At 74.0% G+C, this 46,685-nt stretch carries 40 protein-coding genes and 1 pseudogene; 31 read left to right on the top strand and 10 right to left on the bottom strand.

All coding sequences use genetic code 11. The annotated features are described in order from the left end of the window. Window positions 1-117: 117 nt before the first annotated feature. The 3 genes from ACWDCZ_RS23385 to ACWDCZ_RS23375 all read right to left on the bottom strand — a co-directional run bounded on the left by ACWDCZ_RS23385 (window position 118) and on the right by ACWDCZ_RS23375 (window position 2,975). Entirely contained in the window at window positions 118-1,032 is a 915-nt protein-coding gene (locus ACWDCZ_RS23385; RefSeq protein WP_049649876.1) for a lytic polysaccharide monooxygenase auxiliary activity family 9 protein, read from the bottom strand. A gap of 241 nt (window positions 1,033-1,273) precedes the next feature. Beyond that, window positions 1,274-1,693, bottom strand: coding sequence for a hypothetical protein (locus tag ACWDCZ_RS23380; RefSeq protein ID WP_049649875.1), 420 nt, complete (start codon window positions 1,691-1,693; stop codon window positions 1,274-1,276). Window positions 1,694-1,751: 58 nt separating this feature from the next. Then, complete coding sequence (locus ACWDCZ_RS23375; protein ID WP_117487186.1) at window positions 1,752-2,975, bottom strand: amino acid deaminase/aldolase; 1,224 nt, start codon at window positions 2,973-2,975, stop codon at window positions 1,752-1,754. Window positions 2,976-3,077: 102 nt separating this feature from the next. Here ACWDCZ_RS23375 and ACWDCZ_RS23370 point away from each other — a divergent pair, with 102 nt between their 5' ends. After that, window positions 3,078-3,851 (top strand): SseB family protein, encoded by a 774-nt coding sequence (locus ACWDCZ_RS23370; protein ID WP_074002346.1) that lies wholly within the window; start codon window positions 3,078-3,080, stop codon window positions 3,849-3,851. A gap of 50 nt (window positions 3,852-3,901) precedes the next feature. On the opposite strand, the gene ACWDCZ_RS23365 is transcribed toward ACWDCZ_RS23370, so the two are convergent. Further along, window positions 3,902-4,279 (bottom strand): DUF1844 domain-containing protein, encoded by a 378-nt coding sequence (locus ACWDCZ_RS23365; RefSeq protein WP_049649872.1) that lies wholly within the window; start codon window positions 4,277-4,279, stop codon window positions 3,902-3,904. Between the two features lie 446 nt (window positions 4,280-4,725). On the opposite strand from ACWDCZ_RS23365, the gene infC reads away from it, so the two are divergent. The 8 genes from infC to ACWDCZ_RS23325 all read left to right on the top strand — a co-directional run bounded on the left by infC (window position 4,726) and on the right by ACWDCZ_RS23325 (window position 13,340). Further along, window positions 4,726-5,457, top strand: coding sequence for a translation initiation factor IF-3 (gene infC / locus ACWDCZ_RS23360; RefSeq protein WP_074002347.1), 732 nt, complete (start codon window positions 4,726-4,728; stop codon window positions 5,455-5,457). A gap of 142 nt (window positions 5,458-5,599) precedes the next feature. Next, window positions 5,600-5,794, top strand: a complete 195-nt coding sequence (gene rpmI, locus ACWDCZ_RS23355; protein ID WP_030055648.1) for a 50S ribosomal protein L35 — start codon at window positions 5,600-5,602, stop codon at window positions 5,792-5,794. Between the two features lie 109 nt (window positions 5,795-5,903). Further along, a complete protein-coding gene (rplT, locus tag ACWDCZ_RS23350; RefSeq protein WP_030055649.1) occupies window positions 5,904-6,299 on the top strand; it encodes a 50S ribosomal protein L20 in 396 nt (131 codons plus the stop codon). 100 nt (window positions 6,300-6,399) lie between these two features. After that, window positions 6,400-7,266 (top strand): TrmH family RNA methyltransferase, encoded by an 867-nt coding sequence (locus tag ACWDCZ_RS23345; protein WP_049649870.1) that lies wholly within the window; start codon window positions 6,400-6,402, stop codon window positions 7,264-7,266. Window positions 7,267-7,383: 117 nt separating this feature from the next. Further along, complete coding sequence (locus ACWDCZ_RS23340; RefSeq protein ID WP_049649869.1) at window positions 7,384-8,487, top strand: sensor histidine kinase; 1,104 nt, start codon at window positions 7,384-7,386, stop codon at window positions 8,485-8,487. A 137-nt stretch (window positions 8,488-8,624) separates the two neighbouring features. Beyond that, on the top strand, window positions 8,625-9,746 hold the full coding sequence (gene pheS / locus ACWDCZ_RS23335; protein ID WP_049649868.1) for a phenylalanine--tRNA ligase subunit alpha: 1,122 nt from the start codon (window positions 8,625-8,627) through the stop codon (window positions 9,744-9,746). Then, a complete protein-coding gene (gene pheT, locus ACWDCZ_RS23330) occupies window positions 9,746-12,247 on the top strand; it encodes a phenylalanine--tRNA ligase subunit beta (RefSeq protein ID WP_449816876.1) in 2,502 nt (833 codons plus the stop codon). Before pheS ends, pheT begins: the two co-directional genes overlap by 1 nt. A 250-nt stretch (window positions 12,248-12,497) precedes the next feature. Then, entirely contained in the window at window positions 12,498-13,340 is an 843-nt protein-coding gene (locus ACWDCZ_RS23325; RefSeq protein WP_449816875.1) for a chitosanase, read from the top strand. A gap of 72 nt (window positions 13,341-13,412) precedes the next feature. On the opposite strand, the gene ACWDCZ_RS23320 is transcribed toward ACWDCZ_RS23325, so the two are convergent. Then, window positions 13,413-14,282: a 3-hydroxybutyryl-CoA dehydrogenase gene (locus tag ACWDCZ_RS23320; RefSeq protein ID WP_074002349.1), complete on the bottom strand. Its 870-nt coding sequence runs from the start codon at window positions 14,280-14,282 to the stop codon at window positions 13,413-13,415. Window positions 14,283-14,587: 305 nt separating this feature from the next. Here ACWDCZ_RS23320 and ACWDCZ_RS23315 point away from each other — a divergent pair, with 305 nt between their 5' ends. After that, window positions 14,588-15,406, top strand: coding sequence for an SDR family NAD(P)-dependent oxidoreductase (locus ACWDCZ_RS23315; protein WP_074002350.1), 819 nt, complete (start codon window positions 14,588-14,590; stop codon window positions 15,404-15,406). Between the two features lie 42 nt (window positions 15,407-15,448). On the opposite strand, the gene ACWDCZ_RS23310 is transcribed toward ACWDCZ_RS23315, so the two are convergent. Then, on the bottom strand, window positions 15,449-16,363 hold the full coding sequence (locus ACWDCZ_RS23310) for a polysaccharide deacetylase family protein (protein ID WP_117487182.1): 915 nt from the start codon (window positions 16,361-16,363) through the stop codon (window positions 15,449-15,451). A 210-nt stretch (window positions 16,364-16,573) separates the two neighbouring features. Here ACWDCZ_RS23310 and ACWDCZ_RS23305 point away from each other — a divergent pair, with 210 nt between their 5' ends. From ACWDCZ_RS23305 to ACWDCZ_RS23295, 3 genes are all read left to right on the top strand, one after another. Further along, window positions 16,574-17,458: an SAM-dependent methyltransferase gene (locus ACWDCZ_RS23305; RefSeq protein ID WP_449816874.1), complete on the top strand. Its 885-nt coding sequence runs from the start codon at window positions 16,574-16,576 to the stop codon at window positions 17,456-17,458. A 126-nt stretch (window positions 17,459-17,584) separates the two neighbouring features. After that, window positions 17,585-18,139, top strand: a complete 555-nt coding sequence (locus ACWDCZ_RS23300) for an HD domain-containing protein (RefSeq protein WP_049652076.1) — start codon at window positions 17,585-17,587, stop codon at window positions 18,137-18,139. A 44-nt stretch (window positions 18,140-18,183) separates the two neighbouring features. Further along, window positions 18,184-18,693: an FBP domain-containing protein gene (locus ACWDCZ_RS23295; RefSeq protein ID WP_049652075.1), complete on the top strand. Its 510-nt coding sequence runs from the start codon at window positions 18,184-18,186 to the stop codon at window positions 18,691-18,693. 14 nt (window positions 18,694-18,707) lie between these two features. On the opposite strand, the gene ACWDCZ_RS23290 is transcribed toward ACWDCZ_RS23295, so the two are convergent. After that, window positions 18,708-19,082, bottom strand: a complete 375-nt coding sequence (locus ACWDCZ_RS23290) for an RNA-binding S4 domain-containing protein (protein ID WP_074002351.1) — start codon at window positions 19,080-19,082, stop codon at window positions 18,708-18,710. A gap of 9 nt (window positions 19,083-19,091) precedes the next feature. Then, a complete protein-coding gene (locus tag ACWDCZ_RS23285; RefSeq protein ID WP_449816873.1) occupies window positions 19,092-19,514 on the bottom strand; it encodes a VOC family protein in 423 nt (140 codons plus the stop codon). An 80-nt stretch (window positions 19,515-19,594) separates the two neighbouring features. Between ACWDCZ_RS23285 and ACWDCZ_RS23280 the strand changes: the two genes are divergently transcribed. From ACWDCZ_RS23280 to cobA, 16 genes are all read left to right on the top strand, one after another. Next, entirely contained in the window at window positions 19,595-20,806 is a 1,212-nt protein-coding gene (locus ACWDCZ_RS23280) for a methyltransferase (protein ID WP_449816872.1), read from the top strand. Between the two features lie 94 nt (window positions 20,807-20,900). Continuing rightward, window positions 20,901-21,929 (top strand): N-acetyl-gamma-glutamyl-phosphate reductase, encoded by a 1,029-nt coding sequence (gene argC / locus ACWDCZ_RS23275; RefSeq protein WP_449810864.1) that lies wholly within the window; start codon window positions 20,901-20,903, stop codon window positions 21,927-21,929. Further along, complete coding sequence (argJ, locus tag ACWDCZ_RS23270) at window positions 21,926-23,098, top strand: bifunctional glutamate N-acetyltransferase/amino-acid acetyltransferase ArgJ (RefSeq protein WP_117487178.1); 1,173 nt, start codon at window positions 21,926-21,928, stop codon at window positions 23,096-23,098. The genes argC and argJ overlap by 4 nt, the downstream gene beginning before the upstream one ends. Before the next feature lie 142 nt (window positions 23,099-23,240). Then, window positions 23,241-24,116, top strand: a complete 876-nt coding sequence (gene argB / locus ACWDCZ_RS23265; RefSeq protein WP_117491545.1) for an acetylglutamate kinase — start codon at window positions 23,241-23,243, stop codon at window positions 24,114-24,116. Further along, on the top strand, window positions 24,113-25,381 hold the full coding sequence (locus tag ACWDCZ_RS23260) for an acetylornithine transaminase (protein ID WP_449810862.1): 1,269 nt from the start codon (window positions 24,113-24,115) through the stop codon (window positions 25,379-25,381). The genes argB and ACWDCZ_RS23260 overlap by 4 nt, the downstream gene beginning before the upstream one ends. A 23-nt stretch (window positions 25,382-25,404) precedes the next feature. Then, a complete protein-coding gene (locus ACWDCZ_RS23255) occupies window positions 25,405-25,953 on the top strand; it encodes an arginine repressor (protein WP_049652068.1) in 549 nt (182 codons plus the stop codon). 116 nt (window positions 25,954-26,069) lie between these two features. Continuing rightward, on the top strand, window positions 26,070-27,494 hold the full coding sequence (argH, locus tag ACWDCZ_RS23250) for an argininosuccinate lyase (RefSeq protein WP_449816871.1): 1,425 nt from the start codon (window positions 26,070-26,072) through the stop codon (window positions 27,492-27,494). A gap of 164 nt (window positions 27,495-27,658) precedes the next feature. Beyond that, window positions 27,659-27,916 (top strand): sigma-70 RNA polymerase sigma factor region 4 domain-containing protein, encoded by a 258-nt coding sequence (locus tag ACWDCZ_RS23245; RefSeq protein ID WP_053112078.1) that lies wholly within the window; start codon window positions 27,659-27,661, stop codon window positions 27,914-27,916. A 206-nt stretch (window positions 27,917-28,122) separates the two neighbouring features. Beyond that, window positions 28,123-28,623, top strand: coding sequence for a GNAT family N-acetyltransferase (locus ACWDCZ_RS23240; protein ID WP_049652066.1), 501 nt, complete (start codon window positions 28,123-28,125; stop codon window positions 28,621-28,623). 550 nt (window positions 28,624-29,173) lie between these two features. Further along, complete coding sequence (locus ACWDCZ_RS23235; RefSeq protein WP_074002359.1) at window positions 29,174-30,199, top strand: methionine ABC transporter ATP-binding protein; 1,026 nt, start codon at window positions 29,174-29,176, stop codon at window positions 30,197-30,199. Then, window positions 30,196-30,924 carry a methionine ABC transporter permease gene (locus ACWDCZ_RS23230; RefSeq protein WP_049652064.1) on the top strand — a complete coding sequence of 243 codons (729 nt, stop codon included), beginning with the start codon at window positions 30,196-30,198 and terminating at the stop codon, window positions 30,922-30,924. The genes ACWDCZ_RS23235 and ACWDCZ_RS23230 overlap by 4 nt, the downstream gene beginning before the upstream one ends. Window positions 30,925-30,981: 57 nt before the next feature. Further along, window positions 30,982-31,809: a MetQ/NlpA family ABC transporter substrate-binding protein gene (locus ACWDCZ_RS23225; RefSeq protein ID WP_074002360.1), complete on the top strand. Its 828-nt coding sequence runs from the start codon at window positions 30,982-30,984 to the stop codon at window positions 31,807-31,809. A 199-nt stretch (window positions 31,810-32,008) separates the two neighbouring features. Continuing rightward, the gene (locus ACWDCZ_RS23220) at window positions 32,009-32,644 is read left to right on the top strand and encodes a GNAT family N-acetyltransferase (RefSeq protein WP_049652062.1); all 636 of its coding nucleotides are present in this window, start codon (window positions 32,009-32,011) and stop codon (window positions 32,642-32,644) included. 137 nt (window positions 32,645-32,781) lie between these two features. Beyond that, window positions 32,782-34,038 (top strand): precorrin-6y C5,15-methyltransferase (decarboxylating) subunit CbiE, encoded by a 1,257-nt coding sequence (gene cbiE / locus ACWDCZ_RS23215; protein WP_380779120.1) that lies wholly within the window; start codon window positions 32,782-32,784, stop codon window positions 34,036-34,038. A 494-nt stretch (window positions 34,039-34,532) separates the two neighbouring features. Beyond that, complete coding sequence (gene cobT / locus ACWDCZ_RS23210) at window positions 34,533-38,483, top strand: nicotinate-nucleotide--dimethylbenzimidazole phosphoribosyltransferase (RefSeq protein ID WP_449816870.1); 3,951 nt, start codon at window positions 34,533-34,535, stop codon at window positions 38,481-38,483. A gap of 107 nt (window positions 38,484-38,590) precedes the next feature. Next, on the top strand, window positions 38,591-39,838 hold the full coding sequence (gene cobA, locus ACWDCZ_RS23205) for a uroporphyrinogen-III C-methyltransferase (protein ID WP_380779124.1): 1,248 nt from the start codon (window positions 38,591-38,593) through the stop codon (window positions 39,836-39,838). Window positions 39,839-39,875: 37 nt separating this feature from the next. Here the strand turns inward: cobA and ACWDCZ_RS23200 are convergent, their stop codons facing one another. Beyond that, window positions 39,876-42,617, bottom strand: coding sequence for a SpoIIE family protein phosphatase/ATP-binding protein (locus ACWDCZ_RS23200; protein ID WP_079272096.1), 2,742 nt, complete (start codon window positions 42,615-42,617; stop codon window positions 39,876-39,878). Window positions 42,618-42,705: 88 nt separating this feature from the next. Between ACWDCZ_RS23200 and ACWDCZ_RS23195 the strand changes: the two genes are divergently transcribed. Further along, on the top strand, window positions 42,706-43,512 hold the full coding sequence (locus ACWDCZ_RS23195) for a TrmH family RNA methyltransferase (RefSeq protein ID WP_449816869.1): 807 nt from the start codon (window positions 42,706-42,708) through the stop codon (window positions 43,510-43,512). Window positions 43,513-44,492: 980 nt separating this feature from the next. Here the strand turns inward: ACWDCZ_RS23195 and ACWDCZ_RS23190 are convergent. Further along, a pseudogene (locus tag ACWDCZ_RS23190) lies at window positions 44,493-45,815 on the bottom strand (protein kinase domain-containing protein); the annotation flags it as partial. Between the two features lie 406 nt (window positions 45,816-46,221). Between ACWDCZ_RS23190 and ACWDCZ_RS23185 the strand changes: the two are divergent. Beyond that, the gene (locus tag ACWDCZ_RS23185) at window positions 46,222-46,422 is read left to right on the top strand and encodes a hypothetical protein (protein WP_449816868.1); all 201 of its coding nucleotides are present in this window, start codon (window positions 46,222-46,224) and stop codon (window positions 46,420-46,422) included. The last annotated feature ends 263 nt before the right edge of the window (window positions 46,423-46,685 follow it).

The following is a 46,685-nucleotide window of genomic DNA, read 5'->3' as shown; positions in this document are numbered from 1 at the left end:
GGCGATCGCCGGAATCCGCCGGGAGCGCCTGCCCCGCGGACTACTGCGAGGCCGCGGGGTGGTGCCGCGGGAACCGGGCCGGACGGGGGTGTGGCCGGCCCGGTCCCGCGCCCGGCGTCAGGAGTCGCGTCGAACAGCCTCGACGCGACGGCGCCGGAGCACCATGCCGGCCCAGCCGACGCTGATCGCGGCGGCACCCGCGAGCAGCAGCGGACCGGTGGCCGAGGTACCGCCCACGGCCGCCGAGGCGGTCGGGATCACCTGGCCGGCCGGGGAGTCCGGGTCCCCGCCGTGGCCGTGGTGGGCGACCGTGGACTTGGAGGCGTCGGCCGCGATCTGGGCGTCGCTGGGCGCGGCCGGGGCCTGGGCGGTGAGCGCCGACGCGGCGGTGGCGGAGGCGCCGAAGTCGACGTCGGAGCAGGCGTAGAAGGCCTCCGGGCTGTCGCTGCGCTGCCACACCGTGTACAGCACCTGGCGGCCGGTGCGCTGCGGCAGGGTGCCGGAGTAGCTGTAGGAGCCGTTGACGGCGTTGCGGTCGACCTGCACCTTGGCCACCGGGGTCGGGTCGAGGTCCGACCACTTCAGCGGCTTGGTGGGGTCGTAGCCCGCCTTGGTGATGTAGACGGTCTGGGTGCCGACGTGCGGCGCGGTGGTGCGGAACTGGAAGGTGAAGGCGCCGGACTTCACCGCGGTGGCCGGCCAGTCGGTGCGCGGCCAGTCCAGCGCCGCGTACTTGTCGCGGTTGGCCGAGCAGAGCTTGCCGTCCGGGATCAGCGCCTGGTGGTTGCCGTTGGCGTTGGCGATGTTGACCTCGTTCCAGTCGTACAGCGGCTGGGTGCCGCTCGCGGCGACGAGGTCCTTGCAGATCTGGGACACCGGGTGCTCGGGGCCCTCGGCGTAGCAGGCGGCGACCCGGCTCACGGGGTTGGTCATCGTGCCGTGGGCGCTGGCGGTGCCGGCGGTGGCACCGGCCACCGCGACGACCGCGGCGCCGATCACGCCGACGGACAGGGCACTTCGCTTGATGGACATGGGGTGGGGACTCCTTGACCGTCGTTCCGGGCGTGCGTGGGGGAACGGGCACGCCTGCCCGTTCGGGAGCCGCCGGCCCGGCGCGCGGCTCCCGGCCAGAGCGTAGGATTGGTCTGGACCAGAAGGCAATAGCCGCGCGTACTGTGCTTGTTGACGGACTGTAGGCCCCGGAGCAGGACAAAGGCCCGACGGACGGCCGTGGTTAGCCGTTCCATCGGGCCCCGTTAAGGCTCCGGAAAGGTCAGTGCCGCATGTCGTGGATGATGCCGGCCTGGATCACGAGATCGCTGTTGACGGTCGAGCTGCCGCTGATGGTGTTGATGATGTAGGTCCCGCCGGGCGCCTTCTCGAACTGCCCGGGCAGGAACTCCCGGAGGATGTCGAAGAGTTCCTCGGCCGCCTGCGGGTTCGTCCGGAACAGCGCGCGCAGCCGGTTGCGGAGGGCGGCGGCCTGGTCGGCCAGGACCTCCTCGTCGCCGTCGGCCTCCAGCACCTCGGCGCGGATCACCTCCAGCTCGGCGCTCGCCTCCTCGTCCCGCTCGCCGCGCCCGAACAGCCGGGCGATCCGCGAACTGGCCTGGTTCCAGGCGGCCGTGGCCATCAGTCCGGCCACCGAGGTCGCCCCGGACCTCACCATCTCCTGCACGAGCTCGGCGTCCATGCCGCCCCCTTCACGTTCGCAGTGTCGCCACCACGGTAGGGCAAAGGCGGACGAAGCGTCAGAGGAACGTCTTCCCCTCGCCCCGGTACGTCGGCACCGTCCGCACGACCCGGTCGCCCTCGACCAGGTGCAGCTCGGCGAAGCGCTCGCACAGCTCGCCTGCCTTGGCGTGCCGGAACCAGACCCGGTCGCCGATCAGCAGGTCGTCCGCGGCCGAGCCGAGCAGCGGGGTCTGCACCTCCCCGGCGCCCTCCATCGGGTCGTAGCGCAGCCCGGCCGGCAGGTACGGCACCGGTGAGCGGTCCGGGCCGGCCGCGCCGGAGGCCGGGTAGCCGCCGCCGAGCACGGTCACCACGCCGAGGCCGGGGCGGCGCACCACCGGCTGGCCGAACAGCGCGGCCGGGCGGCCCCGGAAGGAGCGGTAGTTGTCGAACAGCCGCGGCTGGTACAGCCCGGAGCCGGCCGCCACCTCGGTGACGGCGCGTTCGGCCACGGTGGACTCCACGCTGCCGGTGCCGCCGCCGTTGACGAACTCCAGGTCGGCCACCTGCCGCAGCCGTCGGACCGCCGCCGCGCGCCGCTCGGCCAGTTCGGTCCGGGACCTGGTCTGCATCAGCCGGATCAGCTGCGAGCGCACCGGCCGTCCGGGCACCCGGTCGCCGACTCCGGCGACGTGCCCCTCGTACGCCATCAGGCCGACGACCCGGAAGCCCCGGCGGCGCTGGACGAGTTCGGCGAAGGCGCCGAGGTCCTCGGGGGTGCGCAGCGGCGAGCGCCGGGCGCCGACCCGGACCCGGCCGCCGAGCAGTTGCAGCGAGGTGTCCAGCTCCAGGCAGACCCGCACCTCGGCGTCGCCGCCGCGGGCCGCGTCGATCAGGTCCAGCTGGGCCGGGTCGTCCAGGACGACGGTGATCTCGCGGGCGGCCTCCGGGTCGGCGGTCAGTTCGGCGTAGCCGGCCCGGTCGGCGGAGGGGTAGGCGAGCAGGATGTCGCGGACGCCGGTGCGGGCCAGCCAGAGCGACTCGTCCAGGGTGAAGCTCATCACCCCGAGGAAGCCGTCCACGGCGAGGGCCCGTTCCAGCAGTGCCCGGCAGCGGATCGACTTGCTGGCCAGCCGGATCGGCTTGCCGCCGGCCCGGCGGACCAGGTCGGCGGCGTTCGCGTCGAACGCGGCGAGGTCCACGACGGCCACCGGCCCGTCCAGGTGGGCGGTGGCGCGGTCGTACCGGAGGCGGTCGGAGACCGGGGCGGGTGCGGTCGCGGGCGCGTCGAGGATCACCATGGCCGCAGGGTGCCACACCGCGCTACCGGTGGGTAGGCCCCGTGCGCGGGGAGCGTGCGGGGAAATGGGGCCGCTCGCGCGCGGTGGCATAGGGTCGGGCGGGTGGACCGCAAAGACTTCTCCAACCCGGCGTTCGTCGGCAAGAGCATCCCGAATCCCGGCTTCTCCGACGACGACGGCACCGCCGACCAGGCGCTCACCGAGGCCCTCGCCCGCTGGTCGCAGGACCGCGCGGCCGAGCCGGAGGTGCTGGCGGCGCTGACCCCCACCCGGCTGATGGTCCCGATCGTCGCGATCCTCGGCGAGGTCGAGGTGGACGCGAACGGGCACCGGCACGAGAAGACCAGCGACATGGCCGTCCCGGTGCTGGAGGCCCCGGACGGGCGCCGCGCGCTGCCGGCGTTCACCTCGCTCGACTCGCTCGCCCGCTGGCGCGCCGACGCCCGCCCGGCGCCGACCGCGGCCCCGCAGGCCGCGATGGTGGCCTTCTCGGAGCGCGCCGACACCCTGCTGATCGACCCGGCCGGGCCGGTGCCGTTCCTGCTGAGCGGTGCCCGGCTGCGGGCGCTGGCGGAGAACCGCGCGTTCCTGCCGCCGGTCCGGGACCCGGAGGTGCGCGAGGCGGTCCGCGGGCTGCTGGCGGCCGAGCCGCAGGTGGTCACCGGGCTGCTGGCGGCCTCGGAGGACTCGGACGGTGTGCTCGCGGTGGTCTTCGACCCGGCGCTGGACCAGGCCGGGCTGCAGGCGGCCGCCCAGCGGGTCGGACAGGCCGTGGCCGCCGACCCGGTGCTGCGGGTGCGGCTGGACCGGGGGCTGGACCTCGCGGTGCTGCCGGCCGGCGCGGAGCTGCCGGGGGAGCCGCTTTACAAGCGGTAGACGTGAGAAAGGAGCGGCACACGTGTGCCGCTCCTTTCCCCGTCCGGACGTCAGGAGTAGACCGGCCCGGTGAACTTCTCGCCCGGCCCCGCGCCCGGCGCGTCCGGGACGACGGACGCCTCGCGGAACGCGAGCTGGAGCGAGCGCAGCCCGTCCCGCAGCGGCGCGGCGTGGAAGTTGCTGATCTCCGGGGCGCCGGCGGTGACCAGCCCGGCGAGCGCGGTGATCAGCTTGCGGGCCTCGTCCAGGTCCTTGTCCTTGTCGCCGCCCTCGGCGAGACCGCACTTGACCGCGGCGGCGCTCATCAGGTGCACGGCGACGGTGGTGATCACCTCGACGGCCGGGACCTCGGCGATGTCGCGGGTGAGGTCGTCGAAGCCGATCGCGTCGTCGTCCGCGCCGGGGTTCTGGGTGGGCTCGCTGCTCAAGGGTGGCTCGTTCCGTTGTGCCGTGTGGGTACACGTGGAGCGTACAAGGGGGTCCGCGCCGGGGCGGAATAGCGTTCGACCGCGTGACGCTGTAAGCTTCGAGACTGACCGGCCGGGATCCCGTATGGGCACTCGGCCAGCAAGTGGAGGCTCCACTGAGGAGGCCCGAGAGGGCAACCGCGAAAGTCTCCCACCTTGTCGGCCTCGCGGCCGACGGGTCCCGGTCCGCGACGGGCGCCCCTGGTGCCGAGTCGCCGCAGCGCCCCTCACCGGGCGCAGCCCCCGGTTGTGTGGAGCCCCGCTTGTACCGAGCGGGGCTTTTTTCGTGTGGCGGTGTACGTAGCCGGACAGCGCAGCACGAATGAAGCCCCGCCCAGTGGTCGAGTCCACTACGTGCGACCGCCGTCCGACGGCCGCATCGCAGAAGGTGCAACCGAGGAGGCCCCATCAGCACCGAGCCCCGCATCAACGACCGGATTCGCGTCCCCGAGGTGCGACTCGTCGGTCCCAGCGGCGAGCAGGTCGGCATCGTGCCGCTTGCCAAGGCGCTGGAGCTCGCGCAGGAGTACGACCTCGACCTGGTCGAGGTCGCGGCGACCGCCCGGCCGCCGGTGTGCAAGCTCATGGACTACGGCAAGTTCAAGTACGAGTCGGCCATGAAGGCCCGTGAGGCGCGCAAGAACCAGGCGCACACGGTCATCAAGGAGATGAAGCTCCGGCCGAAGATCGACCCGCACGACTATGACACCAAGAAGGGTCACGTCGTCCGGTTCCTCAAGCAGGGCGACAAGGTCAAGATCACGATCATGTTCCGCGGTCGTGAGCAGTCCCGCCCCGAGCTGGGCTTCCGTCTGCTCCAGCGGCTCGCCGACGACGTCCAGGACCTGGGCTTCGTCGAGTCCTCGCCCAAGCAGGACGGCCGTAACATGATCATGGTTCTTGGCCCGCACAAGAAGAAGACCGAGGCGATGGCCGAGGCCCGCGCCCTCGCGGACGCCCGCAAGGCCGAGCGTCAGGGCCGCACCGGCGGCCCCGACGCCGCTGCGGACATCGAGGACGAGGACGTCGTGACCGACGTCGAGGACGTCGTGACCGAGGCCGAGGACGCCCCGGCCGAGGCGCCGGCCGTCGAGGCCGACGCTCCGGTCGAGCAGCCGGCCGCCTCCCAGGGCGCCTGAGCCCTCACCGGCCAGGAGGCCCGGGAGACCGGCCCCCAGGGTGACGGGGCGTCCCGCCCGGTCACCGCAGATCCATCCAGTTCACGCCCGCGCGGCGCACGTCGCGCGGGCGCGGACGGGACTGACGAGGAGATACGGCGAAATGCCGAAGCAGAAGACGCACAGTGGCGCCAGCAAGCGCTTCAAGATCAGTGGCTCTGGCAAGGTGCTGCGCGAGCGCGCCGGCCGCCGCCACCTCCTGGAGCACAAGCCCTCGACGCTGACCCGCAAGCTGGCCGGGACCGTCGAGCTGGCCCCCGCTGACGCCAAGAAGATCAAGAAGCTTCTCGGCAAGTGATCGCCCTCCCGCCCGGCGCGAGCCGTGAGCGGGGCAGCTGATCCTTCCCGACCCATTCGAATGACGGACCACGTGAAGTAGTCCGTGGTCCAACCCAAGGAGTAATCAAGTGGCACGCGTCAAGCGGGCAGTCAACGCCCACAAGAAGCGCCGGGTCATCCTGGAGCGCGCCAGCGGCTACCGTGGCCAGCGTTCGCGCCTGTACCGCAAGGCCAAGGAGCAGGTCACCCACTCGCTGGTCTACAACTTCAACGACCGCAAGAAGCGCAAGGGCGACTTCCGTCAGCTGTGGATCCAGCGCATCAACGCTGCGGCCCGTGCCAACGGCATCACCTACAACCGCTTCGTGCAGGGCCTGAAGGCCGCCAGCGTCGAGATCGACCGCAAGATGCTGGCCGACCTGGCCGTCAACGACCCGGGTGCGTTCGCCTCCCTGGTCGAGGTCGCCCAGAAGGCGCTGCCGGCCGACGTGAACGCCCCGAAGGCCGCCGCGGACGCCGCCTGATCTTCCGAGATCGGTTGAGCTCTGACCGGACCCGCAGGCTCGCCTGCGGGTCCGGTCCTGCTTTCGCCCCCCTCCTTCAGCGCCCTCAGAGATCGAGACCATGCCGAGCACCGACACCCCCCTGCTGACCTCCCTGCGCTCGCCGCGCGTCGTCGCCGCCCGCCGGCTGGCCAAGCGAAGCCAGCGCGGCAAGGAGCGCCGCTTCCTGGTCGAGGGCCCGCAGGCCGTCCGGGAGGCCGTCGCCTTCGGCAGGCTGCCGGGCAGCGGCGAGCACGCCGTGGTCGAGGTCTACACGACCCAGGAGGCCGCCGAGCGGCACGCCGGCATCGTCGAGGCCGCCCTGGCGGAGGGGCTGCCGGTGCTGACCGCCACCGACGAGGTGATCGCCGACATCTGCGACACCGTGACCCCGCAGGGCATCGTGGCGCTCTGCCGCTTCATCGACACCCCGTTCGACGAGGTGCTCAGGGCCCGCCCCAAGCTGGTCGCGGTCCTCGCCCACGTGCGCGACCCCGGGAACGCCGGCACGGTGCTGCGCACCGCCGACGCGGCCGGCGCGGACGCCGTGGTGCTCACCGACGCCTCGGTGGACCTCTACAACCCGAAGGCCGTCCGGGCCTCCGTGGGCAGCCTGTTCCACCTGCCGGTGGCGGTCGGCGTGCCGGTCGAGGAGGCCGTCGGCAGGCTGCGCGAGGCCGGTGTCCGGGTGCTCGCCGCGGACGGCGCGGGGGAGCGGGACCTGGACCAGGAGCTGGACGAGGGCACGCTGGGCGCGCCCGGCGCATGGGTGTTCGGCAACGAGGCGTGGGGGCTTCCGGAGGAGACCCGCGCGCTCACCGACGAGGTCGTGCGCGTTCCGATCCACGGCCACGCCGAGAGCCTCAACCTGGCCACGGCCGCGGCCGTCTGCCTGTACGCCTCGGCCCGGGCGCAGCGTTCGCCCGGCGGCTGCCGCTCGAACGCCTGACGCACCCGGGGGCGCACCGGGATCTCCCCGTTGCAAGCCCTACTACACCCGCCTGGGAGACGCTAGGGTCTGCCTCTGTGGGGGGAACGGCACGGTGGGTAATCGGGGAGGCAACCCATGGTCGGCAGCGGGCCAGAGCTCGACCCGGACGACCTGCCGGACGGCCTGGTGGTCGCGGACGCGCTGGGCCGGGTGGTCTGCTTCAACCGGGCCGCGGCCCGGCTCACCGGCGTGCTCCCGCAGGCCGCGCTCGGCAGCGGGCTGGAGGACGCCCTCCCGCTGGAGGACCTGGACGGCCGCCGCTGGTGGCAGCTGACCGACCCGTACGGCGGCCTGGCCATCCGCACCGGCCAGCCGGAGCGCAACCTGCTGCTGCCCGGCGGGCGTGAGGTGCTGGTCTCCGCCCGGTACGTGCGCGGCGCCCCGGGCGGGCCGCTGGAGCGCCTGGTGATCGCGCTGCGCGGCACCGAGGCCCGGCGCCGCACCGAGCGCAGCCACGCCGAGCTGATCGCCACCGTGGCGCACGAGCTGCGCTCCCCGCTGACGAGCGTCAAGGGCTTCACGGCGACGCTGCTGGCCAAGTGGGAGCGGTTCACCGACGGGCAGAAGCGGCTGATGCTGGAGACCGTGGACGCCGACGCCGACCGGGTCACCCGGCTGATCGCCGAGCTGCTGGACATCTCCCGGATCGACGCCGGCCGGCTGGAGCTGCGCAAGCAGGTGGTGGACCTGGCGGCGGCGGTGCGCCGGCACGTCGAGCGCAAGGTCGCCACCGGCATCCCCGAGGACCGCTTCGACATCCGGATCAGCGAGCCGCTGACCGTCCTGTGGGCCGACCCGGACAAGGTCGACCAGGTGCTGGCCAACCTGCTGGAAAATGCGGTGCGGCACGGTGAGGGAACTGTCACGATCGAGGTGGCACCGGCCAAGGAGGTCGTCGAGGCGCCCGTCTGGGAGCGCAACGGCACCCCGCCCCGCATCGTGGAAGGTACGGCGGTCACCGTGAGCGACGAAGGCAGCGGCATCCCCGAGGAGGCGGTGCCGCGCGTCTTCACCCGCTTCTGGCGCGGCTCCAAGCGCGGCGGTACGGGCCTGGGCCTCTACATCGTCAAGGGCATCGTGGAGGCCCACGGCGGCTCGATCCGCGTCGACCGCGCGCCCGGCGGCGGCGCCCGGTTCCGATTTATCCTGCCCGCCGGGGTGCCCGACTTCATGCTCTGAGCGCCGGGGCAGGTCGGACGTCGTTCCCCCCGGACGGGCTTCGCGGCAGCGGTGATACACGCTGCGACTACACTCGACCTTTGGCGTTGGCCCAAAGACCTTGAGCACGGACGAGCAGGAGCACGGGAAAGATAGAGATGTCGGCACCCAACAAGTCGTACGACCCGGTCGAGGTCGAGGCCCTCAAGCCCGAGGTGGTGGAGCAGGCGCGGGACGAGGCGGTCGCCGCGTTCGCCGCCGCCGGCTCCCTGGACGAGCTGAAGCAGGCCAAGGTCGCCCACACCGGCGACCGCTCCGCGCTCTCGCTCGCCAATCGCGAGATCGGGGCCCTGCCCCCGCACGCCAAGGCGGCCGCCGGAAAGCTGATCGGTCAGGCCCGCGGGGCCGTCAACAAGGCCCTCGCCCAGCGGCAGGCCGAGCTGGAGGCGGAGCGGGACGCCCGTGTGCTGGTCGAGGAGGCGGTGGACGTCACGCTGCCGTACGACCGCGCTCCGCGCGGCGCCCGGCACCCGCTGACCACCATGGCCGAGCGCATCGAGGACACCTTCGTCGCGATGGGCTACCAGGTCGCGGAGGGCCCCGAGGTCGAGGCCGAGTGGCTCAACTTCGACGCCCTCAACCTGGGCCCGGACCACCCGGCCCGCTCGATGCAGGACACCTTCTGGGTCCAGGCCCCGGACGGCTCCGCGGACTCCGGCGTGGTGCTGCGCACCCAGACCTCCCCGGTCCAGGCCCGCACCATGCTCGACCGCGAGCCCCCGCTCTACGTGGTCTGCCCCGGCCGGGTCTACCGGACGGACGAGCTGGACGCCACCCACACCCCGGTCTTCCGCCAGGTCGAGGGCCTCGCGGTGGACGAGGGCATCACCTTCGCGGACCTCAAGGGCACCATCGAGGTGCTGGTCGAGAAGCTGATCGGCGGCGGCCTGGAGCTGCGCTGGCGCCCGTCGTACTTCCCGTTCACCGAGCCGAGCGCGGAGATCGACCTCCAGTGCTTCGTGTGCCGCGGCGAGAGCGTCGGCAACCCGGACCGCCCGTGCCGGACCTGCTCCTCCGAGGGCTGGATCGAGCTCGGCGGCTGCGGCGTGGTCAACCCGCGGGTGCTGGTCGCCTGCGGTGTCGACCCGAACCGCTACAGCGGGTTCGCCTTCGGCCTGGGCCTGGAGCGGATCCTGATGAATCGTCACAACGTCGCCGACATGCGCGACATGGTCGAGGGTGACGTCCGCTTCACCCTCCCGTTCGGGATGGAGATCTGATGCGCGTCCCGCTTTCCTGGCTGCGCGAGTACGTCGACCTGCCGGCCGGCGAGACCGGCCGTGACGTCGCGGAGCGCCTGGTCCGGGCCGGCCTGGAGGTCGAGACCGTCGAGCAGATCGGCGCGGACTTCAAGGGCCCGCTGGTGGTCGGCGAGGTGCTCTCCATCGAGGAGCTGTCCGGCTTCAAGAAGCCGATCCGGCACTGCTTCGTGAACGTCGGCGACGCCAACGGTACCGGCGACCCGCAGGAGATCGTCTGCGGTGCGACCAACTTCGCCGTCGGCGACAAGGTCGTGGTCGTGCTCCCGGGCGCCGTCCTGCCCGGCCCGTTCCCGATCGCGGCCCGCAAGACCTACGGCCACACCTCGGCCGGCATGATCTGCTCCGCCCGCGAGCTGGGCATGGGCGACGACCACAACGGCATCATCGTGCTCCCGCCGGAGTACGAGCCCGGCACCGACGCCATCGAGCTGCTCCAGCTCGTCGACGAGGTGCTCGACATCGCCGTCACCCCGGACCGCGGCTACTGCCTGTCCATGCGCGGTGTGGCCCGCGAGGCCGCCGCCGCGTACGGGCTGCCGCTGGCCGACCCGGCGCTGCTCGACGTGCCGCCGGCGAACTCCTTCGGCTACCTGGTGAAGGTCAACGACCAGACCGGCTGCGACCGCTTCGTGGCCCGTACGGTCGTCGGCGTCGACCCGAACGCCAAGTCCCCGATCTGGCTGCAGCGCCGGCTCCAGAAGTCGGGCATCCGCCCGATCTCGCTGACCGTCGACATCACCAACTACGTGATGCTGGAGGTCGGCCAGCCGCTGCACGCCTACGACAAGCAGCGCGTGGACGGCCCGATCACGGTCCGCCGGGCGGCGCAGGGCGAGACCCTCACCACCCTCGACGGGGTCGAGCGCAAGCTCTCCGCCGAGGACCTGCTGATCTGCGACAACAGCGGCCCGATCGGCCTGGCCGGCGTGATGGGCGGCGCCTCCACCGAGATCCTCGACCCGGCCGCAGGCCCGGGCACCACCGAGGTGATCATCGAGGCGGCGCACTTCGACGCGGTCGCCATCGCCCGCAGCGCCAAGCGGCACAAGCTGCCCTCCGAGGCGTCCAAGCGCTTCGAGCGCGGCGTCGACCCGGAGGCCACCCGCGCCGCCGCGCAGCGCGCCGTCGACCTGCTGGTCCTGATCGCCGGCGGCACCGCCGAGGCCGGGGTCACCGACATCGCGGCCCCGCACCCGGTGCGCACCATCACCATCGCCGCCGACCTGCCCGACCGGGTCGCCGGCACCGGGTACGGCCGCGAGACCGTCACCCGGCGCCTGCAGGAGATCGGCTGCTCGGTCTCCGGCGCCGACGTCCTGGAGGTCACCCCGCCGACCTGGCGGCCCGACCTCACGGACCCGTACGACCTCGCAGAGGAGGTCATCCGGCTGGAGGGCTACGACAACGTCCCCGCCCGGATGCCCAACGTCCCCCCGGGCAAGGGTCTGACCGAGGCCCAGCGGGTGCACCGTCGGATCGGCGTCGCGCTGGCCGCGGCCGGCTACGTCGAGGTCAACAACTACCCGTTCCTCGGCGAGCCCGCCTTCGAGGCGCTCGGCCTGGAGGCGGACGACCGGCGCCGCCGCACGGTGAAGCTGGTCAACCCGCTGAACGACGAGGAGCCGGCGCTGCGCACCACGCTGCTGCCGGGCCTGCTCGGCGCGCTGCGCCGCAACGTCGGCCGGGGCAACACCGACCTGGCGGTCTTCGAGACCGGCACGGTCTTCCTGCCCAAGGACGAGCTGAGCGTGGCCCCGCGTCCGGCGGTCGACCACCGGCCCAGCGACGAGGAGCTGGCCGCGCTGGACGCCGCGCTGCCGGACCAGCCGCGCCGGATCGCCGTCGCCCTCGCGGGCGAGCGGCTGCCGTCGGGCTGGTGGGGCAAGGGCTCCCAGGCCTCCTGGGCGGACGCCGTCGAGGCGGCCCGCACGGTGGCCCGTGCGGCCGGCGTCGAACTGACCGTCCGCCAGGGCCAGTTGGCGCCGTGGCACCCGGGCCGCTGCGCCGAGCTGCTGGTGGCCGGCACCGACCGGGTGGTCGGCCACGCCGGCGAGCTGCACCCGCGGGTGGTCAAGGCGCTCGGGCTGCCGGCCCGTACCGCCGCGATGGAGATCGACGTCGACCTGCTGACGGCGGACGGCGCCGAGCGCGTCAACGGCCCGGCGGTCTCCGGCTTCCCGGTGGCCACCCAGGACGTCGCGCTGATCGTCGACACCGCCGTCCCGGCGGCCGACGTCGAGGCCGCGCTGCGGGCCGGCGCGGGCGAACTGCTGGAGGCCATCCGGCTGTTCGACGTGTTCACCGGCGAGCAGGTCGGCGAGGGCCGGAAGTCGCTGGCGTACGCGCTGCGCTTCCGCGCGGTCGACCGCACGCTGACCGCCGACGAGGCCACCGCCGCCCGTGAGGCGGCCGTCGCCGAGGCCGTCGCCCGCACCGGCGCGGTGCTGCGCGGCGCCTGACGCGGCAGCGCCCGAGGAGGGCCCCGCCCCCGGACCACGAGTCCGGGGCGGGGCCCTCTCCGTTTTCCCGGTGTTGCCCTGCCGTTCCCCGGCTCGACCCGGCGGTGGCCCCAGGTGTCCCGAGCCGGTCCAGCGGCCCTCAAGATCTCTTGAAGAGGTTCGGTCAAAACCCTTGCGGGAGCCGGGCCGAGAGCGTTTCCTTTTTCTCGTTAGGAAAGTTTCCTAACCCCACGAGGAATCGGAGCGTCCCATGCGCCCTCAGCCCCGTCGTGCCCTCCGCATCGCCCTCGCCGCCGCCCTGGTGGCCGCGCCGCTGACCGTCGCGGCCACCTCGGCGGCCCAGGCCGCCCCGTCGCCCGCCGCCCCCGTCCAGCTCAAGGGCGTCGGGCTGGACGACCCGCACAAGAAGGACATCGCCATGCAGCTGGTGTCCAGCGCGGAGAACTCGTCGCTGGACTGGAAGGCCCAGTACAAGTACATCGAGGACATCAAGGACGGCCGCGGCTACACCGCCGGCATCATCGGCTTCTGCTCCGGCACCGGTGACATGCTGGACCTGGTCCAGCACTACACCGACCTCAAGCCCGGCAACATCCTGGCCAAGTACCTGCCGGCGCTGAAGAAGGTCAACGGCAGCGAGTCGCACGCCGGGCTGGGCTCCGCGTTCGAGAAGGACTGGGCCACCGCCGCCAAGGACACCGTCTTCCAGCAGGCCCAGAACGACGAGCGCGACCGGGTGTACTTCAACCCCGCCGTCAACCAGGCCAAGAGCGACGGCCTGCGCGCGCTCGGCCAGTTCGCCTACTACGACGCCATCGTCATGCACGGCCCGGGCAACAGCTCGGACAGCTTCGGCGGCATCCGCGCCGCCGCCCTGAAGAAGGCCAAGACCCCCGCCCAGGGCGGCGACGAGGCCACCTACCTCAAGGCCTTCCTGGACGCCCGCAAGGTGGTCATGAAGAAGGAGGAGGCGCACTCCGACACCAGCCGGGTCGACACCGAGCAGCTGGTCTTCCTCAACGCCAAGAACTTCGACCTCAACCCGCCGCTGAAGTGGAAGGTCTACGGCGACAGCTACGCCATCAACAGCTGACGCCGGCAAGGCGAAAGGGCCCGGCGGCTGGTTCACAGCCGCCGGGCCCCGCCGTTCGCGCGCGCAGGGGTGTCAGGCGCTCGCGGTGTAGTCGTAGAAGCCCCGGCCGGACTTGCGGCCCAGCAGGCCCGCGTCGACCATCCGGGAGAGCAGCGGGGGAGCGGCGTACAGCGGCTCCTTGTACTCGTCGTACATCGACTCGGCGATCGAGACGATGGTGTCCAGGCCGATCAGGTCGCACAGCCGCAGCGGGCCCATCGGGTGGGCGCAGCCGGCCTCCATGCCCTTGTCGATGTCGGAGGCGGTGGCCACGCCCGTCTCGAACATCCGCACCGCGGACAGCAGGTACGGCACCAGCAGCGCGTTGACCACGAAGCCGGCCCGGTCGCGGGCGCGGATCGGCTCCTTGCCGAGCACCTGGGAGGCGAAGGCCTCGACGCGCTCGGTGGTGGTCGCCGAGGTGGTCAGGGTCGGGATGACCTCGACCAGCTTCTGCACCGGCGCCGGGTTGAAGAAGTGCAGGCCGATCACCTGCTCCGGGCGGGTGGTGGCGGCGGCCAGCTTCACGATCGGGATCGAGGAGGTGTTGGAGGCGAGGATCGCGTCGCGGCGCTCGACCACCCGGTCCAGGGTCTCGAAGATCTTGACCTTGATGTCCTCGCGCTCGGCGACGGCCTCGACCACCAGGTCGCGGTCGGCGAAGTCGGAGAGCTCGACGGTGAAGGACAGCCGGGCCAGCGCCTCGTCCCGCTGCTCGGGGCTCAGCTTGCCCCGCTTGACCGCCGTCTCCAGGGAGTTGGTCAGCCGGGTGCGGCCGAACTCCAGCGCCTCACCGCTGGCCTCCGACACCAGGACGTCCAGCCCGGCCCGGGCGAAGACCTCGGCGATGCCCGACCCCATCAGACCGCAGCCGATCACTCCGACGCGCGCGATGTCACTCACTCAGTTGCCCTTCGACGGTGCTGGGGGTCGCCCAGCTTTCGGGTGGCCCAGCGAGCTGCTGGACGACGGGCCGGTGTGCCGGAATGGGTGCACCGGTCACCGCCCCGACGACGTTACTACTCCGTACCGGCCAGTAGGTCACCCCCTCCCCGGCGTAGTGCCAGGGTCGGGCTTCACCCGAACGAGTGAGGCAGCGGCCCCGGACCCGTGTGCCCGGGGCCCGCTCCGCCCGGCTGCCGACAGAATGCCGCAGACGGGGCCGGGGGCGGACGCGGACAGGGCCGGGGACGTGAAGGGAGCACAGGGTGTCGACGGGATCGCTCGCAGGACAGGTCGCCCTGATCACCGGCGCGGGCCGGGGCATCGGCCGGGAGCTCGCCATCGGCCTGGCCGCCGAGGGGATGTCCGTCGGCCTGGTCGGCCGCACCCACGAGACGCTGACCGACACGCTCAAGGAGTGCGTCAAGCGCGGCTCCCGGGGCGTCGCGGTGACCGCCGACGTCACCCGACCCGGCTCGGTGCGCGAGGCCGTCCGGCTGGTCGAGCGCGATCTCGGGCCGATCGACCTGCTGGTCAACAACGCCGGCCTGGTCGACCGCGCCGAGGTGCCGATCTGGGAGACCGACGCGAACCAGTGGTGGCAGGTGATCGAGACCAACCTGCGCGGCCCCTACAACCTGCTGCGCTGCGTGCTCCCCGGCATGGTCGCCCGCCGGAGCGGCCGGGTGGTCAACCTCAACTCCGGCTTCGCGCTGCGCCCGGACGGCAACTACACCGCGTACGCCACGTCCAAGGGCGCGCTGCTCCAGCTCTCCGACAACATGGCGGACTCGCTCGCCCGCAACGGCGTCGTGGTCCTCGACGTCAGCCCGGGCGCGGTGGCCACCGACATGACCGCCGGGATGCCGATGTTCAAGGAGACGACGACCTGGGGCTCCATCCCGTACATGGTCGCGGTCACCGTGGACGCCGCCCGGGGCCGCTTCGACGGACTGCACGGGCGGTTCATCCACGCCGGCCGGGACGACCTGGAGGAGCTGGTCAACCGGGCGGACGCGATCCGCGCCGCGGACGCCCGTACGCTGCGGCTGCGTCCGTACAAGGACGACGATCCGATGGTCTGACCTGGGGCGTCCCCTGGGGCCCGTCAGACCGGTCCCGACCGCTCAGGCGCAGAGCTGGCTGGCGGTCACCGGCTTGAGCCCCGCCTTGGCCAGGCCGTCCAGGACACCGGGCAGCGCGTCCACCGTGCACTGGTGCCCCATGTGCAGCGCCACCACCGAGCCGCCGCGCACCGAGTTCAGCACCCGGCGCTGCAGCTCGGCCGCCGAGGGGTCGTTGTAGTCGCGCGGGTCGACGTCGAAGGACAGCACGTGCTCGTACCCGACCGCCTTGGCCTGCTCGCGCACCATCGGGGTGGCGTACTGCGCGGCGGAGGGCCGGAACCAGCGGCCGATCGAGCCGGTGAGCCGCTGCAGGCGCTCCGCGCACTGGGCGATCTCGGCGCGCGCCTGGTCCGGTGTCATGGCGGAGATGTTGAGGTGGTTCTGGGTGTGGTTGCCCAGCTCGTGGCCGCCGTCCAGGATCCGCCGGGCCATCTGCGGCTGCTGGTCGAGCCAGCTGCCGACGACCATCACGGTCAGCTTGGCGCCGCGCTGCTCGGCGATCTCCAGTAGGGCGGTGGCCAGCTTCGGGTCGCCGCTGCCGTGGACGGTGAGCGCCACGTTCTTCCCGGTGCGCGGCCCGTACGCGACCTCGACCGGGGTGCCGGGCGCGAGCGGCGGCAGCGCGGGCGGGGCCGGCGGGGCGCTGGGCTGGGCGGCGGCCGCGGCGGCGGTCGGCTCGGCGTCGGGCCGGGGCTCCGCCGGGGCGGTGGGCTCGGGGGAGGCCGGGCCCTCGCCGCCGTTCCAGGCCGGGTCGGTGGTGTGCTGCGGGTCCACCGTGCCGGGGTGCGCGGCGAGCGCCCCCGGGTCGGCCCGGCGGAGCGTGCCGGTGCCGCAGGCAGCCAGCAGCCCCCCGGTGGCGGCGAGGGCGGCGAGTCGGGCGGTGGTGCGCAGCACGCTGCGGCGGTCGGCAGTCATCGGCAGCCAGCATAGAGAGGACGGCTCGGGCGGGCGATCCGGGCCGAGCGTCCGGACCCTTCTTGACGTGCACACACTCCGTCACCGGGTGTTGCGTAAACCTGAACTCCCGCTGTTTCCACGGCGTGTCCTTGGATACGATCACCGCGCACCGCGTGTGGACGGGCGGTAGCCGAACTCTTCCGGCATGGCGCATTGGGGGCGGACAGGATGTACGAGGACAGCGCGGCGACCGGCCGGAGCACGGACACCGAGTGGGACTGGGGCAGGACCGGCGACTGGCAGCCGCCGAGCGAGCTGGACACCGGCGTCCCGCACACCGCCCGGATGTACGACTACTACCTCGGCGGCAAGGACAACTTCGAGGCCGACCGCAAGGCCGCCCAGGCCGCGATAGCCGCCTACCCCGCGCTGCCGCTGCTGGCCCGCACCAACCGGCAGTTCCTCGGCCGCGCGGTGGAGTACGTGGCGGGCCGGGGCGTGCGCCAGTTCGTCGACATCGGCACCGGCATCCCGGCGGTCGGCTCCACCAGCGAGGTCGCCCAGCGGGTCGCCCCGGACGCCCGGGTGGTGTACGTGGACAACGACCCGATCGTCGCCACCCACGCCCGCGCCCTGCTGGCCGGCCACCCCGCCGGGCACACCTCGGTGATCGAGGCCGACCTGCGCGACCCGGCCACGATCCTCGGCCACCCCGGGCTGGCCGGCGCCGTCGACCTCTCCCAGCCGGTCGCGCTGATGCTGGTCGCCGTCCTGCACTTCATCCGCGACGAGGAGGGCGCCCAGCAGATCGTCCGCACCCTGCGCGACGCGCTCGCCCCCGGCAGCGCGCTGATCCTCTCCCACGGCAGCCCCGACTTCGCCTCCCGCGAGAGCGCCGCCGAGGGCACCCGCATCTACCGCAGCGCCAGCGCCCCGCTCGTGCTGCGCCCGCGCTCCGGCGTCGAGCCCTTCTTCGGCGACTTCGACTTCGTCGGCCCCGGGCTCGTCCAGCTCCCGCTCTGGCGCCCCGTCGCGGGCCACGTGCCGACCTCCGAACTCCCCGAGGGCTGGCAGGACGTCTCCGCGTACGCCGGCGCCGCCTTCAAGCGGTAGTCGTCCGCTTCAAACGGCAGCTGTTCGCGCGCCCGGTCCCGGCGCCTCCCTCCTACGCCGGGACCGGACCGTCGAAGGCTACGGAACCCCACTGACAACCCCTCACCCCCGCGGCTACCCTGCGGCGTGACCACCACCGCCCTGCCGCCGCTGCCCGCCGACGTCGCCGAACTGCTGCGGGCCGTCGACGCCCCGCCCCGCCTGGTCGCCCACCTCGCGCTGGTGCACCGGGTCGCCGAGGAGATCGCCGGGTTCTGCGCCCGCGAAGGCCTGGCCTTCGACCGCGCGGCCGTCCTCTACGGCGCCGCCACCCACGACATCGGCAAGACCGTCCACCCCGAGGAGCTCTCCGCCCCCGGCTCCCGGCACGAGCCCGCCGGGCACGCCCTGCTGCTCGCCCACGGCGTCCCCGAGCACCTCGCCCGCTTCGCCCGCACCCACGCGAGCTGGGACGAGCCCGGCACCACCGTCGAGGACCTGCTGGTCGGCCTGGCCGACAAGGCCTGGAAGAACAAGCGGGTCCAGGACCTGGAGGACCTGGTCGTCGACCGCCTCGCCGCCGCCGGCGGGAAGGAGCGCTGGGAGGCCTTCCTCGCCCTGGACGACCTGCTCACCCGGATCGGCGAGGACGCCCCGCGCCGGCTCGCCGTCCAGGCCGCCCACCCGGTACGGACCGGGTGAAAACGGCGCGACAGGCCCGGCCGGCCGGTGTTAGCGTCCGCGGCATGGAACCCCTGAGCGAGAACGAGATCCGCGCGTCCTTCGTCAACTGCTCCAAGGGCGAGGCCCGCCGGCTCCACCTGCCCCGGGGTCTGGCCGAACTGCCCTGGGAGCAGCTGGACTTCCTCGGCTGGCGGGACCAGGGCGCGCCCGACCGGGCGTACCTGGTGGCGCCGTACGAGGGCGAGCCGGTCGGCGTGACGCTGCGCTCCTCGGTGATCCGGCGCAGCCTGACCAAGACCAACGTGTGCTCGCTGTGCATCACCGCGCACGCCGGGTCGGGGGTCGCGCTGCTCGCCGCCCGCCGGGCCGGGGCGGCCGGGCGCGAGGGCAACACGGTCGGCACGTACATCTGCGCCGACCTGGCCTGCTCGCTCTACGTGCGCGGGCTGAAGAAGTCCACGCTGGTCACCCGGCCCGACGAGTCGCTGCCGCTGGAGCTGCAGATCGACCGTACGGTGGGCAACCTCGGCGGCTTCCTCGCCAAGGTGCTCGCCACCGCGGACGTCGCGTAGCGGCTCCGCGCCGCTCAGTGCCCGCGCAGCTGGTCCAGGTCGCGGCGCTCCCGCTTGGTCGGCCGCCCGGCCCCGCGGTCCCGCGTCCCGGCCGCCGCGACGAACTCGCGCGGCGGCCGCGGCGGGCTGTTGTCGACCAGGCACTCCGCCGCGACGACGGCGCCGACCCGCTTGCGGATCAGCTTGCTCACCACCACGACCCGTTCGTGGCCCTCCTCGCGGAGCCGCACCTCGTCCCCGGGCTTCAGCGTCTGGGCGGGCTTGGCCCGCTCGCCGTTCACCCGGACGTGCCCGGCCCGGCAGGCGGCCGCCGCCAGCGCCCGCGTCTTGACCAGCCGGACCGACCAGATCCAGCTGTCCACCCGCACGCTTCCCTCGTGTTCAGCCATCCTGGGAGCCTACCCAAGGACGGCCTGCCCGCCCTCGGGCGGCGCCTCCTGGATCGCCCAGCCGTTCCCGTCCGGGTCGTTGAAGAACAGGAAGTTGTTCCACGCCTCGCCGTGCCCGTCCACCCGGGCCCCGGCCACGAAGTGCTGGACCGGGCTGACCTGCACACCGCGGGCCACCAGTTCGGCGTGCGCCTTCTCGATGTCCGGCACCACCAGCTGGAGTCCCTTGACCGATCCGGGCGGCGAGTCGATCACCCCCTTGCCCACCACGATGGAGCAGGCCGAACCCGGGGGCGTCAGCTGGATCACCCGGATCCCGTCCCGCAACAGGGTGTCGTGGTCGACGGTGAACCCGGCCTGCTCCTCGTAGAAGAGCTTCGAGCGGTCCACGTCGGAGACCGGGACCACCACGACTTCGAGTTTCCACTCCATCGCCCTCACCTCTCTCGGCCGGGCCCTTCCAGTATCCGTCCGTAACCGCCCCCGGGACCGTCGGATAGCCTGAGAACACGATGAATCCCCAGACCACGCCCGCCGCGACCCCGCCGGACACCTCCTTCACCACCCCGTGGGGCGCCTTCGCGCTCACCCGCTTCCCCGAGGACCCGCGCGAGCGGCTGCGGGCCTGGGACGCCGCCGACGAGTACCTGCTGCGCCACCTCGCGGGCGAGGCCGACAGCGCGGCCGGCACCGCGACGGAGCTGGCCGGCCGGACGGTCGCCGTCCTCGGCGACCGCTGGGGCGCGCTGACCACCGCGCTCGCCGAGTACCGGCCGGTCCAGATCACCGACTCCCACCTCGGCCGGCAGGCCACCCTGGCCAACCTGGCCCGGGCCGGCGCCGCCGTCGACGAGTCCCGGCTGCTCACCACCCGTGACGCCCCGCCGGAGCGGATCGACGTGCTGCTGGTGCGCGTGCCCAAGAGCCTGGCCCTGCTGGAGGACCAGCTGCACCGGCTCGCCCCCGCCGTCCACGAGGGCACCGTGGTGATCGGCACCGGCATGGTCACCGAGATCCACACCTCCACGCTCCGGCTCTTCGAGCGGATCCTCGGCCCGACCCGCACCTCGCTGGCCGCCCGCAAGGCCCGGCTGGTCTTCTGCACCCCGGACCGGGCGCTGGACCCCGGCCCCAACCCGTGGCCGCACCGCTACGCGCTGCCGCAGGACATCGGCCCCGCCTCCGGCCGTACGGTCGTCAACCACGCGGGCACCTTCTGCGCCGACCGGCTCGACATCGGCACCCGCTTCCTCCTCGCCCACCTGCCCGTCCCCGCCCCCGGCGCCCGGGTGGTGGACCTCGGCTGCGGCAATGGCGTGGTCGGCACGGCCGCCGCGCTGGCCGGGCCCGGCGCGGAGCTGGTGTTCGTGGACGAGTCGCACCAGGCGGTGGCCTCCGCCGAGGAGACCTTCCGCGCCAGCCTGGGCCCGGACGCCCCGGCCGAGTTCCTGGCCGCCGACGCCCTGGCCCGGGACGTGGTCGCCCCCGGTTCGGTGGACCTGGTGCTCAACAACCCGCCGTTCCACTCCCACCAGGCCACCACCGACGCCACCGCCTGGCGGATGTTCACCGGCGCCAAGCGGGCGCTGCGCCCCGGGGGCGAGCTCTGGGTGGTCGGCAACCGCCACCTCGGCTACCACGTCAAGCTGCGCCGCCTCTTCGGCAACTGCCAACTCGTCGCCGGGAACCCCAAGTTCGTGGTGCTGCGGGCCGTCAAGCGCTGACCCGGGCACCCCGCCCCGGCGGGGGTCCGGCACAACCTCCTTGCATGAATTTTCCGTCACGCGTATATTCATGCCAAGACTAAGGAGGAACGCCATGGCATTGCGAGTCGCCGTCGCCGGCGCGAGCGGTTACGCGGGCGGCGAGGTGCTGCGCCTGCTGCTCGGCCACCCGGAGATGGAGATCGGGGCGCTGACCGGCGGCTCGAACGCGGGCACCAGGCTGGGCCAGCTCCAGCCGCACCTCCGCCCGCTCGCCGACCGCGTCCTCGAAGCCACCACCCCCGAGGTGCTGGCCGACCACGACGTGGTGTTCCTGGCCCTGCCGCACGGTCAGTCCGCCGCCGTCGCCGAGGAGCTCGGCCCGAACGTCCTGGTGATCGACTGCGGCGCCGACTTCCGGCTCAAGGCCGCCGCCGACTGGGAGCAGTTCTACGGCACCGCGCACGCCGGCACCTGGCCCTACGGCCTGCCCGAACTCCCCGGCCACCGCGCCGCGTTGAAGGGCAGCAACCGGATCGCCGTACCCGGCTGCTACCCGACGGCCGTCTCCCTGGCGCTGTTCCCCGCCTACGCCGCGCAGCTCGCCGAACCGGAGGCCGTGGTGGTCGCCGCCTCCGGCACCTCCGGCGCCGGCAAGGCCGCCAAGCCGCACCTGCTGGGCAGCGAGGTGATGGGCAGCGTCAGCCCGTACGGCGTCGGCGGCGTCCACCGGCACACCCCGGAGATGGCGCAGAACCTCTCCCCGGTCGCGGGCGAGCCGGTCACCGTCTCCTTCACCCCCACCCTCGTCCCGATGCCGCGCGGCATCCTCGCCACCTGCTCGGCCAAGGCCAGGCCCGGGGTGACGGCCCGGAGCCTGCGCGCCGCCTACACCGAGGCGTTCGCGGACGAGCCCTTCGTCCACCTGCTGCCCGAGGGGCAGTGGCCGCAGACCAGCAGCGTCTACGGCGCCAACACCGCCCTGGTCCAGGTCGCCCTGGACACCGCCGCCGGGCGGATCATCGCGATCAGCGCGATCGACAACCTGGTCAAGGGCACCGCCGGCGGCGCGGTGCAGAGCATGAACATCGCCCTGGGCCTGCCCGAGGAGCTCGGCCTGCCCGTGAACGGAGTCGCACCGTGAGCAAGAGCACCAACGTCGGAGTGACCGCCGCCAAGGGCTTCCGGGCCGCCGGTGTGACCGCCGGCATCAAGGCCTCCGGCACCCCCGACCTCGCCCTGGTGGTCAACGACGGCCCCTCGCTCGCCGCGGCCGGCGTCTTCACCGCCAACCGGGTCAAGGCCGCGCCGGTGCTCTGGTCCGAGCAGGTCCTCAAGGGCGGCCAGGTCTCCGCCGTCGTCCTCAACTCCGGTGGCGCCAACGCCTGCACCGGCCCGCTCGGCTTCCAGGACACCCACGCCACCGCGGAGAAGGCCGCCGCGGAGCTGGGCCTCAACGCGGGCGAGGTCGCCGTCGCCTCCACCGGCCTGATCGGCGTCCGGCTGCCGATGGACCTCCTGCTGCCCGGCGTCGCCCTGGCCGCCGGCGCGCTCGGCGAGGACGGCGGCGAGGCCGCCGCGATCGCCATCAAGACCACCGACACCGTGCACAAGACCGCCGAGTACACCAGCCCGGCCGGCTGGACGGTCGGCGGCATGGCCAAGGGCGCGGGCATGCTCGCCCCGAGCCTCGCCACCATGCTGGTCGTCCTCACCACCGACGCCGACCTGGACAGCGCCGCCCTGGACGACGCGCTGCGCGGCGCCACCCGCACCACCTTCGACCGGATCGACTCCGACGGCTGCATGTCGACCAACGACACCGTGCTGCTGCTCGCCTCCGCCGCCTCCGGCACCGTCCCGGACCGGGCCGAGTTCGCCGAGGCCGTCCGCACGGTCAGCGCCGACCTGGCCCGCCAGCTGATCGGCGACGCCGAGGGCGCGAGCAAGGAGATCCGGATCGACGTCACCGGCGCCGCCACCGAGGACGACGCGGTCGAGGTCGCCCGGACGATCAGCCGCAACAACCTGCTCAAGTGCGCCATCCACGGCGAGGACCCCAACTGGGGCCGGGTGCTGGCCGCGATCGGCACCACCTCCGCCGCCTTCGACCCGGACGGGCTGGACGTCGCCATCAACGGCGTCTGGGTCTGCAAGTCCGGCGGCGTCGGCGAGGACCGCGACCTGGTCGACATGAAGGGCCGCGAGGTCGTCATCACCGCGAACCTCAACGCCGGTACGGCGGGCGCCACGCTGTGGACCAACGACCTGACGGCCGACTACGTCCACGAGAACAGCGCCTACTCGACCTGATCCGCGCCGCTCCACCCGAGCCCGCCTGATCCGCGACATCCCCCCGGCCCGCGGCCGGGGGGACCCCCATCGACGAGGGAAACCCGTGCAGATCGCACCCAAGGGCGAACAGGCCCGCAACAACACCGCGTTGCCCAAGGCCATGACGCTGATCGAGGCGCTGCCGTGGCTGGAGCGCTTCCACGGCAAGACCGTCGTGATCAAGTTCGGCGGCAACGCCATGGTGGACGACGGCCTCAAGTCCGCCTTCGCCCAGGACGTCGTCTTCCTGCGCTACGCCGGGCTGCACCCCGTCGTGGTGCACGGCGGCGGCCCCCAGATCAGTGCCCAACTCGACCGGCTGGGCCTGGAGTCGAGCTTCACCAACGGCCTGCGGGTCACCACCCCGGAGACCATGGACGTGGTCCGGATGGTGCTGGCCGGCCAGGTGCAGCGCGAGCTGGTCGGCCTGCTCAACGAGCACGGCCCGTTCGCGGTCGGCATGACCGGCGAGGACGCCCACACCATGACGGCGGTCAAGCGCTACGCCGTGGTGGACGGCGAGCAGGTCGACATCGGCCTGGTCGGCGACATCGTCAACATCGAGGCCGGCGCCGTGAAGGCGATGATCGCCGACGGCCGCATCCCGGTCATCTCCTCGATCGCCCGCGGCACCGACGGCCACGTCTACAACATCAACGCCGACACCGCCGCCTCCGCCCTCGCGGTCGCGCTCGGCGCCGAGATGCTCGTCGTCCTCACCGACGTCGAGGGCCTCTACAAGGACTGGCCGGAATCCGACGACGTGATCAGCCAGCTCAGCGCGAGCGAGCTGGAGGAGCTGCTGCCCGAGCTGGCCAGCGGCATGCTCCCCAAGATGGAGGGCTGCCTGCGGGCCGTCCGCTCCGGCGTGGGCACCGCCCGCGTCCTGGACGGCCGGGTCCAGCACAGCCTGCTGCTGGAGATCTTCACCGACGAGGGCATCGGCACGATGGTCGTGCCGGACGACGAAACGACCGTGACCGGGGGACTGGCATGAGCGGCACGACTGGCACCGACAGCACGACCGGCGCGACGGGTGCGACGAGTACGACGGGTACGACCCACAACGAGCAGCTCGCCGAGCGCTGGCAGCACGCCTTCACCGACAACTACGGCACCCCCCGCATCCCGCTGGTGCGCGGCGAGGGCAGCAAGCTCTGGGACGCCGACGGCAAGGAGTACACCGACCTGCTCGGCGGCATCGCCGTCAACGCCCTCGGCACCGCCCACCCGGCCGTCGTCGAGGCGGTGAGCCGGCAGATCGCCACCCTGGGCCACGTCTCCAACCTCTTCATGGCCGAGCCCACCATCGCGCTCGCCGAGCGGCTGCTGGAGCTGGACGGCCGCCCGGGCGGCCGGGTGTTCTTCTGCAACTCCGGCGCCGAGGCCAACGAGGCCGCCTTCAAGATCAGCCGGCGGACCGGCCGCACCCACCTGGTCGCCCTCCAGGGCGCCTTCCACGGCCGCACCATGGGCGCCCTCGCGCTCACCGGCCAGCCCGCCAAGCAGGACCCGTTCCGCCCGCTGCCCGGCGACGTCACCCACGTCCCGCTCGGCGACGTCGAGGCGCTGCGCGCGGCCGTCACCACCGAGACGGCCGCCGTCTTCCTGGAGCCCGTCCAGGGCGAGAACGGCGCGATCCCGCTGCCCGAGGGCTACCTGAAGGCGGCCCGCGAGATCACCCGGGCCACCGGCACCCTGCTGGTGCTGGACGAGATCCAGACCGGCGTCGGCCGCACCGGCCACTGGTTCGCCCACCAGGCGGACGAGGGCGTGGAGCCGGACGTGGTCACCCTGGCCAAGGCGCTCGGCGGCGGCCTGCCGATGGGCGCGGTGCTCGCCTTCGGGCCGGCCGCCGAGCTGCTCACCCCGGGCCAGCACGGCACCACCTTCGGCGGCAACCCGGTGGCCGCCGCGGCCGGGCTCGCGGTGCTGGACACCATCGAGTCCGAGGGCCTGCTGGAGCACGTCCGCAAGCTCGGCGAGCGGCTGCGGCAGGGCGTCGAGGCGCTCGGCGACCCGCTGGTCTCGCACGTGCGCGGGGCGGGCCTGCTGCTCGGCATCGTGCTCACCGAGCCGGTCTCGGCGCAGGTCCAGGCCGCCGCGCAGGAGGCGGGCTTCCTGGTCAACGCGGCCGTCCCGGACGCCGTCCGGCTGGCCCCGCCGCTGGTGCTGACCGAGCAGGAGGCGGACGCCTTCCTGGCCGCGCTGCCGGGCATCCTCCGGACGGTGCGCGAGGGCGCCCCGGCCGATGCGAATTGACCGTCGTCCGGGAGAATAATCACATGACCGCTTCCCACTCCGGCCCGTCCGCCGCAGGCCCGACGCCGCAGGTCCCGCAGACCCGCACCGCGCGCCACCGGCGGATCGTGGACCTGCTCACCCGCCAGCCCGTGCGTTCGCAGAGCCAGCTCGCCAAGCTGCTCGCCGACGACGGACTCGTGGTCACCCAGGCCACCCTCTCCCGGGACCTGGACGAGCTGGGCGCGGTCAAGATCCGCAACCGGGACGGCGCGCTGATCTACGCCGTCCCGGCCGAGGGCGGCGACCGCACGCCGCGCGCGCCGATGGGGGAGTCGGCCAGCGAGGGCCGGATGGCCCGGCTGGCCGGCGAGCTCATGGTCTCCGCGACGGCCTCCGGCAACCTGGTGGTGCTGCGCACCCCGCCGGGCGCCGCCCAGTTCCTGGCCTCGGCGATCGACCAGGCCGAGGTGTTCGAGATCATCGGCACCATCGCCGGCGACGACACCGTCCTGCTGATCAGCCGGGACCCGGCCGGCGGGCAGGCGCTCGCCGACCACCTCATGCAACTCGCCCAGGCGAAGGCGCAGTAGCACCTCGAACGCGCGAAACCCCGGCCGACGGAGACCGTCCGGCCGGGGTTTTGTGTTTCATACGGCGTCGTGCATACTTATGCCACCCACTGCACATGCATGAAGGAGCCACCGCGATGACCGCCGAGCAGTCCTCCGACGTCCGCCTCTGGGGTGCGCGCTTCGCCGACGGCCCGTCCGAGGCGCTGGCCAGGCTCTCGGCCTCGGTCCACTTCGACTGGCGCCTCGCGCCGTACGACATCGCCGGCTCCAAGGCCCACGCCCGGGTCCTGCACAAGGCCGGCCTGCTCTCCGACGAGGAGCTGGCCGGCATGCTGGCCGGCCTGGACGAGCTGCTCGCCGACGTCGAGGCGGGCACCTTCACCGGCACCGTCGCCGACGAGGACGTGCACACCGCCCTGGAGCGCGGCCTGCTGGAGCGCCTCGGCCCCGACCTCGGCGGCAAGCTGCGGGCCGGACGCTCGCGCAACGACCAGATCGCCACCCTGTTCCGGATGTACCTGCGGGACCACGCGAAGACCATCGGCGGCCTGCTGCTCGACCTCCAGCAGGCCCTGGTCGGCCTCGCCGAGGCGCACCCGGACACCGCGATGCCCGGCCGCACCCACCTCCAGCACGCCCAGCCGGTGCTCTTCGCCCACCACGTCCTCGCGCACGTGCAGGCCCTCGGCCGGGACGCCGAGCGGCTGCGCCAGTGGGACGCCCGCACGGCCGTCTCGCCGTACGGCTCCGGCGCGCTGGCCGGCTCCTCGCTCGGCCTCGACCCGCAGGCCGTCGCCGCCGACCTCGGCTTCGAGGGCGGCTCGGTCGGCAACTCCATCGACGGCACCGCCTCGCGCGACTTCGTCGCCGAGTTCGCCTTCGTGACCGCGATGGTCGGCATCAACCTCTCCCGGATCGCGGAGGAGGTGATCATCTGGAACACCAAGGAGTTCGGCTTCATCACGCTGCACGACGCCTTCTCCACCGGCTCCTCGATCATGCCGCAGAAGAAGAACCCGGACATCGCCGAGCTCGCCCGGGGCAAGTCCGGCCGGCTGATCGGCAACCTGACCGGCCTGCTGGCCACCCTCAAGGCGCTGCCGCTCGCCTACAACCGGGACCTCCAGGAGGACAAGGAGCCGGTCTTCGACTCCTGCGACACGCTGGAGGTGCTGCTGCCCGCGTTCACCGGGATGATGGCCACCCTCACCGTGCACCGGGAGCGGCTGGAGGAGCTGGCCCCGGCCGGCTTCTCGCTCGCCACCGACATCGCCGAGTGGCTGGTCAAGCAGGGCGTGCCGTTCCGGGTCGCGCACGAGGTGGCCGGCGCCTGCGTCAAGGTCTGCGAGGCCGAGGGCATCGAGCTGTCCGACCTGACGGACGAGCAGTTCGCCGCGATCTCCGGGTACCTGACGCCCGAGGTGCGCTCGGTGCTCAGCGTCCACGGCGCCATCGCCTCCCGCGACGGGCGCGGCGGAACGGCCCCCTCGGCGGTCGCGGTCCAGCTCGCCGAGGTGAAGGCGGACCTGGCGCGGCAGCAGGAGTGGGCGCGGGGCTGATCCCGGACGGCGGGGCCGGTCCCGGGCGAGGGGCCGGGCCCCCGCGACGGGGCCGATCCCCGGCGCGACGGGGGAGGGGCGCGGCGGTCCGACCGGCGCGCCCCTCCCGCGTCCGTGCCCCGGCCCGGGCGTAACCGGCCCCGCCCCGGGCCGTCATGCACGGTGTGTGCACCGCCCTCCCCTTCGCCCCCTCCGCCGAGGACGTCTACCTCGACGAGTGTCGCCGCCGCGCGGTCCGCGAGACCGTCGCCGCCCTGCCCGGCCGCTGTCCGCAGCTGATGGCCGCGCTCGCCGAGGATCCGCCGCCCACCTACCGTGAGCTCTCCGAGCGGCTCGGCATGCCGCGCGGCTCGATCGGCCCCACCCGCTCCCGCTGCCTGGCCTGCCTGCGGATGCTGCTCCACACCGAGCGCTACCCCTGAGCGCAAGCCCGTGCGACCGAGCGGAACGTGTGCGGCACGGGAGGTGACCCTCCTCACGTCCGCCCCCGCGAAGGTTGAGGGAAGCTGACACCCGGGTAGAGCGCTGGCGAACGCAGCCCTTGACGGTGGCGCGATCACTCGGATACTGAGCGTGAGCGCGCCTACCCTCCGCGCGCCGCGCACGACGACTGGGGAGGCCCCTCCACATGGGCATGAGCGTGATCATCTCGGCCGCGGAGGCCGAGGACGCGGAGCAGATCCTCAAGCTCCAGTACCTCGGCTACCAGCCCGAGGCCGAGCTGTACGGCGACTGGGCGATCGAGCCCCTGACGCAGAGCCTGGAGAGCCTGCGCGCCGAACTGTCCGAGCAGCACTTCCTGGTCGCCCGGCTGGGCGACGAGGTGGTCGGCACCGTCCGCGGCCACGTCGGCGCCGACGGCGTCGGCCGGATAGGGCGCCTGGTGGTCCATCCGCGGATGCAGCGCCACGGCCTCGGCGGCCGCCTGCTGGACGCGCTGGAGCGCCGCCTGGCCCAGGACGGCCGGGTGAGCGCCTACCGGCTGTTCACCGGCCACCGCAGCCTGGGCAACCTGCGGCTGTACGCTCGGCAGGGGTACCGTCAGACCCGGGTCGAGCAGGTCAGCACCCGGCTGAGCTTCGTCCACCTGGAGAAGGCGGCCGCCGAGCCGCTCGCCGCGACGGCCTGAGCCCGCCGCCCCCGCGCTTTCCCGGCGCCGCCACCATCCGGACCACCGGTGGCGGCGCCGAGCCGTATCCGCGCTGGTCAACGGTGGTGAGTGTCCGCAATGCGGACAGCTTCGGGAAACAATTGGGCAGGAATCAACCCATCTGTTTTACTGGCTCACATGACTGCGACGACGAACTGGACCCCCACCGGCACCCTGCCGGCAGGTGAGCGTGCCATGTGTCGTCGAATGTGTCACTGCTGAGGGCCACCGCCCCCGGCGCCCCGCTGAGGGCGCCTCCTCCTCGCGCCCCGAAGCGAGACTCCGGCGCCGCTCCCGCCCGTGCGAGCGCGCCCCTCCTCCCGGACCCCTCCCTTTGCCGTGCCCGCCGACCCGCGGGCCCGGGTGACTCGTTAGGGCCACGCCGTCGCGCGGCCCGGCCGTCCAGCGGCCACGATCAAGGGGCGGCTGGTCCGGACCCTCCCGGCGCAGCGCCGTAACGCCGCCGCCGGCCGCAAGCCGGTCGGGCGGTCGGACCACGCCGCCCGCCCCCGACCCACGGAAAGCCGCTGTGATCACCACCACGGACCTGACGAAGGTCTACCGTTCCCGAGGCCGCGAGGTGACCGCCCTCGCCGGTGTCGACCTGCACGTCCGCCCGGGCGAGGTCTACGGAGTCGTCGGCACCAGCGGTGCCGGCAAGTCCACCCTCATCCGCTGCGTGAACATGCTGGAGCGCCCGACCTCCGGCACGGTCACCGTGGACGGGGTCGAGCTGACCGCGCTGTCCGGCGGCGAGAACCGGGCCGGCCGCGAACTGCGCGAGGCCCGCCGCCGGATCGGCATGGTCTTCCAGCACTTCAACCTGCTCTCCTCGCGGACGGTGCAGCAGAACGTCGAGCTCCCGCTGGAGATCGTCGGCCTGGACCGCACCGAGCGCCGCCGCAAGGCCGCCGAGCTGCTGGAGCTGGTCGGCCTCGGCGACAAGGCCCGCAGCTACCCCAACCAGCTCTCCGGCGGCCAGAAGCAGCGCGTCGGCATCGCCCGCGCACTGGCCGGCGACCCGAAGGTGCTGCTCTCCGACGAGGCCACCTCGGCGCTCGACCCGGAGACCACCCGTTCGATCCTCAAGCTGCTGCGCGACCTCAACCAGCAGCTGGGCCTCACCGTCCTGCTGATCACCCACGAGATGGACGTCATCAAGTCCGTCTGCGACTCCGCCGCCCTGATGCGCGGCGGCCGGGTGGTGGAGTCCGGCGAGCTGACCGACCTGCTGGCCAAGCCCGGCTCGGAGCTGGCCCGTGAGCTGTTCCCGCTCAGCGAGTTCGGCACCGGCCACCCCGGCTCGACCGTGCTGGAGATCACCTTCCAGGGCGACAGCTCGGCCCAGCCGTTCGTCTCCCAGCTCGCCCGCACGTACCAGATCGACATCAACATCCTCGGCGCCGCGGTGGAGACCATCGCCGGCCGGATGGTCGGCCGGATGCGGGTCGAGCTGCCGGGCGGCCACCAGGACAACGTGGTGCCGATCGGCTACCTGCGCGAGCAGGGCCTGCAGGTGGACGTGATCGGTACGGCGAACGGAGCGGTGGCATGACCTGGGACCAGATGTGGGAGCTGATGTGGCCCGCCACCCAGGAGACCTTCCAGATGGTCGGGGTGTCCGCGCTCGTCACCGTGCTGCTCGGCCTGCCGCTGGGCGTGCTCCTGGTGCTCACCGACAAGGGCGGCCTGCTGGCCAACCGGGCCGTCAACAAGGCCATCGGCTTCGTCGTGAACATCGCCCGTTCGGTGCCGTTCATCATCCTGATGATCGCGCTGATCTCCTTCACCCGCTGGCTGGTCGGCACCTCCATCGGCTGGCAGGCGGCGACCGTGCCGCTGACCATCGGCGCCATCCCGTTCTTCGCCCGCCTGGTCGAGACCTCCGTCCGCGAGGTCGACAAGGGGCTGGTCGAGGCGGTCCAGTCGATGGGCGGCAGCACCTGGACGATCGTCCGCAAGACCCTGCTGCCCGAGGCCCTGCCCGGCATCGTGGCCTCGGTCACCACCACGGTCATCACCCTGGTCAGTTACTCCGCGATGGCCGGCACCGTCGGCGGCGGCGGCCTCGGCACCCTCGCCGTCAACTACGGCTACCAGCGCTTCGAGACCGCCTTCATGTGGGTCATCGTGGCCGAGCTGGTGATCATCGTCACCGCCGTCCAGCTGATCGGCGACTTCGCCGTCCGGCGGCTCTCCCACCGCGGCCGCACCGGCGGCCGGACGCGGCTGCTCGGCCGCACCCCGGCGGCTCCCGACAAGGACCTCGCCGCCTCCTAGACCTCCCTCGTCCGACCCCGGACGCGGCTCCCCGTTCCACGCAGAAAGGCACTTTTCGTGCGCAACGCCCTGAAGTTCACCAGCATCCTCGCCACCGCCGGCGTCGCCCTCTCGCTCGCCGCCTGCGGCAGCTCGGGCTCCTCCTCTTCCTCGGACGCGAACGCGCCGCTGAAGGTCGTGGCCAGCCCCACCCCGCACGGCCAGATCCTGAAGTACGTCAAGGACAACCTCGCGGAGAAGGCGGGCCTCAAGCTCGACATCAAGGAGGTCACCGACTATGTGACCCCCAACACGGCGGTGCAGGACGGTTCGGCCGACGCCAACTACTTCCAGCACGTCCCGTACCTGGAGGACTTCAACAAGAAGCACGGCACGAACATCGTGTCGGTCGAGCCCGTGCACCTGGAGCCGCTGGGCCTCTACTCCAAGAAGGTCAAGGCGATCGGCGACCTCGCGGACGGCGCCACCATCGGCCTGCCGAACGACGCCACCAACGAGGGCCGGGCGCTCAAGCTGCTCGCCGACAACAAGCTGATCACCCTCAAGGACGGCGTCACCACCACCGCCACCCCGGCGGACGTGACCGGCAACCCGAAGAACTTCAAGTGGAAGGAGCTGGAGGCCGCCCAGCTGCCCCGCTCCGTCGCCGACCTCGACGCCGCCGTCATCAACGGCAACTACGCGATCGACTCGGGCCTGAAGCCGGCCACCGACGCCCTGGTGCTGGAGAAGGCCGAGGGCAACCCGTACGCCAACATCCTCGCCGTCAAGAAGGGCAAGGAGAACGACCCGCGGGTCAAGAAGCTGGCCGAGCTGCTGCACTCCGACGAGGTCAAGAAGTACATCGACGACACCTTCCAGGGCTCGGTCATCCCGGCCTTCTGATCGTCGTACGGTCATACCTCGTAACGCCCGACCGGGCCCCCACCGCACCGCGACGGGGGCCCGGTCGGGCAGTATGCAGCAGGGACACTCCGACCGACCGCGTTCTGACGTACCGTCGTGCGGGCAGCGCACCGCGTGGCACCCGGGGCACGCCGGAGGCGTACGGTGTTGTGTTCACGACCCGGCGAGGAGAGACGGCATGGCAGCGAGCTTCCCCGAGACCGCCATCAGCACCGAACGGCTGCTGCTGCGACCCCTTGCGGAGGACGACGCCCCCGGCCTGGCCACGATGATGGCCGACGACCTCGTGCTCGCCTGGACGGACCTGCCGCACCCCTTCACCGAGGAGTACGCGGCCGAACTCGCCCGCACCCTCGCCCCCGCCCACCGGGCCGCCGGCCGCGGCATCGTCTTCGCCGTCACCGAGCACCTCACCCAGCGCCTGGTCGGCCTGGTCGAGCTGCGCAACACCGACTGGCGGCTGCGCAGCACCGAGATCTCCTACGTCACCGCCGTCTGGGCGCGCGGCGAGGGCTACGCCCCGGAGGCCGTCCTCGGCGTCGCCCAGTGGCTGTTCGAGGACCGCGGCTTCCTGCGCCTGGAACTGCGCACCGCCGCCGGGAACACCGCCGCCCAGCAGGTCGCCCAGAAGATCGGCGGCATCAGCGAGGGCGTGCTGCGCAGCGCCTGGATAGTCCGCGGGGAGTCCGGCGAGGTGCTTCAGGACAGCCGCAGCGACCTCATCCTGTGGAGCCTGCTCCCGGAGGACCTGGAGTCCCCCGAGCTGCACCGCGAGGGCTGGCACGGCGACCACCGCTACGTGCTGCGCGACTGAGACACGCCGCCTGTTCACCCGGCGCGGACATGTGTGCGAGATGTCGGGCTCCGGCCGACCGCACCCGGTAGCCTCTGGACCGGTGCCGCACGACGGCGGATCGAGTGGCGCACCGAGTCGAGGGAGAACGGCCGCAGATGGCTGACCGGATCACGGTCATCGGGTGGGACGGCACACCGCTGACCGAGGCCGCCGGCGCGGCCCTGGCCGCGGCGACCCTGGTCGCCGGCGCCCCCTACCAACTGAACGCCCTCCCGGTGCCGGAGGCCGCCGAACGGATCGCCCTCGGCAACGTCCGGCAGGCCGCCCGCAGGATCGCCGAGCACCGCGGCGCCGCCGTCGTGGTCGCCGAGGGCGACCCGGGGTTCTTCGGGGTGGTGCGCACCCTGCGCCGCCCCGAGTACGGCCTCGAACTGGAGGTGCTGCCCGCCGTCTCCTCGGTGGCCGCCGCCTTCGCCCGGGCCGGCATGCCCTGGGAGGACGCCCAGGTGGTCAGCGCGCACGGCGGACGGCTGCGCCGCGCGGCCAACATCTGCCGGGCCCACCCCAAGGTCGCGGTGCTCACCGCGCCGGGCGCCGGGCCCGCCGAACTCGCCCTGATGCTGCGCGGGGTGCACCGGACCTTCGTGGTCTGCGAGGCCCTCGGCACCCCCGACGAGGACGTCACCGTCCTCACCTCCGACCGGATCGCCGACCACGTGTGGCGCGACCCCAACGTGGTGCTGGTGATCGGCGGCGGCGCCCGGACGGGGGCGGTGGACGAGGCGGCCGGCTGGCTCGCCGGGCGCCCGGTCGGCTACCCCGGCGTGGAACGCGGCTGGGCGCTCCCCGGTGACGCCTACGCGGGCGCCGGGCGCACGGAAGGCGAGCCGGGCGCACCGGAGGCGCTCCCCGCCCACGTGCGCGCCCTGGTGCTGGCCCGGCTCGGCGCCCGCCCCGGGGACCTGGTCTGGTCGGTCGGCGCCGGCAGCGGCGCCCTCGCGGTGGAGGCGGCCCGGTTCGGCGCCGCCGTCGTCGCGGTCGAGGGCTCCCGCTCGGCCTGCGCCCGGCTGACCGTCAACGCCCGCCGCTACGGCGTCGAGGTGGAGGCGGTGTACGGGAGCGGCCCCGAGGTGCTGGGCGGCCTGCCGGAACCGGACGCGGCGGTGGTGGAGTCCGGCGGTCTCGACGTGGTGCGCGCGGTGCTGGCCCGCCGGCCCGAACGGTTCGTCGCGCTGCCCCGGACCCTCACCGAGGCCGAGGAGGTCCACCGGGCGATCGCCGGGGCCGGCTACCGGGCGGACGGCGCGCTGCTCCAGGCGAGCCCGTTGCGGCCGGTGGGGGAGGGCGAGGGGCTGGCGCTGGGAGCGGGCGGAACCGGCGCGCTGGTCCTCTGGGGTGAGCAGATCGTGTGAAGGCCGTGGGCCCGTCCGGGGCCCGCGCCGGGATCGTCCGGTGGCGCCGACGGTGATCCAGGTCGCATCCGGACACCGATTCGAGAGGTGACCGCGCGGTGCCGGTAGTGTGACGTCCTGGGCGACTGCAAGGGTAGGCGACCCACCCGATTCAGTCGGTTTGTCACCTTTTTGACGCGGTGCAATCCGGTTCCGCTCGAAGTGTGGGCAATTCGACGGGCCTCGTGCCGGACCTGGAGAATGCCGTAGGGTCCGGTGCGGTCGTGCCGGTTGCTCCGGGTTGTCGTTGTTTCAGACGATGCGCCGCCCCCTACGGGCGGTGCGCCGGACCGGGGTGCCGCAGCGCGCCGGATGGACTTGGGCCGCAGCGCCACGGCGCGGCGGCCGCGTGTGGTTAGGGGCGGGCCGGTGCTGGTTCGGCCCGTGCGGATGGGCGCTGCGATCGGTGATCGTGTCGCCGAGGGCGCGGCAGCGGCCTGGAAGGAGCTTTGACAATGACCGATGGCGGCCACGTTCCGGGCGAGGGAATGCCGGAGCACCTGCACGGCGGGCCGGGCCCGCTCGGCGGACCGGAGGGCGTCGCGGGCGTTGCACCCCTCCAGGGCGTCGCGACGGACGGCGGGGCGATCCCCAACCCGGCGGCCCCGATCGGCGGTGTCCCCGGCGCGGTGCCCCCGGGCGCGGGCGGCATCCCGCCGCAGGGCCAGTACGGCTACGGCGTTCCCGGCGTGCCGCAGCCCGGCCAGCCCGGCGAGGGCTGGGGCGTCGACCAGGGCGCCCCGCGCCCGGCCTTCCACTTCCTCGACCAGCCCGACACGCCGGACGGCCTGGACGACGAGGACGACGTGCTGCTGATGCCCGGTCCGCAGGGCTCCTGGGGCGAGCCGCTCGCGGCCGTCCCGGCCGAGCAGGTGCCGCTCGCGCCGCAGCACGACGGCACGCCGGTCGAGCCGTCCTGGCCGCCGGTGGACCCGCCGGTGCTCGGCGCCGAGCACGGCGTCCAGCAGCACCCCGTCCAGCAGTCGCAGCAGCCGATGACGCAGGCTCAGCAGCCGCGCCGGCCGCTGCACGCCGGTCCGCCGATCCCGGACCCGTCGCTGATGACCGGCCAGGTGCCGGTCCGCTCGCTGGCCGACCGCGGCCCCTCGCAGGGCGGCACGCCGGCGCACGGCATCCCGGTGGTCGGCCGCCCGCCGATGGCCGAGGCCGCGGCTCCGGCCGTCGCGCCGCAGGCCGTCCCGGCCGCTCCGGCGGCCCCGGTCGTGGAGGGGCAGCAGCTGCCGCAGGCGCAGGACTTCCCGCAGGCCCAGCAGGTCCAGCAGGCTCCGCAGGCCCACGGGGCCCAGCAGGTGCCGCTCGGCGTGCCGCCGGTCGAGACCGTGCTGGCCGTCGAGACGGTCGGGGCGATCGAGGTGATCGAGGTCGTCGAGACGCCGGAGGCCGTCCCGGCGCAGCCCGTGCAGGACGTGACGGCTCCCCAGGCTCCTCAGGCCCCTCAGGTCGGCGAGGTCGTGGAGACCGCCGTCGCGGCCGCGCCGCAGGCCCCCGTGGCCGAGTCGGCTCCGGCCGAGGCCGCCCAGCCGGTGGCCGAGGCGGCCGACGCACCCGTCGCCGAGCCCGTGGCCGCCGAGACCGCCGTCGCTCCCGTCGCTCCTGAGGCCGTCGCCGCCGAGGGCGCTGCCGCCGACGGCGCCGCCGTGCCCGCCGAGCAGCCCGAGGCCGCGGCCCCGGCCGGTCAGCCGCGCCGGATCTCCGCCTTCCTCGCCGCTCCCACCCCGCACGGCCTGCCCAAGGTCGGGGCGGCCGGGCAGGCTCCGGTCGTCGAGGAGACGGCCCCGCAGCAGCCCGCGCCCATAGCGGCCGCCGACGCGCCGCAGGCCGTCGAGGTCGTCGAGGCTGCTCACGTCGCCGAGGCCGTGGCGGGCGCCGAGTCCGCCCCGGTTGCCGAAGCCGCCGAGGTCGCCGAGCCCGCGCAGCAGGCCGAGGTTCCGGCCGAGGCCGTGTCGGAGGCCGTCGCCGAGCCGGTGGCGGAGACCGCCGCGGGCACCGGTGAGATGCCCTCCGGCCAGGCCGTCACCGAGCCCGCGGCCGAGGGCGAGCAGCCGCAGCAGCAGGCCGAGGTCCCGGCCGAGGCCGTCGCCGAGCCGGTCGCTGAGCAGCCCGTGGAGGCGCCGGCGGAGGCCGACGCCGCCGCAGCTGTCGAGCCGGCCGCCGAGGCTCCGGTCGAGGCCGCCCCCGAGGCGGAGGCGGCGCAGCCCGCCGAAGCCGTGGAGGAGCCCGCCGCCGAGGCCGCCGAGGTTGCCGCGCCCGCCGAGGCCGTCGCCGAGCAGCCCGTCGCCGCCGCTCCGGAGTCCGAGGCCCCCGCGGAGCCGGCCGCCGAGCAGGCGCAGGCCCCGGCCGAGCCCGAGGCCGCCGCTGAGCAGCCCGTCGCCGTCGAGGAGCCCGCCGCCGAGGCGGAGCCCGTCCAGGAGCAGGCCGCCGAGGCCGCCGAGCAGCCCCAGGCCGAGCAGCCCGCCGCCGGGACCGTCGAGTCCGGCGAGGTCGCCGAGGTCGCCGAAGCCGGCGAGGCCACGGAGCCCGCCGAAGCCGCCGAGGCCGCCGAGGAGCAGCCCGTGGCCGAGGAGCAGCCCGCCGCCGAGGAGCCGCAGGAGCAGCCGGAGCCGCAGCCCGAGGAGCCCGCCGAGCCGCGCGGCCCGGCCGCCCCCGGCTACGACGAGGCCGGCCGCGAGGCCGTCCACCAGGTGATCCGCGAGCGCCGCGACGTGCGCAACGGCTTCCGCCCGGACCCGATCCCGCACGAGGTGCTGATCCGCGTCCTGGAGGCCGCCCACACCGCGCCCAGCGTCGGCTACTCGCAGCCCTGGGACTTCGTGGTGATCCGCTCGGCGAAGACCCGCAGGCGGATGCACGCCCTGGCCGAGCGCCAGCGCGAGGCGTTCGCGGACTCGCTGCCCAAGGGCCGGGCCAAGCAGTTCAAGGAAATCAAGATCGAGGCCATCCTCGACACCCCGGTCAACATCGTGGTGACCGCCGACCGCACCCGCGGCGGCCGGCACACCCTGGGCCGGCACACCCAGCCGCAGATGGCCCCGTACTCGGCCGCCCTGGCCGTCGAGAACCTCTGGCTGGCCGCCCGCGCCGAGGGTCTGGGCGTCGGCTGGGTGAGCTTCTTCGACGACGAGGAGCTGGTCCGCGAGCTCGGCCTGCCCGAGCACCTGGAGGTCGTCGCCTACCTGTGCGTCGGCTTCGTCGACGAGTTCCCGGACGAGCCCGAGCTGGAGCAGCAGGGCTGGGCCAAGAAGCGCCCGCTGTCCTGGGTCGTCCACGAGGAGCAGTACGGCAACCGCGCGCTGCCCGGCGAGGAGCCGCAGAGCCTGCTCGCCGACACCCTGCGCGGCATCCGCCCGCTGGACGCCAAGGCGCTCGGCGAGGCCTGGGACCGGCAGAAGCGGATGACCAAGCCGGCCGGCTCGCTCGGCATGCTGGAGATCATCTCCGCCCAGCTGTGCGGCCTGTCCCGCAAGTGCCCGCCGCCGCTCCCGGAGCCCGCCTGCGTGGCGATCTTCGCCGGCGACCACGGCGTGCACGCCCAGGGCGTCAGCCCCTGGCCGCAGGAGGTGACCGCCCAGATGGTCGGCAACTTCCTGGCCGGCGGAGCGGTGATCAACTCCTTCGCCAAGCAGATCGGTACCGAGGTCTGCGTCGTCGACGTCGGCGTCGCCGCCGAACTGCCGGACGCCGTCCAGCAGGGCCGCGCCACCGGCCTGCTGCCGCGCAAGGTCCGCCCCGGCACCGCCGACATGACCCAGGGCCCGGCGATGACCCGCGAGGAGGCCCTCAAGGCCATCGAGGTCGGCATCGAGACCGCCCGCGACCTGGTCGCGGCGGGCAACAAGGCACTGGTCACCGGCGACATGGGGATCGCCAACACCACCGCCTCGGCCGCCCTGATCTCGGTGTTCACCGGCCTCGACCCGGCCGAGGTCACCGGCCGCGGCACCGGCATCGACGACGAGACCCACGCCCGCAAGGTCGAGGTCATCCGCGCCGCGCTGGCCCTGCACCAGCCCGACCCGAGCGACCCGATCGGCGTCCTCGCCGCCGTCGGCGGCCTGGAGCACGCCGCCCTGGCCGGCTTCCTGCTGGGCGCCGCCTCGCTGCGCACCCCGGTGATCCTGGACGGCGTCATCGCCGGTTCCGCCGCGCTGGCCGCCAAGGCCATCGCCCCCGAGGTGCTGGCCGCCTGCATCGCCGGCCACCGCTCCGCCGAGCCCGGCCACCAGGCCGCGCTGGCGAAGCTCGGCCTGCGCCCGCTGATCGACCTGGACCTGCGGCTGGGCGAGGGCACCGGTGCCCTGCTGGCCCTGCCGCTGGTGCAGAGCGCCGCCCGGGCGATGCACGATGTAGCGACCTTCGACTCCGCCGGGGTCACCGAGAAGGCCTGACGCACCCCGTCACCGCTCCGCGGACCGGCCCGAGGGCGCGCCGGACCGCGGAGCGGTGACGTGCCGTACCGTCCCCACACCCTCATCCCCGATCAGGAGCACCGCCGATGACCGCGCCCACCCCGCACCCGAGCACCGAGGGCCGTACCCCCTACCCGGTGGGCCTGCTGCTGGCCGGCCGCCGCGTCGTCGTGGTCGGCGGCGGCCAGGTCGCCCAGCGGCGGCTGCCCGCCCTGATCGCCTCCGGCGCCGACCTGCACCTGGTGGCGCCCGCCACCACCCCGGCCGTCCAGGCCATGGCCGACGCCGGCGAGCTCACCTGGCACGCCCGCCCGTACCGGGACGGCGACCTCGCCGACACCTGGTACGCCCTGGTGGCCACCGACGACCCGGCCGTCAACGCGGCGGTCAGCGCCGAGGCCGAGCGCGAGCGGGTGTTCTGCTCCCGCAGCGACGACGCCGCCGCGGCCACCGCCTGGACCCCGGCCAGCGGCCGCGACGCGGGCGCCACCGTGGCCGTCCTCACCGGCGACCCGCGCCACTCCGCCGCCCTGCGCGACGCCATCGTGGACGGCCTGCGGGACGGCTCGCTGGCCGCCCGTCAGTACCGCTCGCACGGGGCCGGCGTGGCCCTGGTCGGCGGCGGCCCCGGCGACCCGGACCTGATCACCGTGCGCGGCCGCCGGCTGCTCGCCGACGCCGACGTGGTCGTCACCGACCGCCTCGCCCCGCGCGAGCTGCTCGCCGAACTGCCCGAGCACGTCGAGGTGATCGACGCCTCCAAGATCCCGTACGGCCGGTTCATGGCTCAGGAGGCGATCAACCGCACCCTGGTCGAGCACGCCAAGGCCGGCAAGTTCGTGGTCCGGCTCAAGGGCGGCGACCCGTACGTCTTCGGCCGCGGCGGCGAGGAGCTGCTGGCCTGCGCGGAGGCCGGGCTGCCGGTCACCGTGGTGCCCGGGATCTCCAGCTCGATCAGCGTCCCCGCCGCGGCCGGCGTGCCCGTCACCCACCGCGGCATGACCCACGAGTTCACCGTCATCTCCGGCCACGTCGGCCCGGACGACGAGCGCTCGCTCACCAACTGGGAGGCCGCCGCGCGGATGAGCGGCACCCTGGTGCTGCTGATGGCCGTGGACAAGATCGGCGCGATCGCCGCCCGGCTGGTCGAGTACGGCCGGCCGGCGGACACCCCCGTCGCGATCGTCCAGGAGGGCACCACCGCCGCCCAGCGCCGGGTGGACGCCACCCTCGGAACCGTCGCCGCGGTGGTCGAGGCCGAGGGGGTCAAGCCCCCGGCGGTCATCGTCATCGGCGACGTCGTCAACGTGCTGGCGGCCGCCTTCCAGCGGTAGGCCCGCGGGGGAGTGGGAAGTCGGCCCGGCCGACTTCCTACTCCAGCGGCTGCTCCGTCCAGATGACCTTCCCGGTCGCCGTGTAACGCGTCCCCCAGCGGTCCGCGAACTGCGCGACCAGGAACAGCCCGCGCCCGCCCTCGTCCTCGGTCGCCGCGTACCGCAGGTGCGGCGAGGTGCTGCTGCCGTCCGACACCTCACAGATCAGCGAACGGTCCCGCAGCAGCCGCACCCGGATCGGCCCGGAGCCGTACCGGATCGCGTTGGTCACCAGCTCGCTCAGGATCAGCTCGGTGACGAACGCCGCCTCCGCCAGCCCCCAGGCCGTCAGCCGCTCCGCCACCGCGGCCCGGACCTCGCGCACCGCCGCCGGGTCGGAGGGCACCTCCCACTGCGCCACCTGCTCCGGCGCCAGCACCCTGGTCCGCGCCACCAGCAGCGCGATGTCGTCCTGCGGGTGCTCCGGCAGCATCGCCCCGAGCACGTCCGCGCAGGTCTGCTCGGGCGTGCGCGGCGGCCCGGCCAGCGCCGCCCGCAACAGCTCCAGCCCCTCGTCGATGTCCCGCTGCCGGTCCTCCACCAGCCCGTCCGTGTACAGCACCAGCCGGCTGCCCTCGGCCAGCTCCAGCTCGGCGTTCTCGAACGGCAGCACCCCCAGCCCCAGCGGCGGCCCGGTCGGCAGCTCCGGGAACACCACCCGCCCCTGCGGGTCCACCACCGCCGGCGGCGGGTGCCCGGCCGTGGCCAGCGTGCAGCGCCGCGACACCGGGTCGTAGATCGCGTACAGGCAGGTCGCCCCGGCCACCCCGGCGCGCTCCCCGCCCGCCGCCTCGTCCTGGTCGATCCGGCTCACCAGCTCGTCCAGGTGCCCCAACAGCTCGTCCGGCGGCAGGTCCAGCGTCGAGAAGTTGTGGATCGCCGTCCGCAGCCGGCCCATCGTCGCCGCCGCGTGCAGCCCCTGCCCCACCACGTCCCCGACCACCAGCGCCACCCGCGCGCCCGGCAGCGGGATCACGTCGAACCAGTCCCCGCCCACCCCGGCCTGGGCCGGCAGGTAACGGTGCGCCACGTCCAGCGCCGTCTGCTCCGGCAGCTTGCGCGGCAGCAGGCTGTGCTGGAGCGTCACCGCCATCGCGTGCTCCCGGGTGTAGCGGCGGGCGTTGTCGATGCACACCGCCGCGTGCGCCACCAGCTCCTCGGCCAGCGCCAGGTCCTCCGCCTCGAACGGCTCCGCCCGCTGCGCCCGCCAGAACCGGGCCACCCCCAGCAGCACCCCGCGCGCCCGCAGCGGCACCCGCACCAGCGAGTGCACCCCGTACGCCAGCACCCGCGCCGACCGCTCCGGGTCCTGCTCCCGCCACCGGCCGGCCTCCGCCAGCCGCGGCTCGATGGCCGGCTCCCCGCTGTGCAGCGCCCCGGCCAACGGCGTCTCGGGCACCACGTCCAGCACCGTGCCGACCGGGTAGAACGGCGCGTCGTCCCGTACCCCCGTCACCGCCGTACGGCGCATCCGCCCCAGCGAGGGGCCCGGCGGCGGCTCCTCGCCGGTCAGCACCTGGTCCGCCAGGTCCACCGTGACGAAGTCCGCGAACCGCGGCACCGTGACCTGCGCCAGCTCCTCCGCCGTCCGCGTCACGTCCAGCGTGCTGCCCACCGTCACCCCGGCGTCGTACAGCAGCCGCAGCCGCCGCTGCGCGCCCTCCGCCCGGCCGGACAGCGCCGCCAGCTCCGTGGAGTCGCGCAGCGTGGCGACCCGGCCGGGCGGGCCGCCCGGCTGGTCGATCAGCCGGACGTTCACCGCCAGCAGCCGCTCCCCGGACAGCACCACCTCGTCGGTCACCGGGCGCTCGGCGGTCAACAGGTCCAGCGGCCGCTGCTCCAGGCCCAGCCCGGCCACCGGGCGGCCCTCGGCGTCCGGCGGAAGGTCCAGCAGGCGGCGCGCCTCGTCGTTGCAGAGCAGCAGCCGGCCGTCCCCGCCGAGGATCATCACGCCCTCGCGCACCGCGTGCAGCACCGCCGCGTGGTGCTCGTACATCCTGGTCATCTCGACCGGGCCCAGCCCGTGCGTCTGGCGCCGCAGCCGACGGCTGACCAGCGCCGTCCCGAGCGTGGCCAGCCCCACCGCGGCCGCCGCCGCGCCCAGCACCACCGGAAGCTGGCGCTCGCTGGCGCTGCTGACGCTCTTCAGCGTCACACCCGCCGAGACCAGCCCGACCACCGAACCGTCCGGCGCGTACACCGGGACCACCGCCTGCACCAGCGAGCCGAGCGTGCCCGAGACGCGCTGGGTCACCACCTGCCCGTGCAGCGCGGGCTCGTAGGTGCCGACGAACTTCCGGCCGATCAGCGCCGGGTTCGGGTGGGTGTAGCGGATGCCCTGGTTGTTCAGCACGACGATGAAGTCCACGCCCGCGGCGACCCGCGCGGACTGCGCCCTCGGCTGCAGGACGGCCGTCGGGTCGGGGGAGCGCAGCGCGTCGACGATGCCCGGCGAACTGGCGAAGGTCTGCGCCACCGCCACCGAACGGTTGCGCGCCTCGTGCTCGGCGTCGTTGCGCGACTGCACCACCAGCGCCACCGCGGCCGCCACCACCAGCAGCAGCACGACCAGGATCTGGAGCGCGAACACCTGCCCCGCCACCGACCGGTGCCACACGGGCCACCGCGGCTTCGCGTGCGGCAGCTGCGGCCGACCGTGTGGGCGCCCACCGGGGGAGCCGGCGGAGCCAGTGGCGCCAGAGGCCGACGGAGCCCAGGATCGGCCCGGATTTCGGGCCATACGGTCATATTTGCACTACGGCCAGCCGGGGACCACCCGCCCCCTCCGCCGTTTGGCCTTCCCCGCCCGGGCTTGGCAAGATCGCAGGGTGTCCGAACCCCGCACCATCACCGACCCGGCCGACCCCCGCCTCGCCGACTACACCGGCCTCACCGACGTCGAGCTGCGCCGCCGCCGCGAACCCGCCGAGGGCCTCTTCATCGCCGAGGGGGAGAAGATCATCCGCCGCGCCCTCGCCGCCGGCTACCGGATGCGGTCGATGCTGCTCACCTCCAAGTGGCTGGAGGTGATGGGCGACGTCATCGCCGAGGCCGACGCCCCCGTCCACGTGGTCGAGCCCGCCCTCGCCGAAGCCGTCACCGGCTACCACGTGCACCGCGGCGCCCTCGCCTCGATGGAGCGCAAGCCCCTTCCGGACGCCGCCGAGGTGCTCGCCGGCGCCCGCCGGGTCGCCGTCCTGGAAGGCCTGGTCGACCACACCAACCTCGGCGCCATCTTCCGCAGCGCCGCCGCCCTCGGCATGGACGCCGTCCTGCTCTCGCCCGACTGCGCCGACCCGCTCTACCGGCGCGCCGTCAAGGTCTCCATGGGCGCGGTCTTCGCCGTCCCGTACGCCCGCCTCGACCCCTGGCCCGCCGCCCTCGACACCGTCCGCGAGGCCGGCTTCACCCTGCTCGCCCTCACCCCCGCCGACACCGCCGTCGACCTCCACACCCTCGCCCCGCACAGCCTCCCCAAGGCCGCCCTCATGCTCGGCGCCGAGGGCGACGGCCTCACCCCCCGCGCCATCGCCGCCGCCCACCACCCCGTCCGCATCCCGATGGCCCACGGCATCGACTCCCTCAACGTCGGCGCCGCCGCCGCCGTCGCCTTCTACGCCGTCACCACCCCCTGACCCCCTCACCGGCGCGCGAGAAGTCGCCCCACCCGACTTCCCGCGCGCTGCCTGCCTCCTGACAGCGCAGCCACGGCCCCACCCCCAAAAGTCGGCCCACCCGACTTCCCACGCCGCGCCCCGCCCACTCGTCACCTCGCCAGGTGCCGCCGCACCACCAGAAGTCGGCCCGCCCGACTTCTCGCGCATGCCCGTTCTTGCCGGGGCCACCTGCCGGGCACCCGGCCACAGCGAGGCCGGGGGATCACCCGACACCGGAAGTCGGCCTGCCCGACTTTTCGTGCCATGCCCCGCCTGCGCACGCCTTCGCAGCGGCCGCCGCACAACCGGGAGCCGGCCCGGAGGCTTCAGCCGGTGGGGGAGGTGGGCGGGGCCGGGGCGGCGGCGGGGGGCGGGGTGGTGGCGGCGCCGGTCCAGGATTCGTCGAGGGTGCCGTCGGGGCGGACGGCGTAGCGGGTGGAGGTGACGGTGCCGGTGGCGGCCGCGCGTTCCTCGCGGACGACCGTGCTGCCGTCCAGTCGCCAGCTGGCCGTCGCCTGCGGGTCCGCCACCGAGGTGCGGGAGGTGGCGGCGGCCGGGGCGTCCCCGGTGAAGGTGTAGAGCTGGACGAGGTCGACCGGGGCCGAGCCCTCCACCCGTCGCAGGACGACCACCGCGGCCGGCAGGCCCTTGTACCGGGCCGGCAGCACCGCGCTCAGCGCGACCTGGGGCCCGGCGCCGACCGAGTGCCCGTTCTGCAGGGCGATGGCCGGCCCGCCGGCCCCGTCGGGGTAGCTGCGGTTGGGCCAGTCCACGGCCGGCACCGGCGCCTGGGGGGCCGTCAGCCCGGCGTCCGTACCGCCGCGTGCCGCTGCCGGGAGGGGGGTGGTCGAGGCCTGCGGCGCGACGTCCGCCGATGTCCCGGGCACGGCCTGCTCGCCGCCGGAGCCGGCGTTGGTCACCACCGCGGCCGGTGGCCGCACGCTCCGGTTGTCCCGGTTCTCGCACCCCTGGGCCGCCGCGATGGCCAGCGCCACCCCGATGGTCACGGTGACGAAGACGACCAGCCGCTGCCGGAGCAGCCGTTGCCGCGCGGCGCCGGGCCGCCCGCCGGGGGCGGGGGTGTGCTGGCGGTCCCGGGGACGCACCCGGTCGCGGGCGTCGCGGGGGTCACGGGCGTCGCGCGGCCCGGGCCGGGCCGGGGGCGGGGTCTGCGGTCGGTCCGGGCGTGCCCGCAGCGGCCGGGTGACCGGTGTCGGCTCGGGCCGGGGGAGTGGGGCGCCCGGTCCCTGGGGGCGCCGTCCGGCCGCCCCGGCGGCCTGCGCGCCGGGGCGGCCCGCCGCCGCTCGGGCCCGGGCCGCGGCGGGTGGTTCGGGCGAGCGCCCGGGGGCGGGCACGCCCGGCCGGCCGTTCTCCTGCGGGGCCTGGGCCGGGGCGGGGACCGGCGCGGGGCCGCCCCGTCCGGCTCGCGCCGCGCGGGTGGTGCCGGAGGCTCCGGCCGCGGTCCCGCGCGCGGCCAGTTCGCTGAGCCGCTCGTGCAGCGCTGCGGCCCCGGGCCGTTCGGCGGGTTCCTTGGCCAGGCAGGCCCGGATCAGCGGCGCCAGTTGCGGCGGTACGGCGGCGAGGTCGGGCTCCTCGTGGACGACCCGGTACAGCATCACTTCGGAGGAGGCCCCGGAGCCGAACGGGGTGTCCCCGGTGAGCGCGTAGGCGAGGGTGGCCCCGAAGGCGAAGACGTCGGTGGCGGGGGTGACGGCGGCCCCGCGCACCTGCTCGGGCGCGAGGAAGCCGGGGGAGCCGACGGCGGTGCCGACGTGGGTGAGGGTGCTGGCGCCGCGCGACCACGCGATGCCGAAGTCGATGATCCGCGGGCCCCGGGGCGAGAGCAGGATGTTGGAGGGCTTGAGGTCCCGGTGGACCACTCCGGCCTCGTGCACCTTGACCAGTCCGTCGGCCAGCGCGGCCCCGATCCGGGCCGCCTCGGGCCAGTTCAGCGGTCCTTCGTCGCCGACCCGCTTGTACAGCGAGGGCCCGGGGACGTACGCGGTGGCGAGCCAGGGCCGTTCGGTCTCGATGTCCGAGCCGACCACGCGCGCGGTGCAGCCGCCCCGGATCCGGGAGGCGGCGGCGATCTCGCGGGCGAAGCGGGTGCGGAACTCCTGGTCCTCGGCGAGTTCGGCGCGGATCAGCTTGAGGGCGACGCGCTGCCCGCGGCGGTCGGAGCCGAGGTAGACCACGCCCATGCCGCCGGCGCCCAGTCGCCGGTGCAGGCGGTACGGCCCGACGATGCGGGGGTCCTCACGCCTCAGCCGCATCATCGCCATGTTTCGTTCCCCGTCAGCCGGTGGGTGAGGCCCCGTCGGTTGGGCCATCGTCAGTTCCTGTCTGGCACAGCTTACGGACTGCCCGCTGCGGTGTGCTGATACGCAACACCCGTAGCCACCGTGCGATTGTCGGATCTTGCGCTGACCTGCAGGTCACAGGGCCGTCGGAGGGCCTCTCGGGGTTGCCCCTCAGGGTTCCCCCGGGGGTCGGATGAGCCCGCTGTCCCCCTGCGGTAGTAGGCCTCAAGTCCGATCGTCATCCTCCGGGACGTCCGAGGAACAGTACGACGGCATGACGCCCGGAGGGGCCCCCGACCAATAGCGTTGTGCTCAGCGGTGGACGGGGAGCTCGTCCCCCGAGGTAAGCCGTCCACCGCGCCAACTCGACCGGATCAGGAGCCAGGACATGCCACCGCAGCTCACGGGAACCCCCCGCCACCGTCGGCAGGCCTCCCTCCGGACGGGGTCCGCCGAGCAGCCCACGCGGCACCCCGCCGTGGCGTTGGCCATGGCCCTGCCGTGCGCCGTGCTGCTGGTGCTGCTCTTCGGAGGGTGGGAGCAGATGGCGAACCAGGCCCAGGCTGTCGCCGATCTGATCGCCCGCTGAGCAGGGGAAGAAGAAGGACACCGGCCCCGAGGCCGGTCGAAGACGGGCACCGAACCCCTGGGGACGGGGAGCGGTGCCGCCGGGGAGGCCGCGGCTGCGATGACACGCGGACGGGCGTGGGCGGTGCGCAGAGCGCCCCGGCAGGCGGAGACGCCGCGTACGGACGTCGGTGAGGGCGTCCGTACGCGGCTCTTCTCTTTTCCCGGCGCTTCCCCGGGCTCATCCTCGCCCTGGCCGTCACCGCCGTCCTCGGCCCGGGCCGC

Source organism: Kitasatospora sp. NPDC001225 (assembly GCF_053597855.1).
The sequence above is the reverse complement of the archived record's forward strand: the minus strand, read 5'-3'. Positions and strand labels throughout refer to the sequence as shown.

Bases quoted from the DNA above. Each gene is read 5' to 3' on its own strand.
- ACWDCZ_RS23385 (WP_049649876.1), bottom strand. From the start codon at position 1,032: ATGTCCATCAAGCGAAGTGCCCTGTCCGTCGGCGTGATCGGCGCCGCG.
- ACWDCZ_RS23380 (WP_049649875.1), bottom strand. From the start codon at position 1,693: ATGGACGCCGAGCTCGTGCAGGAGATGGTGAGGTCCGGGGCGACCTCG.
- ACWDCZ_RS23375 (WP_117487186.1), bottom strand. From the start codon at position 2,975: ATGGTGATCCTCGACGCGCCCGCGACCGCACCCGCCCCGGTCTCCGAC.
- rpmI (WP_030055648.1), top strand. From the start codon at position 5,600: ATGCCGAAGCAGAAGACGCACAGTGGCGCCAGCAAGCGCTTCAAGATC.
- ACWDCZ_RS23345 (WP_049649870.1), top strand. From the start codon at position 6,400: ATGCCGAGCACCGACACCCCCCTGCTGACCTCCCTGCGCTCGCCGCGC.
- ACWDCZ_RS23340 (WP_049649869.1), top strand. From the start codon at position 7,384: ATGGTCGGCAGCGGGCCAGAGCTCGACCCGGACGACCTGCCGGACGGC.
- pheS (WP_049649868.1), top strand. From the start codon at position 8,625: ATGTCGGCACCCAACAAGTCGTACGACCCGGTCGAGGTCGAGGCCCTC.
- pheT (WP_449816876.1), top strand. From the start codon at position 9,746: ATGCGCGTCCCGCTTTCCTGGCTGCGCGAGTACGTCGACCTGCCGGCC.
- ACWDCZ_RS23325 (WP_449816875.1), top strand. From the start codon at position 12,498: ATGCGCCCTCAGCCCCGTCGTGCCCTCCGCATCGCCCTCGCCGCCGCC.
- ACWDCZ_RS23310 (WP_117487182.1), bottom strand. From the start codon at position 16,363: ATGACTGCCGACCGCCGCAGCGTGCTGCGCACCACCGCCCGACTCGCC.
- ACWDCZ_RS23305 (WP_449816874.1), top strand. From the start codon at position 16,574: ATGTACGAGGACAGCGCGGCGACCGGCCGGAGCACGGACACCGAGTGG.
- ACWDCZ_RS23295 (WP_049652075.1), top strand. From the start codon at position 18,184: ATGGAACCCCTGAGCGAGAACGAGATCCGCGCGTCCTTCGTCAACTGC.
- ACWDCZ_RS23290 (WP_074002351.1), bottom strand. From the start codon at position 19,082: ATGGCTGAACACGAGGGAAGCGTGCGGGTGGACAGCTGGATCTGGTCG.
- ACWDCZ_RS23285 (WP_449816873.1), bottom strand. From the start codon at position 19,514: ATGGAGTGGAAACTCGAAGTCGTGGTGGTCCCGGTCTCCGACGTGGAC.
- ACWDCZ_RS23280 (WP_449816872.1), top strand. From the start codon at position 19,595: ATGAATCCCCAGACCACGCCCGCCGCGACCCCGCCGGACACCTCCTTC.
- argC (WP_449810864.1), top strand. From the start codon at position 20,901: ATGGCATTGCGAGTCGCCGTCGCCGGCGCGAGCGGTTACGCGGGCGGC.
- argB (WP_117491545.1), top strand. From the start codon at position 23,241: ATGACGCTGATCGAGGCGCTGCCGTGGCTGGAGCGCTTCCACGGCAAG.
- ACWDCZ_RS23260 (WP_449810862.1), top strand. From the start codon at position 24,113: ATGAGCGGCACGACTGGCACCGACAGCACGACCGGCGCGACGGGTGCG.
- ACWDCZ_RS23255 (WP_049652068.1), top strand. From the start codon at position 25,405: ATGACCGCTTCCCACTCCGGCCCGTCCGCCGCAGGCCCGACGCCGCAG.
- argH (WP_449816871.1), top strand. From the start codon at position 26,070: ATGACCGCCGAGCAGTCCTCCGACGTCCGCCTCTGGGGTGCGCGCTTC.
- ACWDCZ_RS23240 (WP_049652066.1), top strand. From the start codon at position 28,123: ATGGGCATGAGCGTGATCATCTCGGCCGCGGAGGCCGAGGACGCGGAG.
- ACWDCZ_RS23230 (WP_049652064.1), top strand. From the start codon at position 30,196: ATGACCTGGGACCAGATGTGGGAGCTGATGTGGCCCGCCACCCAGGAG.
- ACWDCZ_RS23220 (WP_049652062.1), top strand. From the start codon at position 32,009: ATGGCAGCGAGCTTCCCCGAGACCGCCATCAGCACCGAACGGCTGCTG.
- cbiE (WP_380779120.1), top strand. From the start codon at position 32,782: ATGGCTGACCGGATCACGGTCATCGGGTGGGACGGCACACCGCTGACC.
- cobT (WP_449816870.1), top strand. From the start codon at position 34,533: ATGACCGATGGCGGCCACGTTCCGGGCGAGGGAATGCCGGAGCACCTG.
- cobA (WP_380779124.1), top strand. From the start codon at position 38,591: ATGACCGCGCCCACCCCGCACCCGAGCACCGAGGGCCGTACCCCCTAC.
- ACWDCZ_RS23200 (WP_079272096.1), bottom strand. From the start codon at position 42,617: ATGGCCCGAAATCCGGGCCGATCCTGGGCTCCGTCGGCCTCTGGCGCC.
- ACWDCZ_RS23185 (WP_449816868.1), top strand. From the start codon at position 46,222: ATGCCACCGCAGCTCACGGGAACCCCCCGCCACCGTCGGCAGGCCTCC.